We start from the raw sequence: 57,671 nt of genomic DNA on the forward strand, positions 1-57,671 counted from the left end.
ACAGTCAATCACCATAATTACAGAGTCCACTGCCGTCAAGGTTCTGTAGGTATCTTCCGCAAAATCCTTGTGACCTGGTGTATCCAGCAAGTTGATACGCTTGTTTCGGTAATCAAATCCCATTACGGAAGTCGCAACCGAGATACCACGCTGCTTCTCAATTTCCATCCAGTCAGATCGGGCATGGTCCTTTATTTTATTGGATTTTACCGCACCCGCAGTCTGAATCGCCCCCCCGAAAAGCAAAAGCTTCTCCGTCAGGGTCGTTTTACCGGCATCAGGGTGAGAAATGATACCAAAGGTTCTTCTTTTCTTAATTTCCTCAACTAAACTCATCGTGGAATATATCTATAATTATGTTGCGCTAAAGGCGGTTTTTAAATCAGTCCGCAAAATTAGTAATTTAACAAGACAATCCCTTCATTAATCCGTAACAATTAGCGGAAAAGCAATTTTCGCAAAGAAGGTAATGGCCTTATTCACCTGGAGATTTCCTTTTCCATAAAAATCCCCTAATTTGCCCATTCCAATTGGCAACACCAACCCAACACCAACCATGCCTGAGGATATTTCTAATCCAGCGAAACTTCTGCTAGAGGTTTGCAACCTGAGCATTACGCTCAATGGTCAGTCCGGCCCTATAAAAGTGGTCGAAAATCTTTCCTTTTGCCTCCGGGAAGGAGAAACCCTGGGGATCGTAGGAGAATCCGGCTCCGGAAAATCCGTTACGGCCACCAGTATTCTGGGACTGTGGGCCGGGCCGGAGGTTCATCATTATGAGGGCGAAGCCTGGTACTATCTGCCCCATGGAGAAAAAATAAATTTATTGAATTTCGGAGAACGGGATTTCCTGAAAATCAGAGGAAAAGAAATTGCCATGGTTTTTCAGGAGCCGATGACCGCCCTGAATCCCTTGATGAAAGTGGGCAAACAACTACTGGAAGCGATACAAAGGCACCAAAAGCTTCATCCGAAAGAGGCGAAGTCCAAAGCCATTGAAGTACTGGAAAACATCCCATTCAGTGAACCGGAAAGAATTTTCTCCGCCTATCCCCATCAGCTTTCCGGAGGTCAAAAGCAACGAATCCTGATCGCCATGGCCATGGTGAATCATCCACGATTATTGGTGGCTGACGAACCGACCACTGCTTTGGACACAATCATTCAAAATAAGATCATCCAAACCTTTGAAAGGTTAAAAAACCAGTACGGAACCTCCATGCTGTTCATTTCGCATGATCTAGGCGTTGTTTCTAAATTAGCGGATAAAATATTGGTACTGAATCAGGGCAAAACCGAAGAACAAGGCGACACCCACTCCATTTTCGGAAACCCTCAGGCACCTTATACCAAAGGACTCATCGCATGCCGACCAAGATTGGATCTAAAGATGAACCGACTACCTACTCTAAATGATTTTCTTCCTCAAAATGGCAATCCGGCCAAATATAAAGCCGTGGAAGATGCCATCATTCAGCAAGTGCTTACTGATGAAGCATTGGAAACCAAGCGAAAAGCATTTTTTAAACGAAAACCTCTGATTCAAATTCGGGATTTAAACTTTGCTTATACCGCAACTAAACGCTTCCCCTGGTCCTCCGCCACGCGTAAAAAAGTGATCCATTCGGTCAGCCTGGAATTGTATGAAGGGGAGATTTTAGGTCTTGTGGGCCAGTCCGGATCAGGCAAAAGCACGCTGGCTCGTATTCTGATGCAACTCGTTAAGGGCGCAGAGGGAAGCATTATCTTCAATGGGAGAAATATACTGGAATCAAGCCAAAAGGAGCTTTTTGCAATCAGAAAAAAAATCGGCATCATTTTTCAGGATCCTTTTCAATCCTTGAACCCCAGGCACACCATAGCGCATTGCCTGATGGAACCACTGGAATCATTCGGCATCGGCAAGAACAAAGCCGATCGATGGGCCCTGGCCGCTATCTGGATTAAAAAAGTGGGATTACCTCAGGATGCTTTATATCGCTATCCCCACGCTTTTAGTGGTGGACAACGCCAAAGAATCGCGATCGCACGCGCATTAATTACAGAGCCGGAACTCATCATTTGCGATGAATGTGTTTCTGCCCTTGATGTTTCGGTTCAGGCGCAGATCCTTAATCTTTTGATGGATCTCAAAGAAGAATTAAAGGTCTCTTTTTTATTTATTTCCCATGACCTTTCGGTCATTAAATCCGTCTCTGATCGGGTATTGGTTATGAACAAAGGAAGAATAGTGGAACAGGATTTTGCAGAGGTGCTCTTCGAAAAACCTAAACACCAATACACCCAAAGACTATTGGAAGCCATTCCGAAAATAGAATTCCGTAACCTCCAGCAACCCCATTCCTCTAAAAACAATAAGATTTGAGGAAAATTCATTTATTAACCAAAAAAAAATACGAATTACTATTTCTTTACCCTGCTTCTTGATAATATTAGTAAATTGCAAGCCAAATTTTTGAGGATTTGAGCCCTGAAGTTTAACTTCTAAATAATTAATCCCGGGAACACGCTTGACTCCACAAGGAGTAAGTTAATTAAACATAGTTCACAGCCATCAGGCTGAAATCTTTTATATGGGAAGAAAAAACAGAAAAACCGCGGTTTTCAAAAAGAGACAAACCAGAGAAAAACGGATTACCCAAAATCTGGAAAGCCGCATCCTGCAACTCCTCAACAGCGACCCCACCAAATCCTGGTCTGTTAAGCAACTTTGCAGAAAGCTCCTGCTTAAAGACCGCATGAGTAAACAAAAAGCCGCCTTCTTTTTGGAAGATCTGGCGGGTGAAGGAGATATCATATTTACTTCAGATGCCCGCTATCAGGCTAAAGATACCGCCGACCGCTTAATCGGGAAGGTGGACCATGTCAATCCAAGATTCGCTTTTATCGTTATTGAAGGCCGTGAAGATGACATCAAAGTAACCACAGATAAATTAAATGATGCGCTGGACGGCGACCAGGTAGAAGTTGCCATTACCTCCACCCGTGGGGGACGTGCCGAAGGTCGTGTCACCAACATCATTGAACGAAGCAAAAAAGACTGGGTAGGAAAAATTGAGCTTCTTCCCCGCTATGCTTTCGTTGTTCCCGACAATAAAAAGATCTACAAAGATGTATTTGTGCCATTGGAAAAAACCAAGGGTGCAAAGCATAATGACAAAGTGATTGTCAAAATAGATAAATGGTCGGATGACCGAAATAAAAACGCGGTGGGTACAGTGACCCGCGTATTGGGTGCTTCAGGAGAAAACGAAGCCGAAATTCACTCCATTATGGCGGAATACGGCCTTCCTTTTGAATTCCCGAAACGTGTTTTAAAGGAAGCTGAACGCATTCCGGATGAAATTTCAGCGGAGGAAATCAGCAAAAGACGTGATTTCCGTAACATCACCACCTTCACCATTGACCCTTTCGACGCCAAGGATTTTGACGATGCTCTTTCCCTTCGTAAACTGGACAATGGAAATGTAGAAGTGGGCGTGCATATTGCCGACGTAACACATTACGTTCAACCGAATACCCAACTTCAGGCGGAAGCCTACGATCGTGCAACTTCGGTTTATCTGGTGGATCGCACCATTCCGATGTTACCGGAAAGACTTTCCAACCAGCTGTGCTCGCTTCGGCCAAATGAAGATAAACTGACATTTTCAGCCGTTTTCGAACTGAATGAAAATGCGCAGATTCAAAAAGAATGGTTTGGTCGTACCATTATTCATTCTGATCGCCGATTCACTTATGAGGAAGCACAGGAAAGAATCGAAACGCAGGAAGGGGATTTCCATGAAGAAATCATTGAGCTTAACCGCCTTTCGAAAATCATCAAAGATCGCCGCTTCAGCAATGGGGCCATTGCCTTTGAAACCATTGAAGTAAAATTCAAACTGGATGATAATGGCAAACCATTGATGGTGATTCCCAAAGAAAGAAAAGACGCCCATAAACTGATTGAAGAGTTTATGCTGCTGGCCAACAAGCGAGTGGCAGAATTTGTCTTCAATTCCAAGAAAAAGGGAGACGCCAAATCTCCCACTTTTGTCTACCGAACCCACGATTATCCAAATACGGAAAAACTGGAAAGTTTCGGATCCTTTGCCAAACGATTTGGCCACCAGTTCAAAATGAGTGAAACCGGCGTTTCCAAGGAATTGAATAAGCTGATGGCGGAGATTCAGGGCAAGCCGGAACAAAATGTTTTGGAACAATTGGCGATCCGCTCCATGGCGAAAGCGATTTACACCACCGAGCCATTGATGCACTTTGGACTGGCTTTTGACCATTATTCGCACTTCACCTCCCCTATTCGCCGTTATCCGGATATGATGGTGCACCGATTATTGCAACACTATCTGGATGGAGGAAAATCGGTATCAGCACCGGAATACGAAACTGAATGTGAGCATTCCTCTGACCGGGAAAAAAGAGCCGCTGAAGCGGAACGCGCATCCATCAAATACAAGCAGGTGGAATTCATGGAAAATGCCCCTGAAAAGGCTTATGAAGGCGTGATTACCGGCGTAACGGAGTTTGGTATTTTTGTAGAAATCACCGAAACCCGCTGCGAGGGAATGGTTCGCATGATGGACATGGATGACGATTATTATGAATACGATGAAAAAAATATGCGTATCATTGGCCGTCATAATAAGCAAATGTTCAGCCTGGGAGACAAAGTGTATGTTCGGGTAAAACACACCGACATTAACAGAAGAACAATCGACCTTATTTTTTCACAAAAGGAACATGAATAATATTTTAAATCCTTTGATTGAAACCATTGACAAAGCAATCAAAGCGCACCAGTGGGGAGAAGAACCCAAAGAATTATACGAACCAATAGGATACATCATGAGTTTGGGCGGCAAAAGACTGCGCCCCTTGCTTACCCTTTTAGGTTATCGCCTTTTCAATGATGATATTCGTCCGGCTATTGCCCCGGCCATGGCAGTGGAAACTTTCCATAATTTTACCCTGGTACATGATGACATCATGGACAAGGCGCCTTTGAGAAGAGGAAAGGAAACCGTCCACACTAAATGGAATGATAATATTGCCATTCTGAGTGGAGACGTGATGATGATCAAGGTTTATGATCACCTGTTGGAATTGGATCCTGAAATATTGCCGGCAGCCCTGAAAGCTTTCAATGCCAATGCCACGGAAGTTTGCGAAGGGCAACAGAAAGACATGAATTTCGAAAGCCGTGATGATGTCACCGCTGAGGAATATCTGGACATGATCCGCCAAAAGACGGCCGTGCTTTTGGGGCTGGCACTACAATTGGGTGCAATGGTGGCGAAAGCCCCTGAGGAAATTCAGTCCGGTTTATATGATTTCGCGGTAAAATTAGGCATCGGCTTTCAGTTAAAAGACGACTTGCTGGATGTTTACGGTGATCAGGCCAAATTTGGCAAACAGGTTGGTGGAGACATTATTGAAAACAAAAAGACTTACTTGTTGATCAAAGCCAAAGAATTAGCAAGTGGTGAATTGGCAGCGGAATTGGAAAAATGGATTGCACATGAAAATCCAATTGCGGAAGATAAAGTGAAAGCTGTTACCGAAATTTATAATCAGCTGGACATTAAAAACATTACGGAGCAACTGATGCAAAGTAGTTTTGAAGAAGCATTCGGTATACTGGAAAGCATGCCACTAAATGAGCAGCAGAAAACCTACCTTTCAGATTTTGCCACGATTGTTATTAATCGCGAAAAATAAAGAGACAAGCCCCGTTTGAATAACGAACGGGGCTTTTTTATGCCGTTTTGTTGTCCTTTTTCCCTAATCGGGTGCTATTTTTTATAAAAAAACCTCAAAGCATCCATACGAATCCGCTTTTATTATATTTTTTTATAAATTGTGTTCTATTCGATTAAGAAGGAAATAAACCGATTATGAAAAATATTTGCTCATTCCTGTTGATTTTTGGGTTTTATGCCTATTTCAATTTTAGCCATGCACAATGTGTAGAAGGCCATGACGACTTTGAAGATGTCGACATCGTACAAACCGGCCAAATTTCCGTGGCACCCATGGGAAATATCAAATTAACTTTTGCTTCTTATCAATACCCCACCAAAGGGAAAGAAGTATACGTGTACGTTTCCGTTTTAAAAGAAGTGATGGATGACCTTACGCTAAGACCTTATCAGAACCCTTATCTGGCAGTAAAAACCAGGGCCGGAAAAATAAAAAGATATCAATATGCAGGGCCGGTGGCGATCAACCCCTATCTGATGGCCTTTAAAATTGATAAAGAATTGGTAGATATGTTTCGGGCCAAAATGGTCACCAAAGCCAGAATTCACTATGACGGAAAAAACCGGGATTTGGACCTAAAAGGCTCCTATGGCGATAAGCTGTCAGATGGCATTGAATGCTTTGTGGAATCTACCAAAGACCTCAAACCCACGGGAAAAGAAAAAACAAAGTAATAAAAAAGCCGATCATCACTGATCGGCTTTTTTATTATCCGGCATTTTCGCGATATACCTTTTCTAACTTTCCTTTATTGTAAGTCTCTCCTTCCTCCAGACTGCCCGTCTCTTGTACATTGGTCAACTTTCCGTTTTCATCCAAAAAGACATAAACCGGAAAACCGTGTTCGTTAGGATTTCCCCATTTCTCCAATAAGGCTTCGTTTTTATTTTCTTTGCTGTAGTTCAGGTGCACATAAACGTAATTATCATCAATCATCTTTTTCAATTCAGTATCCGTCATGACATATTTATTCAATCGGATACAGAATTTACACCAATTGCCCCCGACCTGCACCAATACTTTTTTACCTTCTTTTTTTGCCTGATTTACAGCGGCAGCAATTTGCTCCTCACCATTAATAGAAGGATTATAAATTTTTCTCCAGTTCGTCTCCTGTGCGCTAACCGCAAAAGTCACCATTAGCATGGTCAAGACAGTCAATAGGTATTTTTTCATTAGATGTAATTTTTAAATGTAGGGCAAACATAATATTTATCCCTTTAATCTAAAAACCGCAATCCTGATATACCCTAAATAAAAAAAGCCCCCGTTAAGGAGCTTCTGTATATAAATAAAACTATTGCCTTTATAATCTGTGCCAGATTTCTTCCAGTAAAGTAGAATCAACCACCACATACTTGCCGGAGTTAGGATCCATTTGCACATTATGTACATAGCCTGATATCCGCCATTCATTGCCCTTTACCGTGTACTTAAACTTAACAGAGGTACCCGCCAATTTTGACCCGGAAGGCTGGAAGAAATCAATATGCTCCGTATAAAAATCATCGGTCAAATCATAAGTTCCTCCTCCGGTCCCGACCACATTTCCATCGTTAGGAGAATAAGAAACCCAGGTAAAATGGTCTTCGGTGATGTGTTTCACATACTTCATCATTTGAGGGAGTTCTGAAAAATCAGGATCAGCACCATATTTAAAAGAAGACATTTCCCATGAACCCATCAGTGGATTTTCCTTTTTCTTTTTGGGATTCATGGCCATAATACCCACCAAAAAAATCAGGGAAACAGAGAGTAAAATAGAATAATTCAATTTTTTCATAACACAGGTCTTTTGTTTATTAACCATCTAAAAGATCAGAGGTTACCAAAACGCCCCTACTTATTTTAAAAGAATTCCCAAAAAATTGGATTAACTCAAATCCAATAAATAAACCTTAACAAAACCTACAAAAGTCCTATTTACCACCCTCCTAGTAGAAGAACTTCCAACAATTGGGAGCACCAATCTCGCTCGTTTCCTATCAACCGCTCACTTCTAAATTCCTGCGTTATTATTTAAATCGAAAAAATAAAGCGTATTATACCATTTTGCAAGTGCTGCTATTTCCAAATTTTGGAAATCTTCCAATTCAAAAACCTCCCTGGTAATCCACACCTTCTCAAAAACACCCCTGCGAAACTCTGAAAGCCTATTTTTTAAAATATTTAAAACTGGAATCAATTTGGTCAATAGAATAGCATAAGAAAATGCTTTGACCTTATGAAAGAAAAAATAGCCGTTATCGGAACCGTGGGAGTTCCCGCTTGCTACGGAGGATTTGAGACTCTGGTACATCAACTGGTGCTTCATCTTAACCAACAATTTGACTTTACGGTCTATTGCAGTGCGCACCATTACCCGAAAGGAGAAAGACCAAGAAATTGGAATAATGCCAAATTAGTATACCTCCCGCTGAAAGCCAACGGGGTACAAAGCATTCTTTACGATATCCTATCTATCATTCATGCGCTCTTCTTTGCTGATGTCCTGCTCATTCTTGGGGTATCCGGCTGTATCATTCTTCCTTTTGTGAAATTATTCAGAAACAAAAAAGTCATTGTTCACATTGATGGGTTGGAGTGGAAAAGAGCTAAATGGCATCCGTTGGCAAAAGCCTATTTAAAATTTGCCGAAATGATAGCCGTACGGTTTTCGGATGCGGATATTGCCGATAATGAGGCCATCCGTAAATATACTGCGCTGCGATACAAATCCCTCAGTGCCTGCATCGCCTATGGTGGAGATCAGGCGGAAAAGGTGATTGCCAATGCACAGGATTTTCAAAATTTCCCCTTCCTTCAGAAGCCCTACGCATTTGGTGTTTGTCGTATCGAGCCGGAGAACAACATCCATTTAATATTAGAGGCCTTCTCCACCCAGGAAAATTTGCCCTTGGTGTTGGTTGGCAATTGGGATAATAGCCCCTACGGCCAAAAACTTAAGCAAATTTATAAAGGTCATTCCCATTTACATTTGCTCGATCCTATTTATGAGAACAGGCCATTAAATCTTATTCGAAGCCGCTGTTTCTGCTACATTCACGGGCACAGTGCCGGTGGCACCAATCCTTCTTTGGTAGAAGCAATGAATTTGAACTTACCCATTATTGCTTTTGACGTGATCTATAACCGCTGTACGACCAATGAGCAGGCATTTTATTTTAAAGATCATCAATCTTTGAATGACTTGCTACAAAGACTCACAAAAGAGGAATATCAGCAATGTAGCCACAGGATGTACGACCTTGCCCAAACCCATTACCAATGGGCTCAAATTAGTCAACAATATACAAGCCTCATCAATGGCATTATGGAGGACTATCAGAAACCGGAAATTTCCTCCTACCCCATCCCCCAACATCTTATTCAACCCTGGGAAACCTCCCAAACCATTCCGGAACCTGCCCAAAAACTGGCATAATTAATAAAATCTCATCGTGATGCTACCACTTCAGTTCTTATTAACCTCGACCCTCAGTGCCCTTATCTTGCATTTTCTATTACATTTTAAATACGAAATAGGGCTACTGGATAAACCCAATCAGCGCAAGGTGCATTTATCCATCAAAGCCTGCTCGGGGGGAATTGCCTTGTATTTGGCTTTCATGATGATGAACATCTCCCTGCAGTCAGACCATCTTCCCAAGACTTTTCTATTATGTGCAAGTGGCATATTTTTGATGGGTTTATGGGATGATTACCGTCCTTTAAGCGCGCTGCTTCGATTATTCTGGCAATTGAGCTTAGCTGCCATAATTGCATTCCCGCTGGCTGAAAACCCGGCGCTTACCCCAGGCCTTTTGTTTCTTCAGCATCTTCCCTTCCCGCTTGTGTGGATGTTATTCACCCTATTCATTGTCGCCAGCACGAATGCCTTTAATTTGATGGATGGTATTGATGGACTCGCAGGAAGTTTAGCACTGGTGGTGATGGCTTGTTTGGCTTTCTGCCTTTTCTTAGTCAATGATATGCAAGCGGCGCTTTTGATGTTAGCCATGATGGCTGCTTTAGTTCCTTTCCTCAGCCTGAATTGGGCACCTTCCAAAATTTTCATGGGAGATTCAGGATCCATGCTTCTGGGTTTTACAATAGCCTACGGAGGGCTCAGACTGGTACAAGGCCCAATGGCGCCAGTAGAAGCATATTATTTTCAGGTGGCCGTTGGATGTTTCAGCTTACCGGTAATGGATATGCTGCGGGTTTTTGGACAACGAATGTTAAAAGGAAACTCCCCCCTGAAACCGGATAAAACTCACCTTCACCATATCCTTTTGAAATACATCAATGTGCCGCAGGCAACTTTAACCATTGTTGCTTTTCAGAGCCTATGCATTTTAATGTGTATGCTGCTGCAAGATTTTTCTCACTGGTTCGCGATTCTCTCCTTGGTGGGTCTATATTTTTCTATGATTTGGACCATCAAACGATGCTTTCAACCCCTGGCTAGCGCTGGCCCAAAGATCAATACCAACAAGAAACAGACAGTTGAAAATGCTAAATATTCCGAAATCCAACCGTTCATACCCAATAAATAAATTAAAGTCATCTAAAAATATAGCACTTTAAATAATTCAGGCAAATCCTAGATCACTTATTCTAAAGAGTTTCGTTAAACAAACTGTGATAAATTATATTTTTTCATGAAAACCTCAACCAAATGGGCCTGTCTCATTTTATTGTTTGCCAACCTATTATCCTGTCAAACCAGAAAATTATTTGACAGTGCCACCCCGCCTATGGGGATAGAAGAATTTATTGAGGATTGTCAGGCATTACCGCTTCATCTCCTCCAGGCAGATGACAAAATTAGTCTGAGCATCTGGAATCATGATGATCTAAGCATTGGTTCCATTTTCGGAATTTATAATTCCAATGAAGTTTATGGAAAATGGACCATGGTCGATCAGGAGGGATTTATCTTGTTACCTAAAGTGGGCAAATTACAAGTAAAAGGCCTGACCACTCAGGAAGCCAATGCCCTCATCACTTCCGCCTACCGCCCATGGCTCAAAGACCCCATTCTCACCATCAAGGTGCTCAACAGGGAGGTTAATATCCTGGGTGAAGTAATGCAACAAGGCACCATTTTATTAGAAAAAGAGCGTAATACTCTGGTGGAAGCCCTGGCGCAAAGCGGGGGTTTTGATTTCTATGCGGACACCCGTCACATAAAGATAATCAGAACCATAAACCATCAACAAAAACAGTTTTTAATTGACCTCACTCAAACCACCGATCGGCAACAAGCCCAAATGTGGCTTTACCATGGAGATATCATTTATGTCCCTACCAAAGGAGGGAAAACGGTAGACAAAAAAACCCCGTTAATCATCGCATTGGCAAGTGTAATCACGGCCATTGCGGTTCTAATTTCAGTACAATGAATGAAAGCTCGGAAATATTAAAAATCCTCCGACCGATAATCCGGGGTTCAGGCATCATTGCGGTCTGCATACTCCTTGCTTTTCTTCTGGGACAAAGAAGTTTATTGTATTCTACTGCTCAATTCCAGAGCGTAGCTATCCTAAGGCTGGATGACAAAAGTGGGTTTACCGAAAATAACCTTTACAAGGATTTGGATTACTTCTCCAGCAAGAAAAACATTGACACAGAAATGGAGACCATGAAATCTTTCCAAATTTTGGAAAAGGTGGCAGAGAAGCTGGATTTCCAACAAAGGTATTACAGAAAAGGCCTGATTAAGACGAAAGAGCTCTACAATGATAGTCCTTTTTTGCTGATTAATTTAAAAACCTCCCCTTCACTTTTGGGAGAGAAAATCCAACTCAATTTTATTTCAACGGATACCTTCGAATTAAAAATCCCAAACGAAGGAGGCTTCCTCACCCAAAAGGGGAGCTGGGATGAGATACTGAAAAACCCAAATTTTCAATGGATCATCAGAAAAAATCAATCTTTTTGGGCCAAACAAAAAGCACCAAATTTGAAGGACACCTTCTTTTTTGAAATCCTTTCTCAGGAGCAGGAAATTCAGCTCATCAAAGAAAATTTACAAATCACCCCACAGGCCGAGGACATTCCCATATTAAGAATTGCCTATACCTCTCCGGTACCGGAAAAAGCTCCAATGATAGTAAATACCCTTTGTGAAGTATATATCGAAGATTATATCCTGTATAAAATTGGGGCTTCACAAAAAACACTCACTTTTTTAGATCAGAGAATAAAGGACATGGGGATTCAGCTTCAAAAAGCCGAAGCCAATATAGAAAGCTTCCGATTGAAAAATGGCATTATTAATACCCGACAGGAAACAGAAACCGGCCTCAGAAGAACCGCTCAGTTAAGAACCCTGTTAGCCAATCTGGATATGGAAATGGCGTCTCTAGATAGTATCAATAAAAATGTGCAGTCGGATACCATACGCCTGGAAACACTTTCTCTGAATACCAATATGACCGTAGGTTTGCTTTTCACAGACCTTATCAAACGTCTGGAAACCTACCGGGCGGAGAAAAGAGAACTGTTGACCCGCTATGGACCACAGCATGAAGAAGTTCAAAATATAGATCAAAACATAGCGGATATTCTGCGCTACATAAAAAGGAGTATTGCCCAAAATCAAAAGGAAATTGCGATTAAAAGAGCCTCTATCGCCAAAGAAGTACAAGAGGCAGAAAGGCAATTTGAGACTTTACCTTCCAAGGAAAGGCAACTGATCATTTTACAAAGAGACTTTCAGCTACTACAGAACAGCTATAATTTCCTGAATGAAAAACGTATAGAAGCGGAAATCTCCAGGCATGCCACCATCGCATTTCACAGAATACTGGAAGAGGGAAAGACACCTCGAAAAGCCAGTTCACCAAATATAACGCTGGTATTAGTGGTTTCCATTTTCCTGGGGCTGGTGACAGGACTGGTAATTGTATATTTCAGGCAGTTCTTTTACGGTAAGGTGGAAGAAATTTCCACCATTGAAAAATATACAGATCAAGCGGTACTGGCCACAATTCCACATATGCCTAAAGGAGAAATCGAAATCAAGGGATTACTCAATACGCTATATCAGCAGGGGAGTTTGCAAAAAGGAAACATGGTGGCGGTCACCTCCTGTGGGGCAAAAGAAGGAAAGAGTTTTATCAGTCAGAAATTATGCTTACAGCTCAACCAGTTACAGCAAAACGTTCTATTTATCCGATGTAATTTGGACCCGAAAAGGAAATCAGCTAAGGGACTTTGGGAATACCTTCAAAGTCCACAGAGCGAAATAATCGCCAATAAAAAAGAAAACATCAGTTTTATGAATCTGGGGAATTACCCTTCAGAAGAACAGCTTTTCCTACACCCCAACTTTAAGACACGCATAGCCGCCCTTTGTCAACAATTTGACCTGATCATAGTGGACTTTCCTCCTTTGAAATCCGACTCCCTGATGACTGTTTTTCTTCAGGAGTGCCATTGCATTCTTTATGTCATCCGGTATAACCACACCGCTATCAGTAAATTAGAGAACATCTCCTATTTCAAAAACAAATACCAGCTGAAACAATTAGAAACTGTATTCAATGATCAGCAATCTTATCGCCGGTCGCTCATCGCAAAGTTTAAAAACAGTATAGTCGGCTTCACCAAAAAATGAAAACACTTCTCCAAATAAAATCGAAAGCAGAAAAGCTGGGCGAACAGGCACTTTTGAGCCTGAACAGCTTCCTGCTCACTATTTTATTGGGAAGATATGCCAGCGCGGAAACCTTTGCCCAATATGCCCTTTCTTTTCTGTGGGTCTTATTTGGTTTTGCCCTTCTGCAGGCTTACCTGCTTCAGCCCCTTTCCTACTTTTCTGAAAAAAATGGCAAAAGAAACACCCAAGCGCAATTCATCAGTTTTTTTGTCGTTTTCCAACTCCTGTTCCTAATCGGCTTCAAACTCTTTCTAATGGGTTACGATGCCCTCACCCATAGCCAACAGGCTCACCTGCCACTCCTGTGCTGGGCATTCTCCTACAATGCCTTTTATTTCTTCCGGCATTTACTCATTATGCACCACAACAAAAAGGGCCAGTGGAGAAGTGTCATTACCTTCAACCTCCTGTGTATCGGTGGTATTTCAGGCCTCATTCTATTGCAAGAGCTCCACTACCATTATATCCTCTATCTCCTGGCTTTGGCACTATTGTCAGGAAGTATAGTGAGCTATTTTCACCTCCCGCAAGTCCGCATGGCAGCTTTGCATCAATTGCCCTGGAAAAAACACTGGATTTATGCCAGATACCTGATGGCCACTGCTGTTTTTCAGTGGTTTTCCGGAAATGCCTTCTGGGTGGCTGCCGGTACCTTACTGGCTCCATTCCTGTTTTCCGGCATTCGCCTGGTACAAAACCTGACCGGACTACTTAATATCGGAATGATGGCCATAGACAATTACCTTCCTTTCCGCTGGATGAAAAAACTTCCCGGAGAAAAAAAATGGGCGCAGGTGCTCCTCAGGGAAAGTCTGCTCCCCTCTGTCCTTATCATATTCGTATGTCTGCTGGCCTGGGTGTTTGGAGAATCAATAATGACAGGAATATATGGAACAACCTATGCAACTTTTGCGCATTGGATCGCCCCCATGGCAGCCCTTTCGCTTTTGGGCTTGTGGAGCCTGGAATTAAAAATTGCCGCCCGCTGTTTTTCCCAAAACGGTTTGATCCTGCTTTCGAATATTATCGTCTCCCTGTTCAGCCTTTCCTTTGCTCCCTGGCTCCTGAAAAATTTTGAAATTAAGGGGTTGCTGATCGGACTGGGAGCTGCCCAATTCCTGATGGCTAGCAGCCTGCTGCTGGGCCTAATTTTTTGGTCCCATCGGATAAAGGAAGTATCCCAAGCGCCCAAAAACAATCTTTCCGCATTAAATAAAAGCCCTGAACATAATTGATTATGAAAATCATCCACTTCATATTAGGCAAAGCCAATCCGGATCGGCTCAATGGTGTAAATCGGGTAGTTGATGCCCTGACTAAGGCTCAGTTTGAACTTGGTTATGATATTGAAATATGGGGCATCACTCCAAGCCCGGATATTGCCGGCCCGAACCGCCCCTTTCCTTGTCGGTATTTTCAATCTCATCCGTTTTGGAAAAAACTCGACGGAAAAATAAATCAGGCCTTGAGTACTTTACCCCAAAAAGAAAAGGTGGTGTTTCATTTACACGGGGGCTTTATACCAGACATGTTTCGGATGTCGAATTTACTTCAAAAATGGAAATACCCCTATATTTTCACGCCTCATGGTAGCTACAACGCAGAAGCACTGAAAAAATCTAAATGGCGAAAACGCATCTATTTTAAGCTATTCGACAAAAAGGTGGTGGAGAATGCACAGTGTCTGCACCTGCTGGGACAAAGTGAAAAAGACCATATCATCCACCTGGCCAATCCGGCCAAAGTGGTGCTGGTTCCTAACGGTTATGAGGCAGAGGCGCAGGCAACGCCCTATCCGGCGCAAAAAGAGACGCTGGTCTTTGGATTCTGTGGCCGACTCAAAATCTATGTCAAAGGGCTAAATGAATTAGTAGATGGTTTTGCGGCTTACAGTAAAAACAGCTCACAACCTTCCGAGCTATGGTTGATCGGGGACAGTGAAGAAAGCTCCAAACTCAAAGCCAGAGCAGAAAAATTAAAAATAACCGACAGAGTAAAATTCCTGGGCGCGCAATACGGAGCAGAAAAAATCAAGCTGCTTTCGCAAATGGATTACTTCTGCCACCCCTCCCGATATGAGGGCTTTCCAAATGCCGTATTAGAAGCCTTAGGATTAGAAATTCCGGTTTTAGTCACTCCGGCCACCAATATTCTTTCCACCGTATTGGACGAAAACTGTGGCATGGAAATTACGCAAACCAAAGCGAAAGCCATTCAAAAAAGCATGGAACTTGCCGCCGGAAAGTGGCAGACTGAGGAATATTTCAGCATGCGAAAAAATGCGGGCAAAACCGTTGCGGAACAGTTCAACTGGAGGCAGATTGCCCAGCGATTTTCAAAAATCTATGCCGCCCTATGAAAATCCCCACCCTTCAGAAACCTACCTTTCCGGTGAATCACCTTATCCCATGGCTCATTGTAATTCTGGGCCTGAAAATTCTGGGATTTTTTACCCTCTCGGAGAATATTACCATTACCAGAGGACTAAAAATATTAATCCGGATGGCCTGCACCGGCACTACGGCCTTCCTCATTTTTCACTATCAGGCCAAAGGCTATGCGGCAAATTTCCGGCAATCCAATAGTCTGGTATTTTGGGGATACTGCGCCTATTTACTGCTCGCCCTCTTCTCCTTTCTGTGGAGTACCGATGTGGCCTATTCGGCGCTACAATGGTTTATGGACACGGAGACATTCATTTTCTCCATCCTATTTATCCGCTTAATCCTATTGGTCAATCAATATGCCGGGGAGCATGAAATCCGCCTCAGTGATCTCCTTTCCAGGGCGGTATTCCTTTTGATGGCCTGGAATATTTTGGGCGCCTGGTTTTTCCCGGACACCTTTTACCGCCTGACCCATGGACAGGAAGTTGCCCGACTGGGCGGATTTTTGATGAACCCCAATGAATTAGGAATGCTGGCGGTAGTGGGAATAGCCGCCTCTTATCTGGAATTATTCCAAGCCAAAAAAAATCATTATTGGGACTATTTCCGAATAGTCTGTGCCCTGTATGCATTAATCCTTACCGGATCACGTTCCTCCATGATCGGCTTTCTTTTAGTGAGTTATTATGCCATCAATCTGACCAACAACCGCTGGTTCAAATGGGTCGTCATTGGGGTACTGTTACTGAGCATTCCCATAATTGTGCAATTTATCTTTATCAAAGAAGGAGACCTTAAGGAAGTGCTGAGCATGACGGGCCGGCTCCCTTTCTGGAAGGCCTTGTTAACCGAAGGCTTCCCTAAACAGCCCTGGCTGGGCTTTGGCTTCATGCGCATATCCAATGAAGGCTTCTTTCAAAGCGTAAATACTTACGCCGGAAAAATGACTCACAATACTTTTATTCAAGTGTTGATGAATCTGGGCATTATTGGCTTTTTCATTTGCCTGAGCCAATTAGCCTTAACCCTTTATGCTTGTGTCAAAAGTAAATCTTCAAATAAGAAAAGGTTTTTCACAGCCGTCTTCATTCCCGTCCTGATCAACTCCTTCACGGAATTTGGCATTTTTGGAGAAACCAACTACGGTATACTGTTCTATCAGCTTCTTTTTTTGATTTTCGTCATTGATGTTTCTCCTCATTTTAGTCAAAAACAAATCCTCAAAATTCGGCAACTAGCCGCTACAAAATGAATTATATATCGATAAGCTCAACTTCCTATAAAAAAAATCACATTCATCCATTCCCTATAACATTGACTTTGCCATGGCCGTTGTTTTTCTGAAAAATAAGGGATAATAGTACATGAAAATTTTTATCGTTGAGGATAATGACTGGTACGCCAATTTTCTTTGTCACCACCTGAGTCGTAATCCAGAATTTGAGGTCCAACATTTCGCCAATGGCAAACAATTAATCAGTCATCTGGAAGAATTGCCTGATGTAATTTCCCTGGATTATGAATTACCGGATTTGGACGGAGAAAGCTTACTTAAAAAAATACAATCCTTTGATGAAGAATTACCGGTGATCATGGTATCCGGGCAGGAAGATGTCAATACCGCCATAGAAATCCTCAAAGCCGGGGCTTTTGATTATATCGTCAAAAATGAGGATGCGCCGGAAAGGTTATGGCAAGCCATGCACCGGGTGCAAAAACAGCAAAAGTTATTAAAGGAAGTCAAAAACCTGAGAACAGAGGTGGTGAAACAATACCATTTCAAAAACCAGATGATTGGAGAAAGCCCGGCGCTAAAGGCATGTTATGCCATGGTTGAAAAGGCGATTCAAACGGAGATCACGGTAATGATCAATGGGGAAACCGGAACAGGAAAGGAAGTGCTGGCGAAAGCCATTCATTACAACTCCAAGCGCAAGCAAAAACCCTTCATCGCAGTCAATATTGCCTCTATTCCGGAAAATTTATTGGAAAGTGAGTTATTCGGACATGAAAAAGGCGCCTTTACAGACGCGCAAAAACGCCATATCGGGAAATTTGAAGAAGCACAGGGAGGCACTCTTTTTTTGGATGAAATCGGGGAATTGCCCCTACCCGCACAAGCCAAATTACTCAGGGTTTTACAGGAAAAAGAAGTCGTGCGGGTAGGAGGAAATGAAATCGTCAAACTAAATGTACGGATCATTACGGCCACTCACCGGAATCTCAAAAATGCGGTCAAGGAAGGAGCCTTCCGAAAAGATTTGTTTTATCGGCTGTGGGGATTACCCATCGTTTTGCCCCCGCTGCGAGAAAGAGGGCATGATGTCATTCTCCTTGCCCAGCATTTTATCAATACCTTTAGCAAAGACAACCATTTGGGTGAAAAAACACTTAGCCCCCTTGCCAAGAAAAAACTACTCAGCTATAATTTTCCAGGAAACATCCGTGAACTACGTTCAGCAATCGAGTTGGCCACGGTGCTATCCCATGGAAATTGCATAGAGGCAGATGACCTTACTTTTGCGGAATTGGAAGAATTTCCGGAATTGATGGAGGAGAAAATGACCTTAAAAAAATACATACAGAAAATTCTTCAGCATCACTTAGACAATAATGAGGGCAATGTGATCACTACCGCCCGTGAGTTGGATATCGGAAAATCCACCATTTACAATATGTTGAAAAGTGGAGAATTAAAATAAAACGCACTATACTCTCATAATCCACTGGCTATGTTCACCCAGAATTTTTCCTATTGCTGATTTTTCCCAAAGAAGCAGATGCATGAGGAGAAAGCAAGCCAACGCGAACCTCTCTCTGCCTGGAAAGCATCAGTAAGCCACTCAAACACACGGACCATAAGGGCTGTAGCGAAGAATTCCGATTGAATATCATTAGCCAACCGCTTTCATCCCCTTTCGGGAGGTAAATTCATTGGCCCGTACCTTAGCCGCAGCGGATAACTGTCGGTAATAGGTTTTATCACGGGCAAATTTCCGGATGTGGGTCAAAAGCGTTGCCATATGCGTAACATCACAACATATCCCCTGCACTCCGTTTTCTACTACTTCCAATGGCCCGCCGGCATTCGGACAAATACAGGGTAAACCATAGGCCATTCCTTCTAACAGTGTCATTCCAAAAGTTTCAACCCATTGTTCGGGATCAGACAGGTTCAGCAAGAGATCAGCTTCAGCATAGAAAGGATGAATATTTTTTTGAGCCGGATAAATAAAAAGGTTAGAGGGGCGGTTTTGAAAATATTCATCCACTTCTGCCTGACTGGCATTCAACACCAGATTAAACCGGTATTCCGGCAGGAAAGCCGCCAGGTTCACAAAAGTATCCACCCCTTTATATTTTTTTAAGGAGCATAACATCAGCACTACAAAGCCTTTCTTCTTTGAGGAGCGCGGAGCTTCAGATTGCTGCATAAACTCTTCCGACAAACCATTATAAATCACCCGATTATTTGTTAAACCCTGTCCTTCTGCTCTGGCCAGGTATGCCGAGACAAAAATCACTTCCTGAGCGCCTTTCAAAGGCCATTTCAGAAATTGCTTAAAAATCTCCGGTCGAATACTGGTTTCATGGATATGATAAATAAAGGGAGTTTGCGAAAAATAACCCATCAGAGCCGCCCCAAAAGGCAATAAAGTATTGATATAGATTTGCTCAAAATACTTTCGATTTTGCCACAGCAAATAAATCATGTATAGCTGCGCCCAAAAAAAGCGCAATAAAGTGATCAGCTTATTGGAAGCAGGCTGGTAAGGGAAATGTAAAGTCCTTACGCCTTTCAGACCGGAAAGTACCCCGTTGGTATTGGAGGTGATCAGCATGCAGGAACGCCCCTCCTGAACTTCTCTCTGCAAATGATCCCGAAGCACCACTGCGCTCCCGCTATAATCATTAAATAAATGACAATAAACCCGATTTTCTAATTTTTCACTTACTTTCATAATCCCCTGCTTTATGTGGTGATGAGGTTCTTTTTCATTTCAGGAAGGCTGTCCCCGGATTTTCCGGCTAGTACTTTTTGATAAACTCCTTTCAACTTATCCGCCTTCCGGTCCCAGTCAAAAAGCGATTGATGTCTTTCCTTTGCCGACTTCTCCATGTCTTCCTTCAAAACCGGATTGGAAAAAAGTGTTTTTAATGCCTGTGAAAGATGACCGACCATTTGAGAATAGCCTCCATAGGCAATGGTTAATCCACATCGGGCATCGATAAACTCCCCTGCTCCGCTGGAGTCCAAGCTAACAATGGGCAATCCAAAAGCTAAAGCTTCACTGACCACCATACCGGCGCCCTCATGAGAAGGAAATAAAAAAACGGAGGCTTGTTGATAATATAAATCCAGCTGCTGTCGGTCCACCCAGGAGATTACCTCTACATTTTCTTCAATTCCAAGTCGCTGAATTTCATTACGGAGAAATTCTTCAGAAGTCCCCTGCCCAATAAGTTGCAGGCCAACATTTTCGCGATCTTCCAGGGGCAAGGCTTTTAAAAAAGCGGCAAAAGAGGCAATGGTCAAATCAAAACCCTTCAATGGAGTAAAACGGCCTACAGAAAGAATTTTAAAGCCTTTCTGCTTTTGCTCCATTTTTAAGCTTTTTGGTTCAGAACTTACCGATGGCATCAGGCTTTTGTCAGATCCCCAATACCAGGCTTTGGAATTCATACAAAACACATGGTCAGCCTTCCAGCGGGCAAGCCAAAGAAGTGGATCGAAATGTCCCAAAGTCCATTTTACCACATCCCGAAGGCGATAACTCAACCACTGTTTCCAGCCGTATTTGCGCAAACAATTGGTGGGAATAGCCGGGTGATGCCCTACAGGTCCCCATACCAAGGGCTTGCCCAGTACCCAAAGAAAAGTAGGTGTCCAGTCATTATGAAAATTTACATTATGACAAACATCAAAAGCCAATGACCGCTGCCAGATGAATAAAGGCAAAAACAATTGCCATAGGTAATAATACAATAAGGCGCCCCGCCCTCCTTTCTTCCAAAATCGCATCCAATAGGGCAAATCAAAATATTCAAATCGAATACGGGCATATCGTGCATCGGGATGGTCATGCTGATAGGCTTCAATGGCTTCCCGATTATTTTCCCGGGTAATCGCAACCACCTCCTGATGACTGGCAATTTGTAAAATAAAATTCCAGCCCATCCCATCTTCAGAACCTTTGTAAGGGTTCACGGCATAGGTGGTCGCCAACACACAAATATTCTTCTCTAATGCTTTCATCAGGCCGTTTCTTTTATTTGTCTGGATCGAATAACACGTGCCGGAACTCCGCCAATTACAGCATAAGCAGGCATGGATTTGGTGACCACCGACCCGGCAGCAATTACGCAATGATCCCCTATCGTCACGCCGTCAGTGATGGTGACTTTGGCCCCAATCCAACAATCTCTTCCTATACTAATCCCCTGCCGGCTCACTCCCTGCAGACGTATTTCCTGGTCCAAATTTTCAAAATGATGATTCTCGGGATGACAACTCAGATATTGACCAACAATAGTTCCCCTACCGATTTTCAGGCCGCCACCTCCACCCAGATAGGCAAATTCACCTATACTCACATTATCTTCCAAGTGGATATAAGCCCCGATTTGGTTCATGGAAGTACTCAGAATAAGCCGGCTAAAAGAGCCGATGCCCACTCCATTTCCCAGCGTTAAGGGTAATTTCCCCATAGCCGACAAATGCACGTAGTCCCCGATTTTCACCCATTTCCCCAATTTCATATTGCTTCTGCAGGATAAACGCAGGCCGCGCCCGGCCAATAAGCCTTTAGCGGAAAGCCCCAACAGGTTCCAGCCCAGGCCGCGGATCATACCCCAACCAATTTCCCATAATTGCCCCAAAAGCATATCATCTTTCAGTGCCGGATCAAAGCCAAACTGAGGGTTCCGCTTTCTGATCAACGATTCAATTATTCTCTTCCACATCACTTAAAGCTTTTTTATAATTTGTTGCATGATTTGCTCCACTGAATCTTCCTTGGAGATATTTGACAAGCATAAATACTGATGCTTCGGGTCTGATTTACCCAGGTAGTCAAAAGTTTGTTTATAATTAGCGGTCAGTGTTTCAATGGTCTCCTGAGACAATTCCTGCTTCCTTTGCAGGATGACCTCTGCCGGCGCATACAGGAAGAAATTTAACTGTGGAAGTCTCAACCAGCGGTGTCCCCATTGAGCCAGGGTCTCGATACCCACCAGATTACTCCGTTTTGGGTCAGACATAAAATCGAAATAATAGCGATCATAAAGCACAATTTCCCTGGATAATACCGCCTTCAGCCAAACCCACCATTGCCCCAATAAATAATCTAAATAGTAATAGGAAAAGCGCATTAAGGAAGCCCAGAAGGACTGATTCTTCCCTTTCCGAGGAAGCTGGGACAACACCTTTTCCTGAGATTTTCTTTTACCCAAAGACCATCGACTCAAAATAGGAAGGATACTGGGACGGTGGCGCCGAACCACTACTTTTTGACGATATTTTTTCCTTAACTGACCTGCTACCTCTTCAATAATGGTGGACTTTCCTGCTCCATCCACTCCACTGAAACTAATCCAAAGAACAGGTTGCCAAAAGAGGCTTTTGAAAAGATAGACGAGATAGCGGAAAGCTGCTGGTATCCTTTTCCATACAGGCTGCTTGCGGTTCAAAGCGGCGACATATTGGGGAGCGTTTCCCGGTTCAGGATGACAATTAAAATTATTTTGAAAATAACGATTGATATACTGCCGCTGCGTACTCAAAAGGCTGTTGAACCAATTTTGATAATGAACTGGAATATTAGCTCCATTTAAGGTATAAAAACCATAGATATAGGCCCAGTCTTGCGCCACATCTGCATATTTCACTCCATCCTTTGCCGTTCTGGCGGTTTGTAAAACTTCCCGTGCAGACAAAAAGGTGATCGACTTTCTCTGAAAATGCAGAATGAAATCCAGTTGCAGGAAACTCTCATCTTCAAAATACAAAAACAGCTGGATCAGATGCGGAAACTTCCTTTGCTGGCATTTTTTTATCGTCGGGTCACGCTCCACCAACGATTTTATGGATTTAAATTCTGAGGGATCAATGACCATATCAATATCAGCGGTCGAAGGAAACTCACTAACCGATTGTCCGGCTGCTTTCAATACCGCATAAGCTTTATTGCTGATCCTTGGAAAGAAATTACGAATGAACACCATCCGGTCATTCTCCCAAAGCTCCTTGGTTGATAAATTTTCTTCCCTAAGCGCTTCTTCCCAAACCTTTAATAACCAGTGCGCCTGCTGATGCAATTCTCCCTGCTCTAAATACAGATTCAAATAATAAGAAATCTGATACAACAGATAACAACGGAAATGCAATTGAAAATCAATCTCATAGATTTGACACATTCGACGTACAGCCGAGTTTTGGGAAAGAGCATGTAGCATTTGACTGATTTTCCCATAATCTGCATGGTGCACCAGCACTTCCGTTTGCATTACGAAATGGAAGAGATCAAACAAAAGAGGCGCCTCTGCCATACTCAGTTCCCAATCATAACAATATAATTGCGACTGATTTCGGTACATATTCCAGGGGGTAAAATCACCATGCGCCATGGAGCAAGGCAATAAATATTCTTTTGAAAGCAGCTGTTCCCTTAAGTCCAATAACTGTTCCTTCATTCTAAAACTTGCCGGTAACTGCATGGAAGGATTGATAGCCGCCAGAAGCTGTTCCATTTCAGACCAAAATCTGCTCTCAGATAAAAACTGAAAATGCACCCGTCCTTCATACATTTCTGCCAGCGCTTGTAAATGGAGTACACTGAATTCATTGCTACTCCACATTCCGCTTTGTTTTCCATTGCTTAGCCTGATGCCATTGGCCTTTTCTGAGGACTTCGGGCTAATCAAAATATCAAAGGTATGATGATTAAGGTGCCTCAGCACCTGATGTTCATTTTTTATCAAGGCCGCACTTTTATCATTCAAAGGAATTTTAAAAAAGTGCTCCTCGCCGCACTCTGTTTTGGCGAAAGCAATGGCTTTTCGGTTGGGGCCAACCGTGCCAGTAAAAATAGCATACTGTTGCGTTTCAAATTGGGAAGCAAGTGGATCTTCATTTTGGTAATAAAACCAAAAGCTACCATCGGCGGCTAATTGCTGCCCCTTCATATGATAAAGAGATTTTACAAGGCCTCTCCCCAATTTTGCTTTCCAGGTGTTTCCATTATATAAATGTAGAAATAAAGCCTCTTTCACCTGAGCAGGTATGATCCAGCGAATAGAAAGATCTGTATTTTGAAAATAAAGAAATTTAACGCTCTTCCATGAGTCGGTGGTCTTAAGAGGGGTCTCACTTAATACCGGCTCTGATGGTACTCCTTTTAAATCTTCAGATTCCTGTTGCCATAGCTTTTCCTCAGAAACGAATAATTTAGAAAGGAGGCGTTGATCGCTGTCGGAGATTTTCATAGTGGTTTCTTTTTCCCTACCTATTGCCAAATCATTGCCAACGCTTAAAATCAGCCTCTAAGCGAACTGAAGCCCCTTTTAAGGATTATTATGCGTCTGAAGAGTGGAAAGATTCCAAATTTTGGACAAGTGAAATAAGCCGATTCCCTCTTAATTCGCTCCAATCCCCCTTTTTTCAAAATGGCTTGGCTATTGAACCGTTTAAGAAAAAACTTAAAGGCTATGAACTTGCGCTATTTTGGATTCTTTCTTTACCTGTTCCTGATTTCAGCCAATATGGCTCATGGTCAAATCATCTCCACTGATAAGGTAGATTATATGCCAGGCGAAACCGTAATACTCACCGGAAAGGGTTGGAATCCTTTTGAAAAAGTACGGTTCTATTTGGAAGAGTTCCCGAATAGGCATCTAAACAAAGATACCACACTCTATGCCAATGCCCTGGGACAATTTTCTGAGCCCTTTTATTTGGTTCAAAATTCAGACTTAGGCGTCACCTTTCAACTTTCTGCCCAAGGCGGATATTCCTCACGTGTAGTAACGACCACATTTAACGATGCTTCCGGCGATTATACCCTTGATTTTAGCGCCTACGATCCTGCGATTTATGATCGTATTATGTATGACCCTCAAAACAATTATCCCTCGGGCCGAATAGTCAGTCCTTTAGGAAATACCAACCATAGTCAGACAATAGAATCTTTGCAACCTCCATTCTTAGGTTTGGGACAAATCGTTGCTTTTGAATATCAAATCCGAGTAGATGCCAACGGTGCCTGCTCCAATGACCAGATTCGTATTAATGGCGAATTTTTATCTGTCACCACAAATGGGCACCCCTTTGGTTTCGATAAAAATGCCGGACTAATTGCAGCCTTTGTAGATGCCGGAACGGATCCCGGACTGATTGACAACGGTACCTCTGCCAGCGTATCCAATTTTTCCTGGCTTTTAAACGGCAATACGATTGAAACTACGGTGGACATCACAGGCTTGGATCCCGGTGATGAAATTATCGTGGAGCTGTGGCTGGTATTGCAAAATTATGTCCCGGAAACTTTGGGGGGAAATGTGAAAACCCGTCTTTCCGGAGCCAGCCTGATCGGCTCCTGCGAAACTCAAAAAACCAGCATTAACACCGGTAATCAGGAGATTCCCCTCCTACAGGTAGGAGACTTCCTGACGGCGGATGTGAATATGAATGTTTCCAAAACAGATGCCCAGGACCCCATTGCCATTGGGGACAACATCACCTACACCCTAACCATCAGCAACGATGGAAATGCCGTGGCCAATGCCATTAAAATCATCGATAATCTGGATGCCAATACGGCCTATGTACCTGGTTCACTCATGATCAACGATAATACCGGGGCCAGTTGGACTTTATCTCAACAAAATAACAGTCTGCTATTTACCACCTCCTATATGGATATGGGTGAGGTCGCCAGCCTGACTTACCAGGTAGAAATCATAAATAGCAGTGGCTTTACCGGTACCGGAGGAGATCAGTGTAATGGCAGCGAGGATGTATGTAATAGTGTATCCGTAACCTCCATCGGTACCGATTCCGATCCCACAAACAATATCGACTCAGAAGCCACGGGAGTGAGCTCCGGTGGAGGTAATAATAATGCCCAATGTCCGGTACAGGGCGTAAGTTTTCAGTCCTGCGCCAGTGGGGCCCTGGCCAGTGATATCATGGACAGCTGGAATGGTGCCTGGATTGACTATGACAATGATAATGATGAGGATCTCTTCATTGCTAATAAAAACAAAAATCAGGCAGGTAAATTGTACCGAAATAATGGAGATGGATCCTTTACTTCAGTGACCAACACGGCCATTAGTAATATTTTAGGCCCCACCACTGGTGGTAGCTGGGCAGATTATAATAATGACAACTTTATTGATGGCTTTTTAACCAATGCCACTCAAGTGAGCAGTAGTTTACTAAAAGGAGCATCCGGCGGACAATTCAATAAAATTACCAATAGCGACATTTACGCCAGTCCGGAATATTTCCATGGGGCGGCCTGGGCGGACTATGACAATGATGGATATGTGGATTTAGTCCTGACAAATTTCTTCCCTACCCGATTCCATCACCTCTATCACAATGATGGGGACGGCACTTTCAGCAGAATGCAAAATTCGCCCATCAGTCTTGAAAGTCAACGCGCCATGGCTCCCATTTGGGGGGATTACAACAATGATTGCCTGCCGGATCTTTTTATTCCAAATGGAAATAATCAGGGAAACTCCCTCTTCAAAAATTTAGGGAACGGACAATTTGAGAAAATTACCTCCGGAGCTATTGTCACCGATAAATTCAACTCCGTTGGTGCGGCCTGGGGCGATTATGATAATGATGGCTGGCTGGACCTGGTGGTGGCCAATTCCTCCAACCAAGTTAACCAGCTTTACAGAAATAACAGAAACGGTACTTTTACCAGGATTAATTCGGGCGTTTTTGCCACCGATAAGGGAAATAGTCATGGCATTAGCTGGGCAGATGTGGATAATGATGGCGATTTAGACCTATATGTAACCAATGATAGTGAAGAAAAAAAGCTGTACTACAACGACAATGGCACATTTATCAATAGTGTAAGTCTGCTCAACCAAAACTATGGAAGCAGCTTTGGGCACAGCTGGGCGGATTTCAATAAGGATGGATTTCTGGATGTGGCGGTATTCACACATGGCAATGAAGTCAATCACCTCTTTTGTAATCAGGGAAATGCCAATCACTGGTCCAATATTCTTCTGAAAGGAACTAATAGTAATCGCTCGGCTATAGGCGCGCGTATTCGGGTAAAAAGCGACGGAAAGTGGCAAACCAGAGAAGTACAGGCCCAATCCGGATTTGGTAGTCCCAATAGCTTAAGGCAACATTTTGGTCTGGCCTGTGCCACCTCAATTGATTCCATCGTGATAAAATGGCCTTCCGGCTATACCCAATACGAGACCAATATTCCTGCCGACCAGTTCATTACCATCTCCGAGCAAAATGCCAGCCTGGTACAAGGGACCGCCTATCATGATGAAAACGGGAACTGCGTTATGGACGAAGGAGAAAGCCCCATTGCCCATGCACAATTTACCCTAAGCCCCTCGGGCATGAGAATCTCAACCGATTCGGAAGGTAATTACCAGTTTTATATCGAAAGTGGTTCCTATAATTATAATCTGGACAGCGATTATTGGAATTTAAACTGTAGCGGCTCCCTCACGGTGGGGTCCGATATCAATACGGTTTACACCAAAAACCTGGGGCTAAGCACCGGAAGCACCAATTATGACCTGTGCGTTTCCTATGGAAGCACCGCGTGGAGGCGAGGTTTCACCAATACTTCCGACATTTATATTGCCAATATAGGAACCTCAGACGCCACCAATGTTACATTGACGGTTACCTATCCGCCTGAAGTGATAATTGAATCTGCCAGTATTCCCTGGGACTCCCAAAGTGGCAACACCTACACCTGGAATATATCTCTATTGGAAATGGGAAGTGAAATGTACATTCAACTCACGGATTATGTTACCCTCGAAAGTTCGGTAGGAGATGTTTACCCGGTAAGCATAAACCTGACCTCAGAAGGTACAGACCTGAACCCGGCGAATAACACCTTTAGCGAAAGTAATGAAATTGTGGGCGCAATAGACCCGAATGATATATTAGTTAGCCCGGGGGGAGATGGAGAACAAGGATATATCAATAAAAACCAAAGCCTGATCTACACCATCCGATTTCAAAATGTGGGCACCTGGTGGGCCACTAATGTTTTCATCAAAAATCAATTATCGGAAATGCTGGATTTGAATTCCTTCAGGGTAGTGAGCGCCAGTCACTCATACAATTACTCACTGGATAGTACGGGCCATTTTTCAGTAAATTTCCTCAATATTAATTTACCGGACAGTAATCGAAACGAACCGGAAAGCCATGGTTTCATCAAATATGAAATAAAAGCCAAACCAACCCTGCTGGGGGGAGAAGTCATTCTCAACAATGCCGCTATCGTCTTTGACTTTGAAGATCCGATCATTACCAACACCACCCTCCATACCATAAAATACACTGAAAACCCGCCACAACTTCAGCTGCTGCTATTCCCAAATCCAGCGCGGGGAGAAGTTTCCGCCCGACTCATACGCCAAGATCTGGCCTACGAAGTAGCGGATGAAATTCAAAGCATTTCCATTTTTGACCTGCAAGGCAGACTAGTCAATTCCACTAAGGGAGAAATTAGTCAGGAAATCAGCCTGAACCTTCAGGGCTTAATGACCGGCATGTACGTGGTCAAAGCTAAAAGCCGCACCGGCGCGATTGTATCTGCCAGGATATTGGTAGAATAATTTTTGCTTTGGATAATGGGGGTATGTGCAGTTGAAATTCCAGATAGTTTGGTGCAAATACCCCTATAATTCCTCCAACTCATAATCATTACCCTTCCCATAAGCCACCAATTCTTCAAAATGGTATTCTTCCATGGTATTCAGGTCTTTGCAAAGAAAATCCGTATTACTGAAGATTTCCAAAACCTGAAATTGTAGTTTTTCCCCGAAATTAGTCAATTGATAGTTTTTACCTACTCTGACATTTATCGTTGAAATCCCCATAACATTTAATCACTTTTTTAATTTAAAAATTACCTTTCGGCACAAATATGGTGATAAATAGTCTAAATCAGCTTCAAATCCGATTTATTAAAAAAAAACTGATTAACCATGTGCCAAAAAACATTAAATGGAATATTTTTGCGCATGGTTTCATATTCTAGGGTAATTTTTAACCCAAAGCCACACAAAAACGAGGATGAGCGACGCAATTAAACACGAATGCGGTATTGCAATGATCCGTCTGCGCAAACCACTTCAGTATTATTACGACAAGTACAAAACCCCTTCCTACGGAATGAGTAAGCTTTACCTATTAATGGAAAAGCAACACAACCGTGGACAAGATGGAGTTGGGGTAGCCAACATTAAATTGGATCTTCCTCCAGGAAGCCGATACATCAGCCGTTACCGTTCGGTAGCCGAAAAACCCATTCAGGAGATTTTTGAAAAAATTGCCAAAAAATACAATAAGGCAAAAAAAATCGATGAAGAAGGTTATATGGATGCCCAATGGATGAAGGAGAACACTGCCTTCACCGGAGAGATGTGGCTAGGGCATTTACGCTATGGTACCCACGGGAAAAACAGCATTGAAAATTGTCATCCATTCTTGCGTCAAAACAACTGGAGAAGCCGCAACCTGGTCGTTGCCGGTAACTTCAACATGACCAATGTAGATGAGCTATTCGACAGACTGGTAAGCCTGGGACAGTACCCGAAAGAAAAGATCGATACCGTTACGGTAATGGAAAAAATCGGTCATTTTCTGGATATGGAAGTGCAGCGTCTGTTTGATGAAAACAAAGACAAGCACGACAATCAGTCCATTAATGCCATTATTGAAGATAATATTGATTTACAGGGCGTATTGCAACGCTCTTGTAAGGATTTGGATGGTGGTTATGCCATGGCCGGCATGACGGGATACGGTGGTGCTTTTGTAGCGCGTGATCCTGCAGGTATCCGTCCGGCCTATTACTATGCGGATGATGAGGTGATTGTGGTGGCTTCGGAAAAGCCTGCCATCAAAACGGCTTTTGATATTGACTATGATCAGATCAAAGAAATTCCGGCAGCTCATGCCCTGATCATTGATAAGGACGGTGAATATAAAGTAGTACCTTTCATTGACAGCCTTCCGAAAAAGTCATGTTCTTTTGAACGCATTTATTTCTCTCGTGGCTCTGATCCAAATATTTATCAGGAAAGAAAAGACCTTGGGAAATTATTGATTCCACAGGTTTTGAAGGCCATTGACCATGATTTAGAAAATACCGTTTTCTCTTTCATTCCGAATACGGCAGAAATTTCTTTCCTGGGAATGACAGAAGCGGTAGACAACTATCTGGTTGAAGAACGTTTAAGAGCTGTTCAAAAATATTCCAATGATGTGGAGGCCCTGAAAAAGGTATTAACCTTCCGCCCTCGCATTGAAAAATTGGTGATCAAAGACGCTAAGTTGCGTACTTTTATTGCTGATGATGATCACCGTGATCAGTTGGTTGCCCATGTTTATGACACCACTTACGAGGTAGTTCAAAAGGGTAAAGATACTTTGGTCATCATCGATGACTCTATCGTTCGTGGTACTACTTTGGAGAAATCAATTTTGACTTTGGTGAATAAGCTGAAGCCGAAAAAAGTGGTCATCGTTTCTTCTGCTCCTCAAATCCGTTTCCCAGACTGTTACGGAATTGATATGTCGCGTATGAAAGAATTCATTGCTTTCCGCGCTACTTTGGAATTGTTGGAAGAAAGCGGTCAGTCTCAAATTCTGAAAGATGTTTATCAGAAAATCATTGAGAATGAGCAGGATTTGACCAAAGAGAACTATGTGAAAGCGATTTACGAACCATTTACAGATGAGCAAATCTCTAAAAAGGTAGCGGAAATCGTGACTCCAAAGGTAATGGAATCTGAAGTGGAAGTCATTTTCCAAACCGTGGACAACCTGCACAAAGCTTGCCCGGAACATACAGGTGACTGGTACTTTACTGGAAACTATCCTACCGCAGGTGGAAATCGCGTAGTAAATAAAGCATTTAAACTATTTATGGAGAACAGCGAAGAGCGTTCCTATTAGTAGTTAAACATACTTCTCAAAAGGCCATTCATTTCCGGATGGCCTTTTTTTGTATCAAAAAATCTAAAACACGCCGAATTTTATAACATTCCTCCTTAAAAAAAGCATTGATTCCTCGCCAAAAGACTATATTTGCGATCATTAAAAACAGGACAATTTTTTCATTTAAACAACAGATTATACGCATGGCGCAGCAGGCTTCGAAAAAGGGGGGATTGGTCAATTCATTTTTGGGGACCATAGAAAAAGTAGGAAATGCACTTCCACACCCGGCATCATTATTTGCCATTTTGGCTTTTATGGTCATTATTCTCTCAGGCATTATGGCTGAACTGGACTTTATCGCAAAGAATCCAACCACCAATGAAATCATCGAACCATTTAGTCTGCTTTCCGTCGAAGGCTTGCATATGATGCTCACCAATATGGTGAAAAACTTCACGGGCTTCGCTCCACTGGGAGTGGTTTTGGTCGCCATGCTGGGCATAGGAATTGCAGAGGGAAGTGGCCTCATCGGCGCCCTCATTCGACTATTAGTGGTTCGTTCTCCAAAATCCATTATCACTTTTGTCGTTGTTTTTGCAGGTATTATTTCCAATACCGCCTCTGAGGTAGGATATGTACTATTGGTGCCTTTGGCCGCCATTATTTTCCATGCTTTTGGGAAACACCCCTTGGCCGGACTGGCTGCTGCCTTTGCCGGAGTTTCCGGGGGATATAGCGCGAACTTGCTTTTGGGCACAATTGACCCGCTGCTTTCAGGACTTTCAGAGGAAGCAGCACAGATCATTGACCCAACCTATACGGTTAACCCGGCCGCCAATTATTATTTCATGTTCGTTTCTACTTTCTTCATCGCATTAGCCGGCACCTTTGTGACTGAAAAAATCGTGATCCCCAGACTTGGAGAATATAAAGGAGATGCAGAAAAGGAAGAAGTAAAACCATTGAGCCCGGCGGAGAAAAAAGGATTGCGCTATGCTACTTTGGTTTCCATTGCATGGCTAGCGATTATTTTAGTGGGCATTATTCCTGAAGAAGGATTTTTAAGAGGTGCCAACGGAGACGTACTTCGGTCACCATTAATGAAAGGGATTGTATCCTTTATTTTCCTGATTGCCGCCACTTGCGGTATTGCTTACGGAAAAGGCGCCGGAACGATAAAAAACGATGCCGATATCATGAACGGCATGGGAGAATCCATGAAAACCATGGGCATCTATATTGTATTGGTTTTCTTTGCCGCCCAGTTTGTGGCTTACTTTAAATGGACCAATCTGGGAATGATCGTCGCTGTAAAAGGAGCAGAATTCCTGCAAGGCATTGTCGGTACTGCCGATGGAGAAACTACTTCTATGGTAGCTAAAATTCCCTTGATGATCGGCTTTATTTTCATCACCGCCCTTATCAACCTGGTGATGGGATCTGCCTCCGCCAAGTGGACCTTAATGGCACCCGTATTCATTCCCATGTTTATGCTGATTGGTTTATCCCCGGAATTAACGCAGGTGGTATATCGTATCGGAGACTCCGTGACCAATATAATTTCCCCCATGATGTCCTATTTTGCGCTCATTGTCGCCTTCATGCAAAAATATGATAAGAATGCCGGTATCGGCACCATTATTTCCACCATGCTCCCCTACACCATCGTCTTTATGCTGGTGTGGACGGCGCTGCTGGTGGTTTGGATGTTATTTGCAGTACCGATCGGGCCGGATGCACCATTAATTTATTCCCTGCCTCAAAACATTCCTGTTCAATAAAAAAAATCCCCAGCTGTTTCGGTTGGGGATTTTCCTTTTAAGGAAAAGCATTATTTTTGCCCAAACAATCAAACTCCCGTGAAAAAAAAGCATTATAATATCCCCATCTTTATTCCAGAGCTGGCTTGCCCACACCAATGTGTCTTTTGCGATCAGGTGCAAATCAGCGGAGAGGAGGAAGTCCCTGCACCGGAAGAAGTGCCCACCATTATCGAATCCTATCTGCAAACCATGGATGCCGGTAAAGCAGAAATTGAAATTGCTTTTTTCGGAGGTAGCTTTACCGGAATACCGGCTGAGCAGCAGGAGGCATACTTATCTGCCGCGCATACTTATTTGAAGGCGGGAAAAGTTCATGGCATTCGCCTCTCTACTCGCCCTGATTATATTGATGAAGAAATCCTGAATCGTCTTCAAAAATTTGGCGTAACGGCAATTGAATTAGGGGCACAGTCCATGGACCCCCTGGTGCTAAAGAGAACCGCTCGCGGTCATTCCATACAGGACGTTTATGATGCGGTCGCCCTGATCAAAAAATATGATTTCGAACTGGGCCTTCAAATGATGATTGGCCTGCCCGAAGATACACTGGAAAAGGCTCTATTCACCGCCAAAGAAATCATTAAGTTGGGTGCACAAACTACCAGAATCTACCCTACACTGATTATCCCCAATACCGCCCTACATCGACTTTACAAAACCAATCGATACCAACCGCTGGAACTAGAGGATGCCGTGAATTGGGTGGCAGAAATTCTACCCCTTTTTGAAGCAGCTGGCATAAAAGTTTTACGCACCGGCTTACACCCTTCAGACGATTTGAGGTCAGGGAAAGCGATGGTCGCCGGGCCTTTTCATCCCTCCTTTAAAGAATTGGTACTGAGTAGAATTTGGGGAAATATTCTAAAACCTGCCCTGGCCATGCATGTCCCAAAAGCGCCACAAGTACTAATATCCGTTCCTCCAAACCAATTGAATTATGCCGTTGGTTTTAAAGCAGAAAACCGGAATTACCTAAAGAAGGAAGGAATTCAAGCCAAATTCGTTGCAGACGCTAACCTTTCCGCCTTCAATTTTTCTTTGGTTAAAAAATAAACCGCGCATTAATCTGTCGTTTTGCGCAAACAATTTTCGGCCATTTTGAGAAGAAATCACTAAAAAAATACATTTATGAATTTTAATAGTGGCCAAAATTAACAAGCCAAAAGGAAATTAAGGTTACCTTATTCTTTAATAAAATTGCGCTTTCAGAGCCTAAAAGTGGGGTTTAATACATTCGACGCCCTAAAGAATAGCCAAAACTTCGGCTACCAAAAAGTAAATAATCCTACATAATGGGATCTTTGAGACAATAATCTAAATTTAAAATTGAATGTTAGATCAGGGCACAACATTCAATTACTATGCAAATTACCCCTAATAAACTCAAAAAAGACAGCACAAATGAACCAAATTGCTTTTTCGACAAAGAGCAAAATCTTGTTCGTGCCATTTATGTTGGTTTCCTTTCTTCGGAGGAATTCCAAAATATCGGCCTAAAAACCATTGAAACACTGAAAAGCACCAACACCACCCGCCTTCTCGTGGATACTGAACGACTGAAAGTACTTCGGGCAGAAAACCAAGATTGGATAAAGCATGAGTGGTTCCCCAAAGCCCTTTCCACCAACCTGACAAAAATGGCCTTTATCGAGCCAGACAACCCCTTCGGAAAGGCTTCCGCTCAAGCGGCCAATACAGTAGAGGAAATTGTGGGAAAAATTACGATAAACTACTTTAAATCAGAGGCTGAGGCACTCAATTGGCTAAATCAATAATAGATGTTCACCAACGCTTATTTTATGATTGAAAATAATATTGTGGAGGTGGTTAAACATCTGTCCCAAAGAAAAGTCCAGTTGGATAATAATCCCTTTTGCCATTGGATGAAAAACCCAAAGGTGCCAACGGAAGAAAAAATTTCCTTTGCTCCCAAAATGTACTTCTTTGTGTTAGGTTTTCGTGACATCCTACTGGAATTAGAAGATCATTCATTCCAAAGTCCTTTACAAGATGAAATTAATCAACATTGTAAAGAAGACGCCCACCATTGGATTTGGTATTTGGAGGATTGTGAAAAATTGGCCAATGCAGGATTCTTCAGCTTCCCACCCACTTCCTCAGCAATTTACCAAAGAGATTGGTATCCGGTTCGGAAGCACCTATACAAATGCATGAAGGTCGCAGAGGAATCCAATGATCATCCCTTTCAAAAATTAGTCCTCATTCAAGTATTGGAGTCGGCCTTTGAATCTTTCAATGGTGTCATGGCTCCGGTGATTGAGCAAATGGGCAAAATGAATTCCCTGTCTTATTTTGGAAGCGCACACCAAATGGCCGAAGAAGCACATGAAAGCCCCTTGTGGATTGAAAGTGACCTGAAGACACTTCAAAAAATTCAATGTGACGGGCAAACCGCTATTGAATCCATTGAAACGATCGATTACATATTCGATGGTTTTGAAAAAATGTTTAATCAATGGAGCATCCCCGTTCCGGTAGGAAAACACCCCTAATTGACTAAATTTATCTAACATAAAAGGAGGCCCCGAAAAGCCTCCCTTTTTTATTTATGCAATATCTAATGCGATTTCCATCATTTGCGTAAATGTCTTCTCTCTGTCTTCTGCCGGAAGCGCCTCATGCGTGACTAAAGAATCTGAAACCGTTAGAACGGTTAAAGCCTTCACGCCAAACTTAGCCGCAAGCGTATAAAGCGCAGTAGTCTCCATTTCTACCGCTAACACGCCATACTCTGCCCAAAGCTTCCACGCATTTGGATCATCATCATAGAAAATATCCGAAGAAAGAATATTCCCTACATGTGGGTTGATGCCCATATCCATCGCCTTGGCAACAGCTCCCATCAACATATCAAAATCTCCAACAGGAGCGAAATCCATTCCCTTAAAACGGTTTCGGTTAACGGATGCATTGGTAGAAGCAGCCTGCGCGATAACAATATCACGCACCTTTACGTGAGGCTGGAAAGATCCGCAGCTCCCTACACGAATCAATTTCTTAACGCCATATTCGTTGATCAATTCATGGCCATAAATACTGATAGAAGGCAGCCCCATACCAGAACCTTGAACAGAAATCCGCTTTCCTTTGTAAGTTCCGGTATAGCCATACATCCCTCTGACCTCATTGTAACAAACCGCATCCTCCAGAAAGTTCTCCGCGATAAATTTTGCACGAAGTGGATCTCCGGGCATCAAAACGGTTTCTGCTATTTCCCCTTTTTGGGCGCCAATATGTACACTCATAATTTTTTAACTCAAAATTTCAGGGGCAAAAGAACCACTTTTCTCCTCACCCATTAAAACATGTTCAATTGTATCTGCAATATCTTTGAAGGTCTGGCGGAAGCCAATGTCCACCGCATCTACTTTTCGACCAGCCACTAAAATCGGAATATGCTCGCGCGTATGATCCGTCCCTTTAAAGATCGGGTCGTTACCATGATCTGCAGTGATAATCAATAGGTCATCTTCACGCATTGCTTCTAAAAGCTCCGGAATCCGGGCATCCCACTCTTCCAGACAATTTTTATACCCATGAACATCTCTTCGATGACCAAAATGCATATCGAAATCCACAAGATTAGTAAAAATCAAGCCCTGAAAATCTTCCTTTATCCACTCTAGGGTACGATCAATCCCTTCCTGATTATCTTTAGTAGAAACCGTATGGGTCACCCCTTTTCCGGCAAAGATATCAGAGATTTTACCAACAGCACGTACATCCTGTCCGGCGGCTTGCAGTCTCGACATCATATTATCTGCAGGCTCCAAAGCATAATCATGTCGTCCGGAAGTACGCTGGTAAGCGCCACTTTTTCCAATAAATGGGCGGGCAATCACTCGACCCACATCTAGCATCTCTCTTGCAATTTCGCAATAACGATACAAGTCTTCTAATGGCACCACCTCTTCATGGGCAGCAATCTGAAAAACAGAGTCGGCAGAGGTATAGACTATCAAATCACCGCTGGCCACATGAGCATCGCCCAATTCCATAATGACCTCCGTACCGGAAGCCACCTTATTTCCAATGGTTTTTCTTCCCGTTTTGGATTCAAACTCCTCAATAATTTCCTTCGGAAAACCATTAGGAAAGGTGGGAAAAGCCTGTTCTAAAATCTGGCCGGCAATTTCCCAGTGCCCTGTAGTAGTATCTTTTCCTTTGGAAACTTCTTTCGCCTTTCCGAAAGCTCCTTCCGGATAATCTACCGCAGTTATCCCTTTAAAATTACCCAAATGCCCCAAACCCAAACGCTCCATATTCGGAACATTCAAGCCTACCGCATCTGCAATATGACCTACGGTGTTGGCTCCCAAATCGCCGAATTCATCCGCATCAGCGGCAAAGCCCACACCGACCGAATCCAATACGATTAGTACGATACGATTAATATCTTTCATCTCGCCAGCAATTAATAGCCTGAAGTAGAAGTCTCGCCCTTCACAATTTTAATTCCGGAGCTGGTCCCTAAACGATCAACCCCCATTGCAATATACTTTTCTGCGACTTCCTTAGATCTCACACCTCCGGATGCTTTCAATTTCGCTTGTCCGTTCACCGCATCCTTCATAATCTGGATATCCTCGAAAGTGGCTCCGCCTGTTCCAAAACCCGTAGAAGTTTTCACAAAATCCGCTTTAGCTTCTACGGATAACTCACTGGCTACTTTCTTTTCCTCATCCGTAAGGTAACAAGTCTCAATGATCACTTTTAATACCCGATCACCACAAGCTGCCTTAATCTGGCTGATCTCCTCTCTTACCAAATCGTTTTTCCCATCTTTCAACCAGCCTACATTGATCACCATATCAATTTCATCTGCACCGTCCGCAATTGCCTGCTTAGTTTCAAACACTTTAGCAGCAGTAGACATCATCCCCAAGGGAAATCCAACCACCGAACACACCGCCACACCTGATCCGGCCACTTCCTGTTTGGCCAAAGGTACATAGGCTGAATTTACACAAACAGAGAAAAAGTTATATTCTTTTGCCTCTTGACACAATTGTTTGATTTGATCCTCTGTTGCATTAGCTGCAAGTATCGTGTGATCGATATATTGACTAACTTCCATAATAAATATATTTGGATTAATACATGATTGGCGCTTAGGGGATCACAGGTTATTTATCATGAAGTGAGGTGCAACGCCATAACCTTATTTTGATGAGCAAATCTAATCAAAATCTTCAGATTATATAAATTTCACTTCTTAAGATTTATTTCATAAAACTGATTTAACAACCTATTAACCTTGACTCCATTCACCTTTAATTCACTTTTATTGATTAACTTCTAAAGAAATCAATTGATTAATAAATTGGAATATTTAAATCCCCTTACCGGCCTAAATCTAACTTTATTCCCAAACTTCCTAAACAGGCGCCAATCTTCCCTCTTATTTGACATATTGGAGAATGAAATTGCCTGGGAAAAAACTCAGGTAAAAGTTTTTGGGAAAATTTATCCGGTACCACGATTAACCGCATTTCTCGGTGATGAGGGAATCCATTACAAATATTCAGGACAGATTCATGCGGCAGCGCCCTGGCTTCCTTCCCTTTTAGATATTAAAGCGCAAATTGAATCAAAAGCAGGTCAGCCGTTCAATTCAGTGCTTTTGAATCGATACAATAACGGCCTGGATAAAATGGGTTGGCATGCCGATAATGAAAAAGAATTAGGCCCGGAACCGGTGATCGCCTCTTTGAACCTTGGAGCAAGCAGACGCATGGATTTTAAGTCAAAAAAAAATCCAAAAGAAAAATACGCCATCCAACTAGAAGACGGGATGCTGCTGATTATGGGAAAGGGTTGTCAGGAACATTTTTACCACCAGATACCCGTTCAAAAAAAAATTACAGAAATCCGGATAAATTTAACTTTTCGACAAATATTGCAGTAATATCAATTGTTCAACAAATTGCAGGCATGAAGAAAAAAATAGTTGTACTATCCGGAGCCGGCATCAGTGCGGAAAGCGGATTAAAAACTTTCCGGGATTCCGATGGGCTTTGGGAAGGGCATAATGTTACCGAGGTAGCCACCCCGGAAGGCTGGGAGCGGGATCCACAGCTGGTTTTAAATTTTTATAATGAAAGGAGAAAACAAGCCAAATTAGCCCAACCAAATTCTGCCCATCGGGCTCTTCAACAATTAGAAGCAAGATATGAAGTTCAGGTCATTACCCAGAATGTAGATCATTTACATGAGGCTGCCGGTAGCTCGAATGTCATTCACCTACATGGGAACCTGTTCACCTCCCGCTCCTCCATAGATGAAAATTTAATTTTCGAAATTCCGGAAAAGGGAATCGAAATGGGCGATTTGTGCCCATTAGGTAGCCAATTACGACCCAATATCGTCTGGTTCGGAGAGGCAGTCCCTATGATTGAAGTAGCGGCAGAGGAAATTTCCACTGCAGATATCGTCATCATCATTGGTACTTCCTTACAGGTTTATCCTGCCGCCGGCCTTATTGATTACAGGCCATTAGATGCAGAAGTGTATTTAGTGGATCCCAATGCACGGCAACTACGCCTCCCCCCGCTTTTTCATGTTTTTAATGAGAAAGCTACCAATGGCATGGAGCTCATTCTGGAAAAGCTACTATTAAATTGAGTCAAGAATCGGCTTTTGTCTATTTCTTGTCAATGTAGTAAACTTTTTTCCTTGAGCACCTTTAGGTAAACTTGAATTCCAATTTTAAATGCAAGTTTTATTGATGGTGATCAAATTTTTTCTTTCACCATGAATATATTCGATAGGCGTCCAAAAATTCAATTTCTTTCTTGGGCGATTATTGAGGGTTTCTTCTACTTGGAGTACTGAATTCATTTTGATATTGTCCATTGATTTCCCTTTAGGAAAGTACTGTCTTATTAGGCCATTTGTGTTTTCATTGGTACCCCTTTGCCAACTGGCGTAAGGGTCTGCAAAGTAGGCCACACAACCAACAGAGGCTTCTAATTCTTTATGGCATGCAAATTCTTTCCCATTATCACAAGTAACCGTCTTCCAAGGTATTAAAGATCTTGAAGCCATATCTTCTAAAGCTTTCAAAACATCTTTATCTGATTTGCTTAATGCTATTCCGATCAATGTATATCTAGACCTTCTACAAACAGCCGTAACCAAAACATTTGACTTCTCCTTGGTCCCTACCACAACATCAAGTTCAATATGCCCAATCTCCGATCTATTATCAGCCTCCGTGGGTCGAATATGAATAGGTTTCCGATCTGGAATTTTTGATCCATTTTTTGAATTAGATTTCCGTTTTTTCCTTTTCCCCTTACTGATCCTAAGGTGATTAGCCAATTCAGGGACACTATAAATGAATTGATAAATTCCTTCAACTGAGATCATAGGAGTCCCTTCCTCTTTGCATCTTCCAGCTATTTGTTCTGGGCTGAAATCATTATCAATAAGAAACTTACGAATTACTTGTTCCATTTCAGGGGTCCGTTTATACGGTTCCCGATTATTTTTACGATTGGCCAGGTACTTACTATGCGCCGTATCAGCGTCGTAATACCCTTTACGACAACGCTTTATTTCTCTCCCTATAGTCGATACATGAAATCCAACTTTATCAGCAATAGCTGTTTTATTGAACCCTATTTTAACTAACGCTTCAATTTCATATCTTTGTGTCAGGGTAATCTGGGCCATTGTTATTTCTTATTTAAGTGCAATTAGATTTAAATTTCAAAGGTACCGGATACCTTTTTTTTATGCCAAATAAACTTGCACTTAAAATTAGAATCCAGGAAACAAGATCTACTTTGACCTAAATTTATCACCGCCAAATTCAGCTCACCCCCTGAGTAACTTTCTTTCAATTTGTTAATATGGGTTTCACTAATTTATCATTAACCCCAATTGGGGTAGGCTTGCTTTTCCTCATTCATCTGCTTCGCTGAAAAAAACACAAAAAAGGAACCCATTCTGTCAATTTTTCCGCCCAGCGGCTATACGAGGCTTAAAGCAGGCTCCCTCCCGGTAGAGCAGGTTAGTTTTCCCTTCCCCCTTGAAAAGTAAATAAAATAGGTTAAAACCTTACCTATGTAAATTTTTCAATCAAGCTGCAAGAACATAATAGGAAATGACCATTTCCCTTTCTTAAAAAGTCTTTGAATCCATCAGAATAGACTAACATAATATTCTTATCTATTTCCCTCTTCGATCTCGCCCACTTTTCTTTAAAAATTTATTCTTTTCCAACATTCGACAACTAACCTTTAGTTGCTTCATCAGGTACGCACTAGATATACTAAATGATGAATATGGAAGCGCTTAAAACTACTTTTCCCGGACCTGAGGCTCCTGAAAAAATGAGCATTTTAGCGATAGATGACGAAACCAGCATCAGAAAGCTATTGAATTTCACGCTTAAAGAGGAATTTCAAGTCATTGAAAAGCGAAATGGCATGGAGGCCATGATTTGGCTGGAGGATGGTAATGTTCCTGACTTAATTGTGACCGACATTGAAATGCCGGAAATGAATGGCTATACGCTGGTTGAGATTTTAAGGAATTCCGGCTTCTACAAAGAGATTCCGATTATTATGCTATCCGCCAGGGAAAAAAGTGAAGAGAGGATTAAATGCCTGGAGCTTGGCGCAGATGACTATATGATCAAGCCTTTTAATCCTCATGAACTTAAGCTAAGAATCGCAAGATTAATGGAGCATATAAAAAGATATAAATACCATGCATAATATCCCCTTGCTCACCCAGCCCAAAGCTACTGAACTCAAATACCAAATAAATTATAAACTTTTCATTTTGGGAGAACGCCTGGATCCCTTGGAATTACAGGCACAGGCGTTAAAAATTCCGCTAGCCTATTCTTCTGAAATTTCGGATATCTTTCTTGGAATAAAAGACCACATCGAAACGGAAGAAAAAGCGGTATTAATCCTGTTTGACCATCAGCCGCATGATAAGCTTGCTGATCCTCACTTTTGGGAATTAAAGGACTACTGTCAGCATAATGGCGTACCTATTATTCTGATTACAAAAGGCTTTAGGTTGAATATTCTTAACAAGGCGTTAGACCTGGGAATTGATGATGTTTTTTTTCAACCAGTGAAACTTTCTTCCCTGTTTAAGCGCATCAATTTCCTTTTTAACTTCAAGAAAAACAAACTTAACTACCTCGCCCACAACACCAATCAGGAACATGAAATCCATATATCTCCCCTGAAAAGAGCCTTTGACATTTTTGTCAGCGTATCTGTTTTGCTGGCACTGAGTCCGCTCTTGTTGGTCGTGATTTTACTCATCTACATAGAATCACCCGGACCCGTTTTTTATGCTTCTAAAAGAGTGGGTGCCGGATATAAAATTTTTGACTTCTATAAGCTTAGAAGCATGAAAATTGGGGCGGATCAACTGTTAAACAGCATTAAAAACCAAAACCAATATGCCAAAAACCACCAACAATCCTATTTTAATCACTGCGAAAATTGTTTAGAAGGAAAAGGAACCTGTAGTCCATACCTTTTCTCAAATAATGGGAAAATCTTATGTGAAAAGCATATTCAATTCCTCAAGGAAAAAGAAAAACTCAATACTTTTATTAAGGTAGAAAAGGACCCAAGGATCACTAAAATTGGCAAGTTTATCCGAAATACCTCTATTGATGAATTGCCCCAGCTAATCAATGTCTTGAAGGGGGACATGTCCATAGTGGGCAACCGCCCTTTGCCTCTATATGAAGCGGAAAAGCTGACTACCGATCAATCCTCCAAGCGATTTTTTGCTCCGGCCGGAATTACCGGACTTTGGCAAGTCAGCAAAAGAGGAAAGGGAGAAATGTCACAAGAGGAACGTATTGCCCTGGACAACGAATACGCGGAGAAAAATAATTTTTGGTATGATATGGGATTAATTCTCAAAACCATACCGGCCCTACTTCAAACTGAAAATGTTTAAAAATCTCTTTTTATTTCTTTTGGTTTTTACGCCCCTGATCTGCTATGGCCAGCATATCGAAATTTATCAGGAAAAAATCTTCAAAGAACTTCCTGATCGGGTAGCCTTGGTGGATAGTGCCCAATATCATTCTCCTTTGCTGACTATCCAAAAGATAGAGGCCGAACGCATTGAGCTGGAACTTCGCATCAATCGAAATGAAATATGGAAAGATTTTAAAGTCTTTACACAGGGGTTTTATACCAATACTACATCCGTCATTTATAATGACATCTCCAATGGACAAACCCCTGTTTATAGCGATACCCGCGCCTCTGGTTACCAGGGGCGATTGCTTTTTGGTATAAATTTTCAATTCTCCCTGATCGACCTGTTAAATCGCCCAAAACAATTGCGAAAGGATCGACTAGAATTACAACAAACCAATTTAGAATTAAGGAATGGAATCACCGAGGTACGGACCACCATATTAAGGCAATATTTTGCCCTTGGGAAAGCCCAACTGGCGCTCTCCTCTACCATCAAAACTGAAAATGAAGCTTATTACGCATACAAAAAAGGGCAGCAGGAATTTGAGGCCGGCCTTCTTCCACTCGAAGATTTGGGGAAATTAGAAAAAGCGTATTCTTCCAGTCAAACTGCTTCTGAAGAACAAAAAATGAATGTTTTGATGGAGTTTCTGGTTTTGGAAGAATATGTGGGCCTTCCTCTCATCAATTTTTATAATGAATAGGCAAGCAAAAGATGGATTTAATCAACCTCATACGGCTTCTCATTTCCAACTGGAAATACCTGGTTTTTTTACCGGTAGCGACCGCTATTGCAATTGCCTATGCGACTAAGGATGAAGTCCGCACTTACACTACTGCCTCCAAAATTTATACGGGACTAGCATCAGGTTACGATATTGAAACCCATGCTGCAGGAAATTTCAACTATAAATTATCACAGGTCATTTTTGACAATGCCATCAACCTGATCAAAGCAGATAAGATGGCCGAGGAGGTTTCCCTTCAATTACTGGCCCAGCATTTATCCATGAAGGAGGAAAATCCCTTTATTTTAAAAAATGAAAACTATAAAGAAGTCCAAAGCATATTTACTCCTGAAACCTTAAGCCAAGTAGTCCATAAAGGAAATGAAGCGGAAACATATCGAAACCTTACCAAATTCCGACATTCTTCTGTAAAAAATGAAATAACCGATTTACTCCAAAGCTCCCATCCTTACTATTCCCTTAAATCGATTAAAGGTTACAGCGTAAAACGGCTACAGGGAAGTGATTTGGTGTCTTTTGAGTTTTCAAGCTCGGATCCCGGGATTGCCCAAAACACCTTAATTTTCCTGGCCAAAGCCTTCAACCAGGTTTACAATAACCTTAAAAAACAACAAGCCGAGCAGGTAGTGGCCTATTTTGGAAAGCAGGTAGACTCCACCTATCACGCACTGAAAGGGGCAGAGCGAAGACTATTAAACCTAAAGGTAGACAATCAGATATTAGTTTTGGAAGACCATGTAAAACTCATGGAATTCAAGCGGGACGATTTACTCAACCTGAAGGAATCTTATGAAATAGAACTTTCCGCCAAAGAGGCCCAACTAAAAGCCCTGGAAGCCGGAGGTGGTGAAAATATTAAAATTAAACCCTCCAGTGAATTACTAGACATTAAAAATAAACTCGCAGAAGATAATGCCCGCCTTTCTTTAATTCAAATTACTAACCAATCAGACGATAAAGAAGTCAAATTACTCGAAAAACGTATCGCCAAAAGTAAGGAACAACTTGAGAGCTCAATATCTGAAAATCTTTCACAAAAAAGCGGTAATACGGTCGATGCCGAAGTAATCGCACTCACCATGAGCGAGGTAGAAGCTTTAAGATCCAAAATTGCTGTAACTAAAAGAATATTGGCCGACTTCTGGAATGATTATGCGAGTGTGACCGAAATGGAACTGGAAATTAAAATGATCGAGCGAAATATCTTTATTGCTCAGGAAAACTACATCCACTTGTTAACCGATTACCAAAAAGCTAAAACGAAACTCAAAAATCTCACGGTAAGCCATAGCATCAGTATGGTGGATATTCCTTTTTACCCCATCAACCCGGACCCATCCATGCGCAAGCTGATCATTGTGGCAGGATTCATGGGCATGTTCATTTTCATTGCCTCTGTAATTATCGGAGCTTATTTCATGGATTCCTCGATTACCACCATTAACAAGGCACAGCAACTTACCGGTGCCGAGGTGGTAGGAGGACTACCTCAGATGGACAAAATCGAGAAGGGAGTTGATATGGTGCAAATTAAGGAGAAACTTTCTCGTCAAATTGAAGCTGATATCCGCCAAAAACAGACCCTTGTAAAAACAAAGCCCATGCTTTTAGCTTTGGTTTCCCTTCGAGAGCAGGAAGGCAAAACCACTATTGGCTATGAAGTGGGTAAACAATTGGCTGAATACAATAAAATTCTGTTGGTTCGCAATGGCAATTCCACTTTGGAGCCCAAAAAAATAGTAAGCAAAAATCTGGAACCCTGGTATTACCAGAAGACGAAATCGCTGCATCAGTCTAAAGACTTCGACAAATTTTTAGAAAATCCCTATATACAAAATGAATATGATTACGTCATTCTGGAACTCGGAGCGATCTTAAATTTCGAATATCCTATACAGCTTTTGGCGAAGGCTCACCATAGCTTCCTAATCATCGATGTCCATCGTAGCTGGTCCAATGCGGACACTAAAGCCATCGAAAAAATCAAGCAATTGGAATCGGTTCAGTTTGATATCCTGTTGAACAACATCAATCTTTTTGAAATAGAAAAACTCATTGGGGAAATCCCCAAACAGCGATCAAAATTTAGGGCCACTGTAAAATCGATTCTTCAACTTAAACTAAAAAGCAAAAAGTTTTGGGTAAAAAACAGCCAGTAATCATTTGTATAGGCTTCCCTTCCTGGGACACCAATTACACCAAATCCACTATGGAATTAATGAAGGTCATCAGTTCCCAAATACCCGTGGTCTATGTTAATTATCCTTTTACAATGATTGATGTTGTAAGGGGAATATTGGGCAAGAAAAAATTACCCCTGACTGAAATTCTAAAAAATCCACACCAAAAAACCTTTCAATATGATAAAGGAGAGGTCACGGTACTCTATCCGCCTCCATTTTTACCCAACCAATTTTTGTCCAAGGGAAAATGGTTCGATTACTTTTCCCGTATTAATGCCCGGATGCTCACCCGCCGACTTGAAAATCACCTCACGAAATGTGAACTTCAGCCGCTGGCCGTTATCAATGCCTTTAACCCATTTGTAGGCGCTTATTATCCGGAAGACTTTCAAAAGAAATACCCCCAATACTATTACTGCTATGATGAAATTAAGCTCACCCAATGGTCGGGGAAACATGGGGGCTATCTGGAAGAACAGTTTTTAATGCAAACAGCGGCGCACTTCTTTAGCTCAAAACCGCTTCTACAAACAAAATCAAAAAAAGAAATCCCAGCCTTTTTGGTACAAAATGGGGTGGACTATGACCTGTTCCATCAGGCCTTTTGTCGGGTGTCGGACCGAAGCAGCACGCCCTCCGCTTTCTATATTGGCGCGATCGATGACCGCCTGGATTACCCCCTACTTGCTGATTTAATAGGGCAACTCAAACACTGGAAATTTCACTTTTTTGGACCGATAAAATCTGAACATTTTCAACTGCTATTGGCTCAGAATAAAAACCTCCATTATGAAGGAAATATGGACGCTCAGGAAATTCCGGCCAAAATCCGAGATTTTCATATTGGACTTATTCCTTTTGTCCATAATGATTTCACCAAAAATATTTACCCACTCAAAATCAATGAATACCTCGCAGCAGGGAAACAGGTGGTCAGCACTGACTTTGGGGACCTGAAAGATTTTGAGCAAACAATTTATATTAGCCAAAACAGAGAACAATTCGCATCGGCTTGTCAAAAAGCCATGGAAGAATTGACTGAGGAACGCATTGCTAAAAATGCCGCCTTTGCGGCGAACAATAGCTGGCAACACCGGGGGGCGGTATTCTTAGAGTCGATAATGCAATTAGCCAAACAGCATGAGCAAATTCCTTATTAACCGATTTAAAAACTCCACCAATTTTGGTGCTCTATTATCCAATGGCTTGTTGGCAGGGATGCGTTTGCTCAATTTCACCCTGCTCGCCAGAAGCACTTCAAAAACCGATTTTGGGATTTGGATCATTTACCTGACCACGGTGAACTTTGTAGAAATGGTTCGGTTTGGCCTTCTGCGCACAGCCTATGTAAAATATACCAGTGGTTTGGAAAAGGTAGACAGGGATCCTATTGAAGGGAGTAGTTGGATATTGGCCATCCTGTTTTCCGGCATCGTATTTTTAGCTTGTCTTTTATTGTTTTGGTTGCCCCTAGAAGTGTCCGAAGGTTTTCAATATTTCTTCTACTATTATCCGCTATATTCTTTAGTGATCCTGCCTTTTCATTATGCTACTTTCCGCTTCCAGACTTATCGAAAGTTTTTTCACATTTTCCGAATCACTCTGGTACAAACCGGCCTGTGGGCCATTTTACTTTTGTATCATTATTTTCAACCCCAATCCATTCAATGGCTTATCAGGGCGCATTTATCCGCCTCTTTTTTATCAGGATTAGTGGCTCTGCTGGGAGGATGGTCCAATGTATTAGCCATCAAAAAAGCTGAATTTCAATGGATCAAAAGATTATTAGGTTTCGGGAAATTTTCAATCGGGACACTCATAGGCTCCAATCTGTTAAAAAGTGCCGACACCTATTTAATTAATTACTTTTTAGGGCCTGCAGCCACCGCCTTATATAATATTCCTTTACGGCTTACCGAAATGCTGGAAATCCCATTGAGGGCACTCGCACAAACTGCCTTGCCCAAGATCTCCAAGGCCGCCAACCAAAATTCCAAAACCGAAGTCAGCCAGTTATTTGCACAATACACTACCTTCGCCTCCATCATTTATTTTCCAATGCTTCTGCTTGCTTTCCTGCTCGCCCCCTGGTTAGTAGAATTTGTAGGGGGAGCCGCTTACAGGGAAACCTACCCTATTTTTAGGATTTTTCTCGTGGCTGCTATCTTCCTACCCTTGGATCGTTTTACCGGCATCACCCTGGATGCCGTAAACCTCCCCCAAATCAACCTCAAAAAAGTGGTATTGATGGCTTTATGCAATGTCATGGGCGATGTGCTCATTCTTCTATTCTTGCCTCAACTCAACTGGGTAGCCGTTGTGACGATTAACACCCTGTTTATCGGCATGCTTTACGGCATTCATCAATTACGCGCCCTCAAAATCATTGACCGACAGCACCTATTCCATTTTTGGTTCAAATACAGCCAAAGGATTAAAAGTCTGAAAAATGGTTAAACAGAAGGAACCTGTTTACTCTACAGAGAGTCTGAACTAATATCTTGAAATTTCAAAAAATTCATCATGGCCAAGAAAGTCATTAACAAGGAATCGATAATTCAGGCTTATATGGACTATTACCTTACGGAGGGCAAAGAACCCGCCTCGGTTTACCATTTTGCCAAAGAAATAGGGAGTTCAGAAGAAGAATTCTACAAGCATTTTAACTCCTTTAAGGGCATCAATAATTTCATTTGGAAAAGTTTCTTTGAAAATACCATTGAGGGAATTAAATCTGAAGAAGTCTACGAAACCTATTCTGTCAGAGAAAAATTACTTTCCTTCTATTTTACCCTGTGTGAAGTGTTAAAAAAGAAGCGCAGTTTTGTGAGTGCCAAATTTCCCCAAAACCCTAAAGAATTCTTGCAGGCAGCATACTTAAAAACCTTTAAGGATGCTTATCTAATCTACGTTCAGGATTTGGTTCAGGAAGGCATGGATACCGGCGAAATACAATCCAGAGGAAAGGTGAACAACAAATACAAAGAAGCGCTATGGGCGCAATGTGTATTCCTGATTGATTTTTGGATAAAAGATGAAAGTGAAAATTTCGAATCCACCGATGCCGCTGTAGAGAAAACCGTCAATCTTAGTTTTGAATTGATGGGTGCATCAGCCCTGGACTCCATTCTGGATTTCGGGAAATTCTTATTTCATAACCGAGACAAATATTCGCATGAAAGAGCAAAATAAAATTCCGGTAAGTAAAGTTGAGCGCGCTTCCAAATTCATGAAGGCCGGTGTGAAGGTAGGTGGAAATTATATTAAGCATTATGCGAAAAAAGTAATTTCCGGTGATGAAACCGATAAAGCTGATTTAAATGAAAATAATGCCAAAGCCATTTATGGATCCTTAAGTGAGCTTAAAGGAAGTGCGCTTAAGGTCGCGCAAATGATGGCCATGGATAAAAATTTATTGCCTACGGCCTATCAAAATCAATTTGCCATGGCGCAATACAGTGCGCCTCCACTCTCCTATCCATTGGTGGTAAAAACTTTTCAGAAATATTTTGGCAAAAGTCCTGTCCAGATGTTTGACAAATTTTCCCAGTCCGCCTTAAATGCCGCCTCCATTGGTCAGGTACATGAGGCTTATGCGAATGGGAACCGCCTGGCGGTAAAAATCCAATACCCCGGAGTGGCGGAATCCGTCAGCTCTGATTTAAGGATTGCGAAACCCCTTGCGGCAAAACTTTTTGGGCTATCCAATGCAGAAGTGAGCCAGTATATGGGAGAAGTTGAAGAAAAGTTACTGGAAGAAACAGATTATGACCTGGAACTCAAGCGGTCTCAGGAAATCACCGCCGCCTGTGCTCATATTGAAAATGTAATCTTCCCCAATTATCATCCGGAGTTTTCCTGTAAAAGGATTTTAACCATGGATTGGATGCCGGGAGCACATTTGAAAGAATTCCTTCAGCAAAACCCCAGTCAGGAAGTAAAAAATAAAATTGGGCAGGCCTTGTGGGATTTTTACGATTTCCAGATCCACTCCCTTCAGCAAGTGCATGCAGATCCGCATCCGGGCAATTTTCTGATGCAAATGAACGGAGATTTAGGGATTATCGACTTCGGCTGTGTGAAAGTAATTCCCGATAAATTCTATCAGGCTTACTTTAGTTTATTAGCTAAAGACCTGGTGAAAAATGATGAAATCCTTGAGAAGCTCTTATTCGATTTGGAGTTCCTATTTCCAGAGGATACCCCCGATGAAAAACGATTCTTCAGTGACATTTTCCGGGAGATGATCCAATTATTAGGTAAGCCCTTCCATTTTGAGGAATTCGATTTTAGTGATTCCCAATATTTCAACCAGATCTACGATTTAGGGGAAAGAATAAAAAATATGAAGGAAATCAGAAAATCAAGGACGGCAAGAGGTTCCCGCCACGGTTTATACATTAATCGAACCTATTTCGGACTTTATAACCTCCTACATGATTTAAAGGCTAAAATTAATACAAAGACGCTCAGCAAATTAGCCCTCATCGCCTAAAAAAGGCGAAAAAATATCATTTTGGTATTTGGCGTTACCGTAAAATTGCCCTAATATTGCAGAGCAAAACGGCAGTAATGCCTGCATTGCAGGGCCTATAGCTCAGTTGGTTAGAGCTTCTGACTCATAATCAGGAGGTCGCTGGTTCGAGCCCAGCTGGGCCCACTTCCGTCTTCTTAGACAATAAAAATCTTTCGAATGTTATTCATACATTCAGGGCCTATAGCTCAGTTGGTTAGAGCTTCTGACTCATAATCAGGAGGTCGCTGGTTCGAGCCCAGCTGGGCCCACCAACCGCTTCAATATTTGAAGCGGTTTTTTTATATCCAAAGTTGAAAGCTACCAATTATTAGAATTTATTGGGTATTTTTTTTATATTCCCGATGATAATTTTTTGATAATGCGCTGTATTCTTTTCCTACCAACTTTTATCATCTTTTTCCTCTTTGCCCTCCCTTCTTTTGCGGAGGAATACCTTTCTGAGGAAATGTTTCTAAAAAAACTACAATCTACCAATGATAACTATGAAAAATCATATTACCTGGTAGGCCTGGCGCAACTACATTGGGAAAAGAACCCGTCGCTTACAATCAAATATGGAAAAGAAGCTTTAAAATATGCCGAGGCAAGTAATAACCCGGAAAGAATCGCTTTCGCCCTCAACTGTGTCGCCTATGGGCAACAAAAGAAGGGATTCAGAGCACAAGCTTCCAAAAATTTTCACCGTGCTTTAATTGTAGCAGAAAAAGCCCATTTAAATATTCTCAGGGCTAAAATCCTGAATAATCTGGGCGCCATGGAAAAGGATGATGGCCGGGTCAATATTGCCAAGGATTATTTTGAACAAGCCTTGGAAATGGCCGATGAAGACACCAGAATCTCCCTATTGAATAATCTTGCTTCCTGTTATATTGTATTAAAAAGATATGAAGAGGCCGAGAAATTACTTCAAACCTATTTAGACTATCAGGAAATGGTGGAGGACACCCTTTATATGGGGATCGCCATAGGCAATATCGGAGACATATATCACGCTCGGGGACAATTCGATATTGCCAAAGAAAAATATTTACTTTCCCTTCAATATGCCGAAAAAGTAAATGATCACTACGGGATGGTCTTTATAAAAAATTCTTTAGGGGATATTGCGATCCGAAAACAAGAATACACGCTGGCAACCTCCATTTTCAAGGAGGCGGAGCAAATTGCCAAAAAGCATCAATTTCAATCTTTAGAGCTGGACGCAAATCTGGGACGAGCGGAAACCTATGCCGCTAGACAAAATTATAAAAAAGGCTATCAAATGCTTTGGGCGCAGATTCAGTTAAGAGACTCTTTATATAATCAAAATCTGATTAGCGAACTATCAAAAGTTAAAACTTCCTACGAATTAGAAAATAAAACTTTGGAGCTTGAAGCTGCAAACCGAAAAAACGCCCTTCTTGAAATGGAAAGGAAAAATCATTTATTGGTCATGTGTCTGACCTGGGGAATTTTTATGATTGGTCTTATTATTTTTTATCAATTCCGAAAGAAACAAAAGGAAAAGGATAATTTATTTAAAATCATACAAGAAAGTAAGAATGAAATCGAAGCGCAAAATGAAGAATTAATTGCCTCCAACGAGGAAATAGAAGCGCAGCGATTCCACCTTTCAGAAGCTAATCAAAAATTGGAGCAGGCCAATCTGGAAGTGGAGAAAAAATCAACGGACTTACTTAGTTCCATCCAATATGCAAGAGGAATTCAGGAGGCCATATTGCCTAATGACGCTAAATTGAAGGCCTTATTAGGCAATCATTTGATATTTTTTCAACCCATGCAAATTGTGAGTGGTGACTATTTTTGGCTAGAAAAAATCGAGAATAAAATTTTCTGGGCCGTCATAGATTGTACAGGCCATGGTGTGGCCGGTGCTTTCATGTCCATGACCAGTTTCAGTTTATTATACCAAATCATAAATGTGGAGAAAAATGACCAACCCGCTAAAATTCTCCAATTGCTCAAAAGAAGATTGGAAAAAATCCTCCACCATAATAACCCCAACCGAAATGAGGGATTGGAAATCGGGCTTTGCGTCATGGACCTGGAACAAAATCAATTAGAATTTTCGGGCTCTTTTCAGCGTTTATACATTTATGAAGAACAGGTCGGTCTATCCAAATTCCCTGGCGACCGCACTGCCATTGGTGGTAGCTTCATCTCTAAAAATATCTTTGAGCAGCACAAAATCATACTCAATGAGCGCCAAACCCTTTACATGATGACCGATGGCCTGCAGGACCAATTTGGAGGACCAAGAGATCAAAAATTTCTAATTAAAAACCTGGAACTGCTCCTCATTGACATTCAGGGGCTTGATTTAAATGAGCAGAAAAAAGCTATTGAACAAAATTTCAATGAATGGAAAGGCCAGCAGGCGCAAACAGACGACATTCTGTTGATGGGAATAAAATGGAAAAATATTATGGCCGCCAACTTCAACAAAGAAAGCATTTTAAACGATAGTTTACACCGCTAAGGTGGACCACTGCTTTTTTTGCTTTCTCAGCATTCCGTATCTTGCAGTAAAATTAGCCAAGCCCTTTTAGATTTAATCGCATGGTATTGCCGGAAATCAACAGTATAGCAGAAATTTGCGCCCAACACAAAATTGAAGACGTCGTATTATCCCCTGGATCAAGATGTGCTCCCATTACGATAGCCTTCAACCGACATCCTCAATTCTCTCCCATTACTTTATCCGATGAAAGAGCTGCTGCCTTCACGGCGCTGGGCATGTCACTAGAAACGGACAAGCCTTCGGTATTGGTTTGCACCAGTGGAAGTGCCGCTTACAACTATGCCCCTGCAGTGGCCGAGGCATTTTTCGCTCAGGTCCCTTTGCTGGTCATTACGGCAGACAGGCCTCCGGAGTGGGTAGACCAAATGGATGGACAGACCATCCGACAATCCGGCATATTCGGCAAACACGTTAAAAAGTCTTTTGACCTACCGGTAGATCATCAACATCCGGATGCAAAATGGCAATTTAATCGACAGGTAAACGAAGCTATTTTGGAAGCGAATAGTTTTCCGAAGGGGCCTGTACACCTAAACATTCCGATAAGAGAACCTTTTTACCCGGAAAAGGGGGAGGCAATAAAATTTGACGCTAGTTGCAGGGTCATTAAAAAAAGGAGCGTTCTAAATGATTTTTCGCCTCAGGTTTGGGAAGAGCTCAAGCAGGAATTTAGCCTGTATTCAAAACCCCTCATCGTCCTCGGGCAACAAAAATTAAGAGCCGACCTGATTGAATCCCTGGGGCAATTTTCCTCCAAACATCAAATTCCGGTAATTGCAGATGGCATAAGTAATTTTCACGACCTGGAGGATGTAATCAGTCTGCCTGACAACATTTTGATTGGCAATCAAGACAAAAAACCGCTTCAACCTGATTTATTAATCACATTTGGCGCCTCTGTTATTTCAAAACCATTGAAACAGTTTTTGAGGAGTTACCCTCCCAATGCCCAATGGCACCTTGAAGAAACAGGGATGACCGCAGATACCTTTCAGTGTTTGACCGAGATTCTTCCGGTATCTCCCGCAACTTTTCTCCAACATATGAAAGAGGCCTCTACTAGCTTTTCTTCTCCTTATTTCCAATTATGGCAACAGGAACAAAAGCGGCAACGGGAAAAATTACAAGCATTTGTGGAGGTAAGCCCTTTTACAGAGATAAAAATTGCACATCAAATATTAAATCATTTACCTCAGGATAGTCTGCTTCACCTTTCAAACTCTATGACGGTTAGGAATGTGAATTTTGTAGGCATCCCGGTTCAGAAAAATATTGAAATCGCCTGTAATCGAGGCACCAGCGGCATTGACGGATCCAATTCTACCGCCATAGGAGCTGCCATGAAAACCGAACGGTTGACTACGCTGATTACGGGAGATATGGCTTTTTTCTATGACAGAAACGGTCTTTGGAACAATTACCTACCAGCCAATTTAAGAATCATCGTCATCAACAACCATGCTGGTGGCATTTTCGGTCTCATTCAGGGGCCAAGAGAACAAGAAGAGTTGGCCACCTATTTTGAAACTCACCAACAATTAAAGGCCAAAAACACGGCGGAAGATTTCAACTTAGATTACTTCAGTTGCTCTGACTTTAAAGCACTTAATACGCTTTTACCTGACTTTTTTAAAGCATCAGAGCGACCAAAATTATTGGAAATTTTCGTAGACAAAGAAGAGAATAAATCCTCATTTGACCAATTTAAAGCACATCTTAAAGGATGATTCCAATTACCATCAATGGGAAATTGCTTTCCGATCAGAGAAAAACCTTCACAGCTATTGAAAAGGAAATTCTTCATTTTGTAAAAGCATGGGAAGCTGGTCAGGAAGACTTTGAACTCCATACTTCCGGTTCCACCGGCACCCCAAAGGCCATTAAAATTTCCAGAAAGCAAATGGAGCAAAGTGCTTTAATGACCGCCAGGGCGCTCCAGCTGCAAAAAGGAGACCGGGCAGTATTGGGCATGAACCCGAATATGGTGGGTGGAAGAATGATGATCGTTCGGGCTTTGGTGACAGAAATGGCATTAGAAGTGGTGGAAGCCAGTCTAAACCCATTGCTGGATATGCAACAGCCTTTTGATTTTACAGCCTTGGTTCCTATGCAATTAGATGCAGCCATAGAAAATCCACATTCCTATCAACTTTTGAATCAGGCGAAAGTGGTGATTATCGGTGGCGCTCCCATGTCGGAAGGCCTCATTCAAAAATGCCAAAAATTAAAATGCATTGTTTACGCCACTTATGGCATGACGGAAACCGTTAGCCACATCGCCCTGAAAGCCATTAATGGGCCACAGCCACAAAAAGATTTCCATACGTTAAGTGGCGTAAAAATTCAACGGGATGAAAGGGGTTGCCTCCAAATAGAAAGCCCAACCGCAGCAGAAGATGTAATCACTACCAATGATTTAGTGGAGCTCACCTCCCCTTCCTCTTTTCGGTGGCTCGGCAGAATAGACCGAACGATTAACACCGGAGGCATAAAAATTCAAGCCGAATTAATTGAAAATGCGATTGAAAAGATACTCACCAAACATCATATAAAGGCCCATTATTTTATTGAAGGTACGCAGGATCAAAAGTTAGGACAAAAAATCTCTTTATTTGTTGAAACCTCCTCAACAGACAGGGAGTTTCAAGGGTTAATTAAAACAAAACTAATTACCCAACTCCCCAACCGGTATCATTTACCAAAGTGCTTTATTTTGGTAGACAAATTCAAACTACTTCCTTCCGGTAAAGTAGATCGTAGGGGAATACTCCAAGATTTTGAAAATGACCAAACTCATCCCGCTTATCATTTTAATTTCCTTTCCTTTGATCCTAGTGGCACAAAATAACAAACTGACCATAGAAATACAGGGACTCAGAAATGAAAATGGTGCCATTAACTATTTATTATTTGATCAGGAAGAGGGCTTTCCGGACAAAAAAGAACGGGCCATCAGAAAAAATGTAGTGCATGCAAGAGATGGGATAATCGAAATTTCAGGGCTGAAATCAGCAGATTATGCTGTAGTGGTACTCCATGATGAAAATCAGGACCTCAAAATGAACTATAATTGGGTAGGCTTCCCCACAGAAGGCTTCGGTTTTTCCAACAATCATCGCCTCTTGTCCGGCCCCCCTTCCTTCGATCGATCCTCCTTTAGCCTGGATACTGACGCCCACATTATTATTAAAATGAAGTATTTGTAAGATCGTCAATCCAAAAAACCAACCTTCTCTTCGAAATCAGGCAGCAAATGGCGACTAAAGGTTTCTCCCCAAAAAGCAGGCTCTTCTTTATCGATTTGATTCAGCCCGCATCTGAATCTAAACATTAGACTATTATTTTTTGTAGCCAAATTATGCACTGCCATAAGCAGTAAACCCAACAATCATTTCCCAGCAGACAGGGGTTATACCTCGCTTTTATATCATCCGGATTGAGCTGCGCTTACTTTCTCCTTTTCATATGCCTGATGGGAACAACTCAAATAATGGAATAACTCCATCACCTTTCCCGCAATGCTGCAAAACGAGGATTTAAAATTAGAATCCAGGTATGGTAAATATTATCCAACCTCATTTGAAAAAATAGGATCACTTTTGCCTATTACAAATCGGCATCAGTTCAAAAAATTAATCCACTCCCGATAAAGGAGTCTTATAATCTGCGTAAACTGCCTCGGCTAAAACCAGAGCTTATAACTGACAGAACCAAATCGGTGCCAACCAGATCCTATAAATTCCGGACTTAAAAGCACCACCTTCCCCACAATTTGATGTCTTCGAAAACTTAGCCCCATTTCAGAATAATATTGCTGCACTATTGGTTCAACTTCTACCCTTTCTATAACGTGTGGACTCTCTTCATAATTAAAAACTAATCCCCCTTGCATAGTGGCATCATAAAAAACCGCCTTGACATCTGCCCCAAAAGTTAAATAAAAATCAAAACCCCTTCTGGGGGATGCGCCCAATGGGGCTATTTGGCTAAAATAAGGAGATCGGTGTCCAAATCTTATTCTTGCACCTACCCCTACATTATCTTGCCAAGTACCAACAGCCGTCTCTCCATGGAGGATAACATCCATTAAAGAGGAAGTCCACAAACCCTTATCTACTTCGAAGAAATAATTCATTAAAAAATCATTCCTGATCTGATTTTCCCATCCTAACGGTGGGTGCGAAGGTGTAATTTTATGCACCAGACCCTGAGTAATCCCACCCAATGCATACTGCCCAACCAGGCCGGTAGTAAAAGCCGTTCTAAACCTTAATTTACGCTCTGGAATAAAACTATAGGCAATTTGACTAATCGTTAATGTGCTAGCATAAGGGCGATCACCACTTCGATCTATATCCAGATGGGTATCATCAGGCGTGTACATATTCTGACGAAACAAAATGCCCGACACAATTTGATTATTATCCCTTACAAAGGGGCTTAGCGGATAAATCAATGGAGAATGCTTGAAAACAGGATCGATATACGACAACGCTACCCCATTAGTGTAATACTTATCCGTAAAGAAGAAAAAATCATTTTCCAATGTTAATTGGATGGATCTTAAATTGTTGGGCACCAATTTACTTTGTGCCAACAAGTTACCAGACAGATTGTAACAAAGGACAATCCCTAATAATAGTTTAAATAATTTCATACGGTAGGTCACAAGAAATTTTACGTCCCCCAACGCTTAAATGATTCCTTGATTTCCCAAATAGATGATCAAATATCCATTAAATCACATCCAATTCCAATCCTTTGTACATCTTTATATAATTAGGTCCAAATCCATACTTTAGCCCCACTTCATCAAACAATTCGATTTTGCATCAGTATTTTTATTTATAACCCATTGAAAAACTATGCTAGCGTTAGAGATTA

General features: G+C 42.0%; 47 protein-coding genes and 2 tRNA genes (2 of these 49 only partly in view). 35 read left to right on the plus strand and 14 right to left on the minus strand.

Annotated elements, in window-relative coordinates:
• On the minus strand, positions 1-336 hold the beginning of the coding sequence (locus tag AAA970_RS08970) for a peptide chain release factor 3 (RefSeq protein WP_338236840.1). 1,245 nt of this gene lie to the left of the window's left edge; the window shows 336 of its 1,581 coding nt (coding positions 1-336); its start codon is at positions 334-336; its stop codon lies off the left edge, out of view.
• Between the two features lie 181 nt (positions 337-517).
• Here AAA970_RS08970 and AAA970_RS08975 point away from each other — a divergent pair, with 181 nt between their 5' ends.
• Positions 518-2,365, plus strand: a complete 1,848-nt coding sequence (locus AAA970_RS08975) for a dipeptide ABC transporter ATP-binding protein (RefSeq protein WP_338236842.1) — start codon at positions 518-520, stop codon at positions 2,363-2,365.
• Between the two features lie 169 nt (positions 2,366-2,534).
• Here AAA970_RS08975 and AAA970_RS08980 read toward each other — a convergent pair whose 3' ends face one another.
• Complete coding sequence (locus AAA970_RS08980) at positions 2,535-2,750, minus strand: hypothetical protein (RefSeq protein WP_338237725.1); 216 nt, start codon at positions 2,748-2,750, stop codon at positions 2,535-2,537.
• On the opposite strand from AAA970_RS08980, the gene rnr reads away from it, so the two are divergent.
• From rnr to AAA970_RS08995, 3 genes are all read left to right on the plus strand, one after another.
• Entirely contained in the window at positions 2,646-4,751 is a 2,106-nt protein-coding gene (gene rnr / locus AAA970_RS08985; protein ID WP_338237712.1) for a ribonuclease R, read from the plus strand. The two genes, AAA970_RS08980 and rnr, sit on opposite strands and share 105 nt — an antisense overlap.
• Positions 4,744-5,721, plus strand: a complete 978-nt coding sequence (locus AAA970_RS08990) for a polyprenyl synthetase family protein (RefSeq protein ID WP_053405276.1) — start codon at positions 4,744-4,746, stop codon at positions 5,719-5,721. The genes rnr and AAA970_RS08990 overlap by 8 nt, the downstream gene beginning before the upstream one ends.
• Positions 5,722-5,897: 176 nt before the next feature.
• On the plus strand, positions 5,898-6,437 hold the full coding sequence (locus tag AAA970_RS08995) for a hypothetical protein (RefSeq protein WP_053405277.1): 540 nt from the start codon (positions 5,898-5,900) through the stop codon (positions 6,435-6,437).
• 34 nt (positions 6,438-6,471) lie between these two features.
• Here the strand turns inward: AAA970_RS08995 and AAA970_RS09000 are convergent, their stop codons facing one another.
• Entirely contained in the window at positions 6,472-6,939 is a 468-nt protein-coding gene (locus AAA970_RS09000) for a thioredoxin family protein (RefSeq protein WP_338236843.1), read from the minus strand.
• A gap of 130 nt (positions 6,940-7,069) precedes the next feature.
• Complete coding sequence (locus tag AAA970_RS09005) at positions 7,070-7,546, minus strand: hypothetical protein (protein WP_053405279.1); 477 nt, start codon at positions 7,544-7,546, stop codon at positions 7,070-7,072.
• 441 nt (positions 7,547-7,987) lie between these two features.
• Here AAA970_RS09005 and AAA970_RS09010 point away from each other — a divergent pair, with 441 nt between their 5' ends.
• The 8 genes from AAA970_RS09010 (at position 7,988) to AAA970_RS09045 (ending at position 18,500) form a co-directional block, all read left to right on the plus strand.
• Positions 7,988-9,187: a DUF1972 domain-containing protein gene (locus AAA970_RS09010; protein ID WP_338236844.1), complete on the plus strand. Its 1,200-nt coding sequence runs from the start codon at positions 7,988-7,990 to the stop codon at positions 9,185-9,187.
• 19 nt (positions 9,188-9,206) lie between these two features.
• Positions 9,207-10,301: a glycosyltransferase family 4 protein gene (locus AAA970_RS09015; protein WP_338236845.1), complete on the plus strand. Its 1,095-nt coding sequence runs from the start codon at positions 9,207-9,209 to the stop codon at positions 10,299-10,301.
• A 105-nt stretch (positions 10,302-10,406) separates the two neighbouring features.
• Positions 10,407-11,150 carry a polysaccharide biosynthesis/export family protein gene (locus AAA970_RS09020; protein WP_338236846.1) on the plus strand — a complete coding sequence of 248 codons (744 nt, stop codon included), beginning with the start codon at positions 10,407-10,409 and terminating at the stop codon, positions 11,148-11,150.
• Positions 11,147-13,369, plus strand: a complete 2,223-nt coding sequence (locus AAA970_RS09025) for an exopolysaccharide transport family protein (RefSeq protein ID WP_338236847.1) — start codon at positions 11,147-11,149, stop codon at positions 13,367-13,369. The genes AAA970_RS09020 and AAA970_RS09025 overlap by 4 nt, the downstream gene beginning before the upstream one ends.
• Positions 13,366-14,646 carry a polysaccharide biosynthesis protein gene (locus tag AAA970_RS09030; RefSeq protein WP_338236848.1) on the plus strand — a complete coding sequence of 427 codons (1,281 nt, stop codon included), beginning with the start codon at positions 13,366-13,368 and terminating at the stop codon, positions 14,644-14,646. The genes AAA970_RS09025 and AAA970_RS09030 overlap by 4 nt, the downstream gene beginning before the upstream one ends.
• Positions 14,647-14,648: 2 nt before the next feature.
• Entirely contained in the window at positions 14,649-15,770 is a 1,122-nt protein-coding gene (locus AAA970_RS09035) for a glycosyltransferase family 4 protein (protein ID WP_338236850.1), read from the plus strand.
• The gene (locus AAA970_RS09040) at positions 15,767-17,050 is read left to right on the plus strand and encodes an O-antigen ligase family protein (protein ID WP_338236851.1); all 1,284 of its coding nucleotides are present in this window, start codon (positions 15,767-15,769) and stop codon (positions 17,048-17,050) included. The genes AAA970_RS09035 and AAA970_RS09040 overlap by 4 nt, the downstream gene beginning before the upstream one ends.
• A 112-nt stretch (positions 17,051-17,162) precedes the next feature.
• Positions 17,163-18,500 (plus strand): sigma-54-dependent transcriptional regulator, encoded by a 1,338-nt coding sequence (locus AAA970_RS09045; RefSeq protein ID WP_338236852.1) that lies wholly within the window; start codon positions 17,163-17,165, stop codon positions 18,498-18,500.
• A 192-nt stretch (positions 18,501-18,692) separates the two neighbouring features.
• Here AAA970_RS09045 and AAA970_RS09050 read toward each other — a convergent pair whose 3' ends face one another.
• From AAA970_RS09050 to AAA970_RS09065, 4 genes are read right to left on the minus strand one after another with little or no spacing between them, the layout of a single operon-like run.
• The gene (locus AAA970_RS09050; protein WP_338236853.1) at positions 18,693-19,760 is read right to left on the minus strand and encodes a glycosyltransferase family 4 protein; all 1,068 of its coding nucleotides are present in this window, start codon (positions 19,758-19,760) and stop codon (positions 18,693-18,695) included.
• An 11-nt stretch (positions 19,761-19,771) separates the two neighbouring features.
• On the minus strand, positions 19,772-21,055 hold the full coding sequence (locus tag AAA970_RS09055; RefSeq protein ID WP_338236854.1) for a glycosyltransferase family 4 protein: 1,284 nt from the start codon (positions 21,053-21,055) through the stop codon (positions 19,772-19,774).
• Complete coding sequence (locus AAA970_RS09060; RefSeq protein WP_338236855.1) at positions 21,055-21,762, minus strand: acyltransferase; 708 nt, start codon at positions 21,760-21,762, stop codon at positions 21,055-21,057. The genes AAA970_RS09055 and AAA970_RS09060 overlap by 1 nt, the downstream gene beginning before the upstream one ends.
• A gap of 3 nt (positions 21,763-21,765) precedes the next feature.
• Positions 21,766-24,282 (minus strand): nucleoside/nucleotide kinase family protein, encoded by a 2,517-nt coding sequence (locus AAA970_RS09065; RefSeq protein WP_338236856.1) that lies wholly within the window; start codon positions 24,280-24,282, stop codon positions 21,766-21,768.
• A gap of 222 nt (positions 24,283-24,504) precedes the next feature.
• Between AAA970_RS09065 and AAA970_RS09070 the strand changes: the two genes are divergently transcribed.
• Positions 24,505-28,647: an FG-GAP-like repeat-containing protein gene (locus tag AAA970_RS09070; protein ID WP_338236857.1), complete on the plus strand. Its 4,143-nt coding sequence runs from the start codon at positions 24,505-24,507 to the stop codon at positions 28,645-28,647.
• A gap of 63 nt (positions 28,648-28,710) precedes the next feature.
• On the opposite strand, the gene AAA970_RS09075 is transcribed toward AAA970_RS09070, so the two are convergent.
• Positions 28,711-28,911 carry a hypothetical protein gene (locus AAA970_RS09075; RefSeq protein WP_053405293.1) on the minus strand — a complete coding sequence of 67 codons (201 nt, stop codon included), beginning with the start codon at positions 28,909-28,911 and terminating at the stop codon, positions 28,711-28,713.
• Between the two features lie 196 nt (positions 28,912-29,107).
• On the opposite strand from AAA970_RS09075, the gene AAA970_RS09080 reads away from it, so the two are divergent.
• The 5 genes from AAA970_RS09080 (at position 29,108) to AAA970_RS09100 (ending at position 35,315) form a co-directional block, all read left to right on the plus strand.
• Entirely contained in the window at positions 29,108-30,994 is a 1,887-nt protein-coding gene (locus tag AAA970_RS09080) for an amidophosphoribosyltransferase (protein WP_338236858.1), read from the plus strand.
• A 185-nt stretch (positions 30,995-31,179) separates the two neighbouring features.
• On the plus strand, positions 31,180-32,760 hold the full coding sequence (locus AAA970_RS09085; RefSeq protein WP_338236859.1) for an AbgT family transporter: 1,581 nt from the start codon (positions 31,180-31,182) through the stop codon (positions 32,758-32,760).
• Between the two features lie 78 nt (positions 32,761-32,838).
• The gene (locus tag AAA970_RS09090) at positions 32,839-33,855 is read left to right on the plus strand and encodes an elongator complex protein 3 (protein WP_338236860.1); all 1,017 of its coding nucleotides are present in this window, start codon (positions 32,839-32,841) and stop codon (positions 33,853-33,855) included.
• Between the two features lie 308 nt (positions 33,856-34,163).
• On the plus strand, positions 34,164-34,577 hold the full coding sequence (locus tag AAA970_RS09095) for an STAS/SEC14 domain-containing protein (RefSeq protein WP_060686597.1): 414 nt from the start codon (positions 34,164-34,166) through the stop codon (positions 34,575-34,577).
• Positions 34,578-34,580: 3 nt separating this feature from the next.
• Positions 34,581-35,315: a hypothetical protein gene (locus AAA970_RS09100; RefSeq protein ID WP_338236861.1), complete on the plus strand. Its 735-nt coding sequence runs from the start codon at positions 34,581-34,583 to the stop codon at positions 35,313-35,315.
• Between the two features lie 54 nt (positions 35,316-35,369).
• On the opposite strand, the gene deoD is transcribed toward AAA970_RS09100, so the two are convergent.
• From deoD to deoC, 3 genes are read right to left on the minus strand one after another with little or no spacing between them, the layout of a single operon-like run.
• Positions 35,370-36,068 carry a purine-nucleoside phosphorylase gene (gene deoD / locus AAA970_RS09105; protein ID WP_053405299.1) on the minus strand — a complete coding sequence of 233 codons (699 nt, stop codon included), beginning with the start codon at positions 36,066-36,068 and terminating at the stop codon, positions 35,370-35,372.
• Between the two features lie 6 nt (positions 36,069-36,074).
• Complete coding sequence (locus AAA970_RS09110) at positions 36,075-37,226, minus strand: phosphopentomutase (protein ID WP_338236862.1); 1,152 nt, start codon at positions 37,224-37,226, stop codon at positions 36,075-36,077.
• An 11-nt stretch (positions 37,227-37,237) separates the two neighbouring features.
• Positions 37,238-37,900 carry a deoxyribose-phosphate aldolase gene (gene deoC / locus AAA970_RS09115; protein WP_338236863.1) on the minus strand — a complete coding sequence of 221 codons (663 nt, stop codon included), beginning with the start codon at positions 37,898-37,900 and terminating at the stop codon, positions 37,238-37,240.
• 246 nt (positions 37,901-38,146) lie between these two features.
• On the opposite strand from deoC, the gene AAA970_RS09120 reads away from it, so the two are divergent.
• On the plus strand, positions 38,147-38,731 hold the full coding sequence (locus AAA970_RS09120) for an alpha-ketoglutarate-dependent dioxygenase AlkB family protein (RefSeq protein ID WP_338236864.1): 585 nt from the start codon (positions 38,147-38,149) through the stop codon (positions 38,729-38,731).
• Between the two features lie 26 nt (positions 38,732-38,757).
• Positions 38,758-39,447 carry an SIR2 family NAD-dependent protein deacylase gene (locus AAA970_RS09125; RefSeq protein ID WP_338236865.1) on the plus strand — a complete coding sequence of 230 codons (690 nt, stop codon included), beginning with the start codon at positions 38,758-38,760 and terminating at the stop codon, positions 39,445-39,447.
• Positions 39,448-39,531: 84 nt separating this feature from the next.
• Here the strand turns inward: AAA970_RS09125 and AAA970_RS09130 are convergent, their stop codons facing one another.
• On the minus strand, positions 39,532-40,500 hold the full coding sequence (locus tag AAA970_RS09130) for an IS30 family transposase (protein ID WP_338236866.1): 969 nt from the start codon (positions 40,498-40,500) through the stop codon (positions 39,532-39,534).
• Positions 40,501-41,114: 614 nt separating this feature from the next.
• Between AAA970_RS09130 and AAA970_RS09135 the strand changes: the two genes are divergently transcribed.
• From AAA970_RS09135 to AAA970_RS09200, 14 genes are all read left to right on the plus strand, one after another.
• Positions 41,115-41,549 carry a response regulator gene (locus AAA970_RS09135; RefSeq protein ID WP_060687478.1) on the plus strand — a complete coding sequence of 145 codons (435 nt, stop codon included), beginning with the start codon at positions 41,115-41,117 and terminating at the stop codon, positions 41,547-41,549.
• A complete protein-coding gene (locus tag AAA970_RS09140; protein ID WP_338236868.1) occupies positions 41,542-42,768 on the plus strand; it encodes a sugar transferase in 1,227 nt (408 codons plus the stop codon). The genes AAA970_RS09135 and AAA970_RS09140 overlap by 8 nt, the downstream gene beginning before the upstream one ends.
• A complete protein-coding gene (locus tag AAA970_RS09145; protein ID WP_338236869.1) occupies positions 42,761-43,501 on the plus strand; it encodes a TolC family protein in 741 nt (246 codons plus the stop codon). The genes AAA970_RS09140 and AAA970_RS09145 overlap by 8 nt, the downstream gene beginning before the upstream one ends.
• 11 nt (positions 43,502-43,512) lie before the next feature.
• Positions 43,513-45,705 (plus strand): GumC family protein, encoded by a 2,193-nt coding sequence (locus AAA970_RS09150; protein ID WP_338236870.1) that lies wholly within the window; start codon positions 43,513-43,515, stop codon positions 45,703-45,705.
• Positions 45,684-46,889, plus strand: coding sequence for a glycosyltransferase (locus AAA970_RS09155; RefSeq protein WP_338236871.1), 1,206 nt, complete (start codon positions 45,684-45,686; stop codon positions 46,887-46,889). The genes AAA970_RS09150 and AAA970_RS09155 overlap by 22 nt, the downstream gene beginning before the upstream one ends.
• Complete coding sequence (locus AAA970_RS09160; RefSeq protein WP_338236872.1) at positions 46,870-48,186, plus strand: oligosaccharide flippase family protein; 1,317 nt, start codon at positions 46,870-46,872, stop codon at positions 48,184-48,186. The genes AAA970_RS09155 and AAA970_RS09160 overlap by 20 nt, the downstream gene beginning before the upstream one ends.
• A 66-nt stretch (positions 48,187-48,252) precedes the next feature.
• The gene (locus AAA970_RS09165) at positions 48,253-48,921 is read left to right on the plus strand and encodes a TetR/AcrR family transcriptional regulator (RefSeq protein WP_053405308.1); all 669 of its coding nucleotides are present in this window, start codon (positions 48,253-48,255) and stop codon (positions 48,919-48,921) included.
• Complete coding sequence (locus AAA970_RS09170) at positions 48,905-50,224, plus strand: ABC1 kinase family protein (protein WP_338236873.1); 1,320 nt, start codon at positions 48,905-48,907, stop codon at positions 50,222-50,224. Before AAA970_RS09165 ends, AAA970_RS09170 begins: the two co-directional genes overlap by 17 nt.
• A gap of 91 nt (positions 50,225-50,315) precedes the next feature.
• A tRNA-Ile gene (locus AAA970_RS09175) sits at positions 50,316-50,389 on the plus strand.
• Between the two features lie 51 nt (positions 50,390-50,440).
• A tRNA-Ile gene (locus AAA970_RS09180) sits at positions 50,441-50,517 on the plus strand.
• Positions 50,518-50,624: 107 nt separating this feature from the next.
• A complete protein-coding gene (locus AAA970_RS09185) occupies positions 50,625-52,745 on the plus strand; it encodes a tetratricopeptide repeat protein (protein WP_338236874.1) in 2,121 nt (706 codons plus the stop codon).
• A gap of 80 nt (positions 52,746-52,825) precedes the next feature.
• On the plus strand, positions 52,826-54,514 hold the full coding sequence (gene menD / locus AAA970_RS09190) for a 2-succinyl-5-enolpyruvyl-6-hydroxy-3-cyclohexene-1-carboxylic-acid synthase (RefSeq protein WP_338236875.1): 1,689 nt from the start codon (positions 52,826-52,828) through the stop codon (positions 54,512-54,514).
• On the plus strand, positions 54,511-55,635 hold the full coding sequence (locus AAA970_RS09195) for an AMP-binding protein (RefSeq protein WP_338236876.1): 1,125 nt from the start codon (positions 54,511-54,513) through the stop codon (positions 55,633-55,635). Before menD ends, AAA970_RS09195 begins: the two co-directional genes overlap by 4 nt.
• Positions 55,622-55,993: a DUF2141 domain-containing protein gene (locus AAA970_RS09200; RefSeq protein WP_338237713.1), complete on the plus strand. Its 372-nt coding sequence runs from the start codon at positions 55,622-55,624 to the stop codon at positions 55,991-55,993. Before AAA970_RS09195 ends, AAA970_RS09200 begins: the two co-directional genes overlap by 14 nt.
• 476 nt (positions 55,994-56,469) lie before the next feature.
• On the opposite strand, the gene AAA970_RS09205 is transcribed toward AAA970_RS09200, so the two are convergent.
• Positions 56,470-57,444: a lipid A deacylase LpxR family protein gene (locus AAA970_RS09205; protein ID WP_338236877.1), complete on the minus strand. Its 975-nt coding sequence runs from the start codon at positions 57,442-57,444 to the stop codon at positions 56,470-56,472.
• A 208-nt stretch (positions 57,445-57,652) separates the two neighbouring features.
• Between AAA970_RS09205 and AAA970_RS09210 the strand changes: the two genes are divergently transcribed.
• Positions 57,653-57,671, plus strand: the 5' portion of a protein-coding gene (locus AAA970_RS09210; protein WP_053405315.1) for a GNAT family N-acetyltransferase. The gene runs 533 nt beyond the window's last position; 19 of the gene's 552 nt are visible here — the first part of the coding sequence; the start codon lies at positions 57,653-57,655; the stop codon falls past the right edge of the window.

Source organism: Persicobacter diffluens, from assembly GCF_036244895.1.
Taxonomy (GTDB): domain Bacteria; phylum Bacteroidota; class Bacteroidia; order Cytophagales; family Cyclobacteriaceae; genus Persicobacter; species Persicobacter diffluens.

Coding starts and splice junctions, on each gene's coding strand:
- AAA970_RS08990 (WP_053405276.1), top strand. CDS start 4,744: ATGAATAATATTTTAAATCCTTTGATTGAAACCATTGACAAAGCAATC.
- AAA970_RS08995 (WP_053405277.1), top strand. CDS start 5,898: ATGAAAAATATTTGCTCATTCCTGTTGATTTTTGGGTTTTATGCCTAT.
- AAA970_RS09000 (WP_338236843.1), bottom strand. CDS start 6,939: ATGAAAAAATACCTATTGACTGTCTTGACCATGCTAATGGTGACTTTT.
- AAA970_RS09005 (WP_053405279.1), bottom strand. CDS start 7,546: ATGAAAAAATTGAATTATTCTATTTTACTCTCTGTTTCCCTGATTTTT.
- AAA970_RS09010 (WP_338236844.1), top strand. CDS start 7,988: ATGAAAGAAAAAATAGCCGTTATCGGAACCGTGGGAGTTCCCGCTTGC.
- AAA970_RS09015 (WP_338236845.1), top strand. CDS start 9,207: ATGCTACCACTTCAGTTCTTATTAACCTCGACCCTCAGTGCCCTTATC.
- AAA970_RS09020 (WP_338236846.1), top strand. CDS start 10,407: ATGAAAACCTCAACCAAATGGGCCTGTCTCATTTTATTGTTTGCCAAC.
- AAA970_RS09025 (WP_338236847.1), top strand. CDS start 11,147: ATGAATGAAAGCTCGGAAATATTAAAAATCCTCCGACCGATAATCCGG.
- AAA970_RS09030 (WP_338236848.1), top strand. CDS start 13,366: ATGAAAACACTTCTCCAAATAAAATCGAAAGCAGAAAAGCTGGGCGAA.
- AAA970_RS09035 (WP_338236850.1), top strand. CDS start 14,649: ATGAAAATCATCCACTTCATATTAGGCAAAGCCAATCCGGATCGGCTC.
- AAA970_RS09040 (WP_338236851.1), top strand. CDS start 15,767: ATGAAAATCCCCACCCTTCAGAAACCTACCTTTCCGGTGAATCACCTT.
- AAA970_RS09045 (WP_338236852.1), top strand. CDS start 17,163: ATGAAAATTTTTATCGTTGAGGATAATGACTGGTACGCCAATTTTCTT.
- AAA970_RS09050 (WP_338236853.1), bottom strand. CDS start 19,760: ATGAAAGTAAGTGAAAAATTAGAAAATCGGGTTTATTGTCATTTATTT.
- AAA970_RS09055 (WP_338236854.1), bottom strand. CDS start 21,055: ATGAAAGCATTAGAGAAGAATATTTGTGTGTTGGCGACCACCTATGCC.
- AAA970_RS09060 (WP_338236855.1), bottom strand. CDS start 21,762: ATGTGGAAGAGAATAATTGAATCGTTGATCAGAAAGCGGAACCCTCAG.
- AAA970_RS09065 (WP_338236856.1), bottom strand. CDS start 24,282: ATGAAAATCTCCGACAGCGATCAACGCCTCCTTTCTAAATTATTCGTT.
- AAA970_RS09070 (WP_338236857.1), top strand. CDS start 24,505: ATGAACTTGCGCTATTTTGGATTCTTTCTTTACCTGTTCCTGATTTCA.
- AAA970_RS09075 (WP_053405293.1), bottom strand. CDS start 28,911: ATGGGGATTTCAACGATAAATGTCAGAGTAGGTAAAAACTATCAATTG.
- AAA970_RS09080 (WP_338236858.1), top strand. CDS start 29,108: ATGAGCGACGCAATTAAACACGAATGCGGTATTGCAATGATCCGTCTG.
- AAA970_RS09085 (WP_338236859.1), top strand. CDS start 31,180: ATGGCGCAGCAGGCTTCGAAAAAGGGGGGATTGGTCAATTCATTTTTG.
- AAA970_RS09095 (WP_060686597.1), top strand. CDS start 34,164: ATGCAAATTACCCCTAATAAACTCAAAAAAGACAGCACAAATGAACCA.
- AAA970_RS09100 (WP_338236861.1), top strand. CDS start 34,581: ATGTTCACCAACGCTTATTTTATGATTGAAAATAATATTGTGGAGGTG.
- deoD (WP_053405299.1), bottom strand. CDS start 36,068: ATGAGTGTACATATTGGCGCCCAAAAAGGGGAAATAGCAGAAACCGTT.
- AAA970_RS09110 (WP_338236862.1), bottom strand. CDS start 37,226: ATGAAAGATATTAATCGTATCGTACTAATCGTATTGGATTCGGTCGGT.
- deoC (WP_338236863.1), bottom strand. CDS start 37,900: ATGGAAGTTAGTCAATATATCGATCACACGATACTTGCAGCTAATGCA.
- AAA970_RS09125 (WP_338236865.1), top strand. CDS start 38,758: ATGAAGAAAAAAATAGTTGTACTATCCGGAGCCGGCATCAGTGCGGAA.
- AAA970_RS09130 (WP_338236866.1), bottom strand. CDS start 40,500: ATGGCCCAGATTACCCTGACACAAAGATATGAAATTGAAGCGTTAGTT.
- AAA970_RS09135 (WP_060687478.1), top strand. CDS start 41,115: ATGGAAGCGCTTAAAACTACTTTTCCCGGACCTGAGGCTCCTGAAAAA.
- AAA970_RS09140 (WP_338236868.1), top strand. CDS start 41,542: ATGCATAATATCCCCTTGCTCACCCAGCCCAAAGCTACTGAACTCAAA.
- AAA970_RS09145 (WP_338236869.1), top strand. CDS start 42,761: ATGTTTAAAAATCTCTTTTTATTTCTTTTGGTTTTTACGCCCCTGATC.
- AAA970_RS09150 (WP_338236870.1), top strand. CDS start 43,513: ATGGATTTAATCAACCTCATACGGCTTCTCATTTCCAACTGGAAATAC.
- AAA970_RS09160 (WP_338236872.1), top strand. CDS start 46,870: ATGAGCAAATTCCTTATTAACCGATTTAAAAACTCCACCAATTTTGGT.
- AAA970_RS09165 (WP_053405308.1), top strand. CDS start 48,253: ATGGCCAAGAAAGTCATTAACAAGGAATCGATAATTCAGGCTTATATG.
- AAA970_RS09170 (WP_338236873.1), top strand. CDS start 48,905: ATGAAAGAGCAAAATAAAATTCCGGTAAGTAAAGTTGAGCGCGCTTCC.
- AAA970_RS09185 (WP_338236874.1), top strand. CDS start 50,625: ATGCGCTGTATTCTTTTCCTACCAACTTTTATCATCTTTTTCCTCTTT.
- menD (WP_338236875.1), top strand. CDS start 52,826: ATGGTATTGCCGGAAATCAACAGTATAGCAGAAATTTGCGCCCAACAC.
- AAA970_RS09195 (WP_338236876.1), top strand. CDS start 54,511: ATGATTCCAATTACCATCAATGGGAAATTGCTTTCCGATCAGAGAAAA.
- AAA970_RS09205 (WP_338236877.1), bottom strand. CDS start 57,444: ATGAAATTATTTAAACTATTATTAGGGATTGTCCTTTGTTACAATCTG.